The 57,671-nt window shown below is 72.6% G+C and carries 24 protein-coding genes and 1 pseudogene (2 of these 25 running past the window's edge); 7 read left to right on the top strand and 18 right to left on the bottom strand.

What is annotated here, in order from left to right; translation table 11 throughout:
- Window positions 1-686: the 5' portion of a 3-hydroxybutyrate dehydrogenase gene (locus AB0H71_RS25015; RefSeq protein WP_357025439.1), read on the bottom strand. It extends 61 nt beyond the left edge of the window; the window shows 686 of its 747 coding nt (coding positions 1-686); its start codon is at window positions 684-686; its stop codon lies beyond the left edge, outside the window.
- Window positions 683-2,065 (bottom strand): MFS transporter, encoded by a 1,383-nt coding sequence (locus tag AB0H71_RS25010; protein ID WP_357025436.1) that lies wholly within the window; start codon window positions 2,063-2,065, stop codon window positions 683-685. Before AB0H71_RS25010 ends, AB0H71_RS25015 begins: the two co-directional genes overlap by 4 nt.
- Before the next feature lie 133 nt (window positions 2,066-2,198).
- Here AB0H71_RS25010 and AB0H71_RS25005 point away from each other — a divergent pair, with 133 nt between their 5' ends.
- Both AB0H71_RS25005 and AB0H71_RS25000 read left to right on the top strand, forming a co-directional pair.
- Window positions 2,199-3,119 (top strand): LysR family transcriptional regulator, encoded by a 921-nt coding sequence (locus tag AB0H71_RS25005; protein ID WP_357025434.1) that lies wholly within the window; start codon window positions 2,199-2,201, stop codon window positions 3,117-3,119.
- Between the two features lie 9 nt (window positions 3,120-3,128).
- Window positions 3,129-3,554 carry a PPOX class F420-dependent oxidoreductase gene (locus AB0H71_RS25000; RefSeq protein ID WP_357025431.1) on the top strand — a complete coding sequence of 142 codons (426 nt, stop codon included), beginning with the start codon at window positions 3,129-3,131 and terminating at the stop codon, window positions 3,552-3,554.
- Window positions 3,555-3,562: 8 nt separating this feature from the next.
- Here the strand turns inward: AB0H71_RS25000 and AB0H71_RS24995 are convergent, their stop codons facing one another.
- Window positions 3,563-3,910 (bottom strand): DoxX family protein, encoded by a 348-nt coding sequence (locus AB0H71_RS24995; protein WP_357025428.1) that lies wholly within the window; start codon window positions 3,908-3,910, stop codon window positions 3,563-3,565.
- A gap of 112 nt (window positions 3,911-4,022) precedes the next feature.
- Between AB0H71_RS24995 and cobM the strand changes: the two genes are divergently transcribed.
- Window positions 4,023-4,769: a precorrin-4 C(11)-methyltransferase gene (cobM, locus tag AB0H71_RS24990; protein ID WP_357025425.1), complete on the top strand. Its 747-nt coding sequence runs from the start codon at window positions 4,023-4,025 to the stop codon at window positions 4,767-4,769.
- A gap of 382 nt (window positions 4,770-5,151) precedes the next feature.
- On the top strand, window positions 5,152-41,985 hold the full coding sequence (locus AB0H71_RS24985) for a non-ribosomal peptide synthase/polyketide synthase (RefSeq protein ID WP_357025422.1): 36,834 nt from the start codon (window positions 5,152-5,154) through the stop codon (window positions 41,983-41,985).
- A gap of 58 nt (window positions 41,986-42,043) precedes the next feature.
- On the opposite strand, the gene AB0H71_RS24980 is transcribed toward AB0H71_RS24985, so the two are convergent.
- From AB0H71_RS24980 to AB0H71_RS24960, 5 genes and pseudogenes are all read right to left on the bottom strand, one after another.
- Window positions 42,044-42,547 (bottom strand): MSMEG_6728 family protein, encoded by a 504-nt coding sequence (locus AB0H71_RS24980; RefSeq protein WP_357025419.1) that lies wholly within the window; start codon window positions 42,545-42,547, stop codon window positions 42,044-42,046.
- Window positions 42,548-42,586: 39 nt separating this feature from the next.
- Window positions 42,587-42,923: pseudogene (locus AB0H71_RS24975) on the bottom strand (toxin-antitoxin system HicB family antitoxin).
- A 53-nt stretch (window positions 42,924-42,976) separates the two neighbouring features.
- The gene (locus tag AB0H71_RS24970; RefSeq protein ID WP_357025416.1) at window positions 42,977-43,951 is read right to left on the bottom strand and encodes a 2-oxoglutarate and iron-dependent oxygenase domain-containing protein; all 975 of its coding nucleotides are present in this window, start codon (window positions 43,949-43,951) and stop codon (window positions 42,977-42,979) included.
- A 60-nt stretch (window positions 43,952-44,011) separates the two neighbouring features.
- A complete protein-coding gene (locus AB0H71_RS24965; protein ID WP_357025413.1) occupies window positions 44,012-44,482 on the bottom strand; it encodes a nitroreductase family deazaflavin-dependent oxidoreductase in 471 nt (156 codons plus the stop codon).
- Between the two features lie 11 nt (window positions 44,483-44,493).
- Complete coding sequence (locus tag AB0H71_RS24960) at window positions 44,494-45,072, bottom strand: TetR family transcriptional regulator (RefSeq protein WP_357025411.1); 579 nt, start codon at window positions 45,070-45,072, stop codon at window positions 44,494-44,496.
- Window positions 45,073-45,159: 87 nt separating this feature from the next.
- Here AB0H71_RS24960 and AB0H71_RS24955 point away from each other — a divergent pair, with 87 nt between their 5' ends.
- Window positions 45,160-45,822, top strand: coding sequence for a class I SAM-dependent methyltransferase (locus AB0H71_RS24955; RefSeq protein ID WP_357025408.1), 663 nt, complete (start codon window positions 45,160-45,162; stop codon window positions 45,820-45,822).
- Here AB0H71_RS24955 and AB0H71_RS24950 read toward each other — a convergent pair.
- From AB0H71_RS24950 to AB0H71_RS24905, 10 genes are all read right to left on the bottom strand, one after another.
- Entirely contained in the window at window positions 45,809-46,963 is a 1,155-nt protein-coding gene (locus AB0H71_RS24950) for an FAD-dependent monooxygenase (protein ID WP_357025405.1), read from the bottom strand. The two genes, AB0H71_RS24955 and AB0H71_RS24950, sit on opposite strands and share 14 nt — an antisense overlap.
- Before the next feature lie 75 nt (window positions 46,964-47,038).
- A complete protein-coding gene (locus AB0H71_RS24945; RefSeq protein ID WP_357025402.1) occupies window positions 47,039-48,070 on the bottom strand; it encodes a prenyltransferase in 1,032 nt (343 codons plus the stop codon).
- On the bottom strand, window positions 48,057-48,788 hold the full coding sequence (locus AB0H71_RS24940) for a class I SAM-dependent methyltransferase (RefSeq protein WP_357025399.1): 732 nt from the start codon (window positions 48,786-48,788) through the stop codon (window positions 48,057-48,059). The genes AB0H71_RS24945 and AB0H71_RS24940 overlap by 14 nt, the downstream gene beginning before the upstream one ends.
- Window positions 48,775-50,040: a glycosyltransferase family 4 protein gene (locus AB0H71_RS24935; protein ID WP_357025396.1), complete on the bottom strand. Its 1,266-nt coding sequence runs from the start codon at window positions 50,038-50,040 to the stop codon at window positions 48,775-48,777. The genes AB0H71_RS24940 and AB0H71_RS24935 overlap by 14 nt, the downstream gene beginning before the upstream one ends.
- A complete protein-coding gene (locus tag AB0H71_RS24930; protein WP_357025393.1) occupies window positions 50,040-50,906 on the bottom strand; it encodes an LLM class F420-dependent oxidoreductase in 867 nt (288 codons plus the stop codon). The genes AB0H71_RS24935 and AB0H71_RS24930 overlap by 1 nt, the downstream gene beginning before the upstream one ends.
- 83 nt (window positions 50,907-50,989) lie before the next feature.
- Complete coding sequence (locus AB0H71_RS24925; protein ID WP_357025391.1) at window positions 50,990-52,450, bottom strand: FAD-dependent oxidoreductase; 1,461 nt, start codon at window positions 52,448-52,450, stop codon at window positions 50,990-50,992.
- Window positions 52,447-52,809: a carboxymuconolactone decarboxylase family protein gene (locus AB0H71_RS24920; RefSeq protein ID WP_357025388.1), complete on the bottom strand. Its 363-nt coding sequence runs from the start codon at window positions 52,807-52,809 to the stop codon at window positions 52,447-52,449. The genes AB0H71_RS24925 and AB0H71_RS24920 overlap by 4 nt, the downstream gene beginning before the upstream one ends.
- Entirely contained in the window at window positions 52,806-53,678 is an 873-nt protein-coding gene (locus tag AB0H71_RS24915) for an NAD(P)-dependent oxidoreductase (protein ID WP_357025385.1), read from the bottom strand. Before AB0H71_RS24915 ends, AB0H71_RS24920 begins: the two co-directional genes overlap by 4 nt.
- The gene (locus AB0H71_RS24910) at window positions 53,675-54,427 is read right to left on the bottom strand and encodes an SDR family oxidoreductase (protein WP_357025383.1); all 753 of its coding nucleotides are present in this window, start codon (window positions 54,425-54,427) and stop codon (window positions 53,675-53,677) included. The genes AB0H71_RS24915 and AB0H71_RS24910 overlap by 4 nt, the downstream gene beginning before the upstream one ends.
- 34 nt (window positions 54,428-54,461) lie before the next feature.
- A complete protein-coding gene (locus tag AB0H71_RS24905) occupies window positions 54,462-55,928 on the bottom strand; it encodes an aldehyde dehydrogenase (RefSeq protein ID WP_357025379.1) in 1,467 nt (488 codons plus the stop codon).
- 280 nt (window positions 55,929-56,208) lie between these two features.
- On the opposite strand from AB0H71_RS24905, the gene AB0H71_RS24900 reads away from it, so the two are divergent.
- On the top strand, window positions 56,209-57,417 hold the full coding sequence (locus AB0H71_RS24900; RefSeq protein WP_357025376.1) for a cytochrome P450: 1,209 nt from the start codon (window positions 56,209-56,211) through the stop codon (window positions 57,415-57,417).
- Window positions 57,417-57,671, top strand: partial view of an SDR family oxidoreductase gene (locus AB0H71_RS24895; protein WP_357025374.1) — the 5' portion only. It continues 540 nt past the right edge of the window; the window shows 255 of its 795 coding nt (coding positions 1-255); the start codon lies at window positions 57,417-57,419; its stop codon lies beyond the right edge, outside the window. Before AB0H71_RS24900 ends, AB0H71_RS24895 begins: the two co-directional genes overlap by 1 nt.

Raw genomic sequence — 57,671 nt, 5'->3', positions numbered from 1 at the left:
GCGGAGGCCAGCCAGCAGACCAGCGTTGCGACCTCCGCCGGCTCCACCAGCCGCTTGATGGCGCTCTCGGTGAGCAGCACCTTCTCCACCACCTCCCGCTCCGGGATTCCGTGCGCCGCCGCCTGGTCGGCGATCTGCCGGTCCACCAGCGGGGTGCGCACGTAGCCGGGGTTCACGCAGTTGCTGGTGACCCCGTGCGGCCCGCCCTCCAGCGCCGTGACCTTGGAGAGCCCCTCCAGCGCGTGCTTGGCGGTGACGTAGGCGGATTTGTACGCCGATGCCCGCAGCCCGTGCACCGAGGAGATATTGACGATCCGCCCGCCCCCGCTCCGGTACATGTGCGGCAGCGCCGCCCGGACCAGCAGGAACGGTGCCTCCACCATGAGCGCGAGCAGCTGCCGGAAGCGCTCCGGCGGGAAGTCCGGGATGGCCGCGACGTGCTGCACCCCGGCGTTGTTGACCAGGATGTCGGTCTCCAGCTCCAGCGTCTCCAGCGCGGTGACGTCGAGCAGGTCGACCGCCCAGGCGGTGCCGCCGATCTCGGCGGCCACCTCCTTCGCCCCGGTCTCGTCGCGGTCCGCCACCGTGACGTGCGCGCCGCGCTCGGCGAGGGCGCGGGCGCAGGCCGCGCCGATCCCGCTCGCGCCACCGGTGACCAGCGCGGTCTTCCCGTCCAGTGCGCTCATCGGGCGGTCACCGCCGCCGCCTTCGCCTCGCTCGCCAGCTGCGCGGCGTCGGCGGCGTCGATCTGCGCCAGGTCGGCGCCCTTGGTCTCGCGCGCCACCAGCACCGCGATGGCGGTGATGGCGCAGGCGCCCGCCAGGTACCAGGCGATCGGCACCGAGGAGTCGAAGGTGTCGAGCAGCCGGACGGCGATGATCGGCGCCAGCGAACCGGCCACGATCGAGGTCACCTGGTAGCCCAGCGAGACGCCGGAGTAGCGCATCCGGGTCGGGAACATCTCCGCCATGATGGCGGGCTGCGCCGAGTACATGAGCGCGTGGAAGACCAGCCCGATCACGATGGCGAGCAGCACCACGCTGTGGTGCCCGCTGTTCATCATGGGGAAGGCGAAGAAGCCCCAGGTGCCGCCGAGGATCGCGCCCGCCAGGTACACCGGCCGCCTGCCGATCCGGTCGCTGGCCCGCCCGACCAGCGGAATCGCCACGAAGTGCACCGCGTGCGCGATCAGCAGCCACCACAGGATGTCCGAGGTGTCCATGCCGACCTGCACCTTGAGGTAGGTGATCGTGAAGGTGACCACCAGGTAGTACATGATGTTCTCGCCGAACCGCAGCCCCATGGCGGTGAAGACGCCGCGCGGGTAGCGCTTGAGCACCTCGATCGCGCTGAACGAGCTCTCCTTCAGCTCCTCGGCCTCCTGCTGCGCCTCCAGGAAGATCGGCGCGTCGGTGACCTTGGTGCGGATGTAGTACCCGACCAGCACCACCACCGCGGAGAGCCAGAACGCCACGCGCCAGCCCCAGGAGAGGAAGGCCGCGTCGGAGAGCGTGCTGGTCAGGGTGAGCAGCACCACGGTTGCCAGCAGATTGCCTGCGGGCACGCCCGCCTGCGGCCAGCTGGCCCAGAAGCCGCGATCCCGATTCGGGCTGTGCTCCGCGACCAGCAGCACCGCGCCGCCCCACTCGCCGCCGACCGCGAAGCCCTGCAGGAAGCGGAGCAGCACGAGCAGCGCTGGTGCCCAGTATCCGATCTGGCCGAAGGTCGGCAGGCAGCCCATGAGGAAGGTGGCCGCGCCGACCAGGATCAGGCTGAACTGCAGCAGCTTCTTGCGGCCGTACTTGTCGCCGAAGTGGCCGAAGACCACCCCGCCGAGCGGGCGCGCCACGAAGCCGACGGCGTAGGTGACGAAGGCGGCGAGGATGGCGTCCAGGTCGCTGGTGCCCGCCGGGAAGAACACCTTGCTGAAGACCAGCGTCGCGGCGGTGCCGTAGAGGAAGAACTCGTACCACTCGACCACGGTGCCCGCCATCGAGGCGGCCACCACCCGCCGGAGGTTGCTCGGTGCGTAGCCGGGATCGCCGGCCGCGCTGCCTACGCTCATCGAAACTCCTTCGTTCACCCCGGACCAGCTCGCATTGTGACCGGGCACACACTGAGGGTTTCCTGAGTATTCGTGCGCGAAACCGTGCACCGCAATGCCCAGAACCGCAGCTCGCATCTGCGAGAATGCAGACATGAATCCGGGCCGGGGGCGGCCGAGCGCCGACGATCTGCTGGTGCTGCTCGCCGTCGGCCGCACCGGCCGCTTCGTCTCCGCCGCCGAGGAACTCGGGCTCAACCACACCACCGTCTCGCGCCGGATCGCCGCGCTGGAGCACGACCTCGGCGGCCGGGTGCTCACCCGGGTCGCGGGCGGCTGGGACCTCACCGACCTGGGGCGGGAGGCGCTCGGCGCCGCCGAGGCGGTGCACGCGGCGGTGCGCGCGCTCGACCGCGGCGGCCAGGACCGGGTGCTCGAGGGCGTCGTCCGGATCTCCTCGACCGACGGGTTCAGCGGCTATATCGCCGCGCCCGCCGTCGCCGAGGTGCGGCGCCGCCATCCCGGGATCTCGGTGGAGCTGGTGACCGCCACCCGCCGCGAGTCCAGGCAGCGCTCCGGGCTCGACCTGGAGGTGGTGGTGGGGCAGCCGCAGGTGCACCGGGCCGAGGCGCTGCGGCTCGGCGAGTACTGCCTGCGGCTCTACGGCTCGCGCGGCTATTTGGCCGAGTTCGGCCGCCCCGGCACCGTCGACGACCTCGAGCGCTACCCGCTCGTCTACTTCATCGACTCCATGCTGCAGGTGGACGACCTCGACCTCGCGCCCGCCGTCGTCCCCTCCATGCGCGAATCGGTGAGCTCCACCAATGTGTTCGTGCACGTCGAGGCGACCAGGGCCGGGGCGGGGCTCGGGCTGCTGCCCTGCTTCATGGCCGACCGCCACCCCGACCTGGAGCGGGTGCTCGCCACCGAGGTGGTGGTCCGGCTCTCGTACTGGCTGGTCGCGCGGCACGAGACGCTGCGCAGGCCGGAGGTGGCCGAGGTGGTCGCCGCCATCCGGGCCAGGGTCGAGCGCTGCCGCGACGAGTTGCTGGGAAATGTCGGGGAGCGTTCCTAGGCTGGCCGCATGACCTCACTCAGCGAACCCCGGGTCCGCGACTTCCTCGCGCACGGCACCCGCACCGGCAAGGTCGCCTTCGTCGCCGCCGACGGCCGTCCGGTGGTCTCGCCCATCTGGTTCGTCCTCGACGGCGACGAGCTGGTCTTCAACACCGGCCGCGCCACCGCCAAGGGCAAGGCCTTCGCCCGCGACCCCCGCATCGCGCTCTGCGTCGACCTCGAGGAGCCGCCGTACGCCTCGGTCCAGATCCAGGGCACCGTCACCCTCTCCGACGACCCCGCGGAGCTGCTCCGCACCGCCACCGAGATCGGCGGGCGGTACATGGGGGCGGATCGGGCGGAGGAGTTCGGGAAGCGGAACGGGGTGCCGGGGGAGTTGGTCGTCCGGGTGCGGCCGGTCAAGATCATCGCGCACTTCGACGCCACCGCCTAGCAGCCGGGCTATCGCGCCAGTTGCAGCGCCAGGGTGGCGGCGACCGGCGCCAGGTAGAGCAGCGGGTACCCGGCGGTGCCCGGTGAGTGGGCGCGCAGTGCGGTAGCGCTCGCGCCGAGGAAGTACAGGATCAGGCCGATGGCGGCGGCGCTGCCGACGGCGGGGATCGCGAACCCCGCGAGCAGCCCGGCCGCGCCCGCCGCCTTGGCCGCGCCGAGCGGATTCCACCACGAGCGCGGCACGCCGTACAGCTCGAGCGGTTCGACGACGAACGGTCGCCGGGCGAGCAGGGCGTAGGCGGAGAACCCGACCCACAGCGCGGTGAGAACGGCGACGACGTAGTACGCGGTACCCATGAGGTGTCCTTCCGGGAGATGATCACCCGGAAGACGACGACCGGCCCGCCGGTGTGACAGCGGGCGGATCGGCCCGCGGATGTGCCTGCCCCCGCTCTCTACACTCGCCCCCATGACGGTGCACTTCATCGGGGCCGGGCCGGGCGCCGCCGATCTGCTGACGGTGCGGGCGGTGGAGCTGCTGCGCAACAGCCCGGTCTGCCTGTACCCCGGCACCTACCTGGACCCCGCGGTGCTCGCGCACTGCGCACCGGAGACCGAGCTGGTCGACACCCAGCGCCTCGATCTGGACGCCATCGTGGCGGCGATCAGCGCGGCGCACGACCGGGGCAGCGATGTGGCGCGGCTGTGCTCCGGCGACCCGTCGGTGTACTCGGCCCTCACCGAGCAGGCGCGGCGGCTGGACCGGCTGGGGATCCCGTGGGACGTGACGCCGGGCGTCCCGGCGTACGCGGCGGCGGCCGCGGTGCTCGGCGCCGAGCTCACCGTCCCGGAGCTGGCGCAGTCGGTGGTGCTCACCCGGGCGCAGGCCCGCTCCACCGCCATGCCCGCGGGCGAGGATCTGCGCGCCTTCGCCGCGACCGGGGCGACGCTGGCACTGCACCTCGCGATCACCAGAACGGCGGAGCTCGCCGCCGAGCTGGCGGAGGAGTACGGCCCGGACTGCCCGGCCGTAGTGGTCTACCGCGCCAGCCAGCCGGACCAGCTTGTCCTGCGCGGCACCCTGACCGATATCGCCACCCGGGTCGAGCAGGCGGGGCTGCGGCAGGCGGCGGTGATCCTGGTGGGCCGGGCGCTGGCCCCGGCGGTCGAGTGCGTGCAGTCACACCTCTACGACCCGGCGCGCACCCGAGTGTGAGCCGGATGGCATCCGTCCGGCAATCGATCCCGCTGTGAGCCGGATAACACCCGCGACCTGCCGTTGAAGGCGGCTGAACGCCGCGCACCCGCCCGGCCGGGGCGGATAGGTGATTGCTATCTGCGGTGTTCGGGTATTGGTTGGTCGGGCCCCCGCCGCGACGGTAGATTGGATCGGTGGTCAGCAGCGAGATCGATGCGGTGGAGGCGTTCGCGCCCGTGTAACGGGCGTACCGGGGCAAACAGATATTGCCTACGAAGATTATTGCCTGATTGAGATGAAACTGGATCCGGAGACGGAAGGCGCCCCGCGGTGACGGGTGGGCGCCTCTTCGGGTGTCGTCGGGGAGCGCTCACGCGGTGTTCCGGAAGCGAGGTTACGGTTGGACCGGCTGGATTTCGGCGGAAACGACGAAACTGGTGACGCTCGGGGAGATGCCGTCGAGTACTTCCCGCTTTCGCCTGCTCAGCTGGGCATTTGGTACGCGCAGCACGTGGACCCGCAGGTTCCCGTCACCATTGCGCAGTACGTGGATCTGCACGGCGATCTCGACCCCGAGCTGCTCCTGAAGGTCAGCATCCGCGCCTCGCTGGAGACTGGCTCCGGCTACCTGCGGATCATCGAGCGCGACGGCGAGCCGCTGCAGGGCGTCGACCCCTCGCTCTCCTCCGAGCAGGAGTACGTCGACCTGCGCGGCGCCGACGATCCCGAGGCGGCTGCCGCCGAGTGGATGCGCGCCGAGTACTCGCGCCCGCTCGACATCGTCGCGGACCGGCTGATCAAGACCGCCGCGCTGCAGCTCGGCGAGCACCGCTGGTACTGGTACACCCGGATCCACCACATCGCGCTGGACGGCCTCGCCGCCACCAACTACGTGGCCAGGATCGCCGAGCTCTACACCGCGGAGATCCGCGGCGAGGAGCCCGCCGCCGCCAAGGCGACCCCGCTGCGCACGCTCTACGACGCCGAGATCGCCTACCGGGACAGCTCCCGCTTCGACACCGACCGCGAGTACTGGGCCGCGCGGGTCGCGGGGCTGGAGGAGGGCACCAGCCTCACCGGCCGCTCCGCCCCGCCGTCGGCGCTCAACAATGTGGCCAGCGCCGCGCTCACGGACGAGCAGGACGATCTGCTCGCCGCCGCCGTCGCCAAGCACGACAACACCCCGGCCGGGCTGCTCATCGCCGCCTTCGGCGCCTACCTGGCCCAGCTCACCGGCGCCGAGGACGTCATCCTCAGCCTCCCGGTGACGGCCCGCACCACCGCCGCCATGCGCCGCGCGGGCGGCGTGACCTCGAACATCGTGCCGCTGCGGCTCGCCGTGGGGTACGAGACGACGGTCACCGAGCTGCTCAAGCGGGTGCAGGTCGAGGTCTCCGGCGCGCTCCGGCACCAGCGCTACCGGCACGAGGACATCCGCCGCGACGCGGCCGGCGACGGCGTGGTGACCACGGAGTTCTTCGGGCCGTGGGTCAACATCATGCTGTTCCACAGCGAGATCGTGCTCGGCGCGATGACCGGCCGGTTGAACGTGCTCTCCACCGGCAGCATCGAGGACCTCGGCGTCAACTTCTACCAGTCCACGACCGGTAGCCACACGCACATCGACTTCGAGACCAACCCCAACCTCTACAGCTCCGCCGAGGGCGCCACGCACCACGCCCGCTTCCTGGAGTTCTTCCAGCGCTTCCTGGCCGCCGATGCCGACACCAGGGTCTGGAGCCTGCCCGCGACCACCGCCGCGGAGCGGGACCGGACGCTGGTCGAGTGGAACGACGCCGAGCAGGACGTGCCGACCACCACGCTGGTCGCGCTGCTCGACGCGCAGATCGCGCGCACGCCGGAGCGAACCGCGCTGCGCTTCGAGGGGACAGCTCTGTCCTACGCCGAGTTCGGCGCCAGGGTCAATCAGCTCGCCCGCTACCTGGTGGACCAGGGCGTCGGCCCGGAGTCGCTGGTCGCGCTCGGCATGCGCCGCTCGCTCGAGCTGGTGATCGGCATGCACGCGGTGCTGCGGGCAGGCGGCGCGTACGTGCCGATCGACCCCGACCACCCCGCCGACCGCACCGCCTACATCCTGGAGAGCGCCGACCCGGTCTCGGTCCTCACGCTCTCCACCGACGGGCTGGAGCTGCCCGAGGGCGTGCGGCGCGTCGAGCTGGACACCCTCGACGTCTCCGCCTACCCGGCCACCCCGCTCACCGACGACGACCGGTGGGCGCCGCTGGTGCCGGAGAACACCGCCTACGTCATCTACACCTCGGGCTCCACCGGCCGCCCCAAGGGCGTGGCCGTCACCCACCACGCCATCGTCAACCAGCAGCTGTGGATGCTCGACGAGTACCGGCTCACCGAGGACGACGTCTACCTGCAGAAGACCGCCACCACCTTCGACGTCTCGCTGTGGGGGTACTTCCTGCCGCTGATGTCCGGTGGCGAGCTGGTGATCGCCGCCCCCGACGGGCACCGCGACCCGCTCTACGTCGCCGAGACCATCGCCAGGCACGGGGTCACCGTCACCGACTTCGTGCCGTCGATGCTCACGGTCTTCGTCGCGCACGCCACCGCCGCGCAGCTCGCGACGCTGCGCGCGGTCTTCGTGATCGGCGAGGCGCTGCCGCCGGAGACCGCGGCCGGGCTGCGCGCGATCTCCTCGGCCGGGCTGCACAACCTCTACGGCCCCACCGAGGCCGCGGTCTCGGTGACCTACTGGGAGGCCACCGCCGCCGACACCGTCACCGTCCCGATCGGCATCCCGGAGTGGAATGTCGCGGTCTACGTCCTGGACGGCAGGCTGCGCCCCGCGGCCATCGGCGCCCCGGGCGAGCTCTACCTGGGCGGACGCCAGCTGGCGCGCGGCTACCGCGGCCGCCCCGACCTGACCTCGGACCGCTTCGTCGCCAACCCCTTCGCCGCGCCGGGCGAGCGCATGTACCGCACCGGCGACCTGGTGCGCTGGAACGGCGATGGCGTGCTGGAGTACATCGGCCGCACCGACTTCCAGGTGAAGTTCCGCGGCCAGCGCATCGAGCTCGGCGAGATCGAGACGGTGCTGCTGGCGAACCCGGTGATCAGCCAGGCCGCGGTGCTGGTGATGGAGACCGCCACCGGCCAGCAGTTGGTGGCGTACGTGGTGCCCGCGCCGGGCGCCACCATCGACCCCGCGGTGGCGACCAGGGCCGCCGCCGAGCGGCTGCCGAGCTACATGGTCCCGGCCGCGCTCGTCGTGCTTGACGCCTTCCCGCTGAACACCAGCGGCAAGCTGGACCGCAGGGCGCTGCCGGAGCCGGTGTTCAGCGCCGACGCCGCCGGTTTCCGCGCCCCGCGCACCGCCGCCGAGGAGATCGTCGCCGGCATCTTCGCCGATGTGCTGAGCCAGGAGCGGGTCGGCGCGGACGACAACTTCTTCGAGCTGGGCGGCAACTCGCTGGTCGCCACCCAGGTGGTGGCGCGGATCAGCGCCGCCTTCGGCATCCGGCTCGGGGTGCGCGCGCTCTTCGAGACGCCGACCGTGGCCGGGATCGCGGCCCGCGCCGAGCACACCACCCCGGCCGAGGTCTCCCGCCCCGCGCTGGTCGCGCAGCAGCACCCGGACCGGGTGCCGCTCTCGCTGGCCCAGCAGCGCATGTGGTTCATCAACCAGTTCGACCCCACCGCGCCCACCTACAACCTGCCGTTCGTGGTGCGGCTGCGCGGCCACGTCGACGTCGCCGCGCTCCGCACCGCGCTGGCCGACGTGGTGACCAGGCAGGAGTCGCTGCGCACGCTCTTCCCGGACGCCGACGGCGGCTACCAGCGGGTGCTGCCCGCCGACGAGGTCGACCTCGGCATCGAGGTGCAGACCATCGAGGCGGGCGAGCTCCCCGGCGAGCTGGCGCGCTTCGCCTCGGCCGGCTTCGACGTCTCGCACGAGCTGCCGATCCGGGTGCGGGTCTTCCACGTGGCCGGCTCGCACAACGGCACCGGCGACTACGCCGTCGCCATCGTGGTGCACCACATCGCCGCCGACGGCTTCTCCTTCGGCCCGCTCTCCCGCGACGTGGCCGCCGCCTACCTGGCGCGCTCCGCGGGGCAGGAGCCGAACTGGGCGCCGCTGCCGGTGCAGTACCGCGACTACACGCTGTGGCAGCGCGAGCTGCTCGGCACCGAGGACGACGCCGATTCGCTCATGGCGCGGCAGATCGGCTACTGGCGGGAGGCGCTGGCCGGGCTGCCGGACCAGCTCGACCTGCCCGCCGACCGCCCGCGGCCGCAGACCCAGAGCTTCTCCGGCGCCCAGCTCGGCTTCGAGATCGACGCCGAGCTGCACGCCGGGCTGGCCGCGCTGGCCAGGGCCGAGGGCAGCACCCTGTTCATGGTGGTGCACGCCTCGCTCGCGGTGCTGCTCGCCCGGCTCTCCGGCACCTCGGACATCGCCATCGGCACCCCGATCGCGGGCCGCGGCGAGCAGGCGCTGGACGACCTCATCGGCATGTTCGTCAACACCCTCGTGCTGCGCTCGCAGGTGAACCCGGCGCACGCCTTCACCGAGCTGCTCGCCGAGGCGCGCGAGGCCGACCTGGCCGCCTTCGCGCACGCCGACGTCCCGTTCGAGCGGCTGGTCGAGGTGCTGAACCCGGCCCGCTCGCAGGCGCGGCACCCGCTCTTCCAGGTCATGCTCTCCTTCCAGGAGCTGTCGCACGGCACGGTGGAGCTGCCCGCGCTCTCGGTCAGCGCCGACGAGCTGGAACTCCCCATCGCCAAGTTCGACCTGCTCTGGACGCTGACCGAGCAGCGCACCGCCGCCGGGGTGCCGGCGGGCATCACCGGCACGCTCTCCTACGCCACCGACCTCTTCGACGCGGCCACCATCGAGGAGTTCAACCGCCGCTTCCTGCGGGTGCTGCGCGCGGTCACCGCCTCGGCGGGCACCCCGATCCGGGATATCGAGATCCTGGAGCCGGCCGAGCGGCAGGCGCTGCTGGTGGAGCGCACCCGCACCGAGCACGAGGTGCCCGCGGCAGGCACGGTGCTCGAGCTGTTCGAGGCGGCGGTGCGCCGGACCCCCGACGCCACCGCGCTGATCTTCGAGCCGAGTTCCGGCGCCGCACAGGAGCTGACCTACGCCGAGTTCGCGGCGCGGGTGAACCGCCTGGCGCGCAAGCTGATCGAGCTCGGCGTCGGGCCGGACACGCTGGTCGCGGTCGGCATCCGGCGCTCGATCGACATGCTGGTCGCGGTCTACGCCGCCGCCACCGCGGGCGGCGCCTACGTGCCGATCGACCCGGACCACCCGGTCGAGCGCATCGAGTACGTGCTGGCCAGCGCCGGGCCCGCGGTGCTGCTGACCACGGCCGCCGACGGCATCACGGCACCGGACTGCCCGGTGGTCGAGGTCGACACCGTCGAGCTGGACGGCTACTCCGGCGCCCCGCTCGACCCCGCCGAGCGGCTCGGCACCGTGCGCCCCGAGAACACCGCCTACGTGCTCTACACCTCCGGCTCCACCGGCCGCCCCAAGGGCGTCGCGGTGAGCCACGCCGCGCTGGTCAACCAGATGGCGTGGAAGATCGCCGAGAGCGGCCTGAGCGACGCCGACGTGGTGCTGCACAAGACGCCGTTCACCTTCGACGCCTCGGTGTGGGAGCTCTTCGCCACGCTCATGGTCGGCGCGCAGATGGTGATCGCGGTGCCGGACGGGCACCGCGACCCGCTGTACCAGTCCGAGGTGATCTGGCGGCACCAGGTCACCGTGGCCTCGTTCGTGCCCTCGCTGCTCTCCATGTTCGCGGCCACCGTGCCCGCGGCGGAGTGCGCGTCGCTGCGCGCGGTCTACGTCGGCGGCGAGGCGCTCTCCGGCTCGGCCGTCGCGGCCTTCCGCAAGCTCAGCCCGGCCACCGTGGTGAACCTGTACGGCCCGACCGAGTTCACCGTGAACGCCACCTCGTGGACGGTGGACGGGTCCGAGGGCGCGGCGGTGCCGATCGGCCGCCCGGTCTGGAACGCCCGCGCCTACGTGCTCGACTCCTCGCTGCGCCCGGCCCCGACCGGCGTCGCCGGTGAGCTGTACCTGGGCGGCGCGCAGGCCGCGCGCGGCTACCAGGGCCGCGCCGACCTGACGGCCGAGCGCTTCGTGGCCGACCCCTTCGGCCCGGCCGGTGCCCGGCTCTACCGCACCGGCGACCTGGTGCGCTGGAACTCCGCCGGGGTGCTGGAGTACATCGGCCGCACCGACTTCCAGGTCAAGTTCCGCGGCCAGCGCATCGAGCTCGGCGAGATCGAGGCGGCGCTGCTCGCGCAGCCCGCCATCCGCCAGGCGGCGGTGCTGGTGAGCGATACCGGCGCCGGCGATCAGCTGGTCGCCTACCTGGTCGGCGCCGACGACCTCGACACCGACGAGGTCAAGGAGGCGCTGCGGCGCAGGCTGCCCTCGTACATGGTGCCGTCGGTCATGATGGTGCTCGACGAGTTCCCGCTGAACGCCTCCGGCAAGCTGGACCGCCGCGCGCTCCCGGCCCCGGTCTTCGAGGTGCGCGAATTCCGCGCCCCGACCACGCCGATCGAGGAGATCGTCGCGCAGATCTTCGGCGAGGTGCTCGGGCTCTCCCGGGTCGGCGTCGACGACGACTTCTTCGACCTCGGCGGCAACTCGCTGATCGCCACCCAGGTGGCCTCCCGGCTCGGCATCGCGCTGGACACCAGGGTGCCGGTGCGCACGCTCTTCGAGGCCTCCACCGTCGCCGCGCTGGCGGCGCGGGTGGAGTCGCAGGCGGGCGACGGCGCGCGCAAGGCGCTGGTGGCGCGCGAGCGGCCCAGCGAGGTCCCGCTCTCGCTGGCGCAGCAGCGCATGTGGTTCCTGAACCGCTTCGACGGCTCCAACGTCGCCTACAACATCCCGGTCGCCATCCGGCTCTCCGGCGAGCTCGACGTGGCCGCCATGCAGGTCGCCGTGATCGACGTCATCGACCGGCACGAATCGCTGCGCACGGTCTTCCCGGAGACCAAGCACGGCCCGGTGCAGGTGGTGCTGGAGGCGGCGCAGATCGTCCCGGACCTCACCCCCTACCGGGTGACCGAGGAGACGCTGCTGGAGCACCTGGTCGACCTGGCCTCGGTCTCCTTCGACGTCACCAGCGAGGTGCCGCTGCACGCGCGGCTCTTCGAGATCAGCGAGACCGAGTACGTGCTCGGCATGGTGGTGCACCACATCTCCGCCGACGGCTGGTCCATGGTGCCGCTGGCCAGGGATGTCATGCTCGCCTACGCGGCGCGCACCACCTGGGAGGCGCCGGCCTGGGCCGAGCTCCCGGTGCAGTACGCCGACTACGCGCTCTGGCAGCGCGAGGTGCTCGGCTCCGAGGACGACGAGCAGTCGCTCATCGCCACCCAGATCGAGTACTGGGCGCGCGCGCTCGCCGACCTGCCGGACGAGCTGGTGCTGCCCTCGGACCGGCCGCGCCCCGCCGTCGCCAGCTACCGCGGCGGCAGCTACGCCTTCGTGATCTCCGGCAAGACCCAGCGCGCCCTCGCCGACCTGGGCCGCAGGCACAATGCCTCGCTCTTCATGGTCATGCACAGCGCGCTCGCGGTGCTGCTGGCCCGGCTCTCCGGCACCGAGGACATCACCATCGGCACCCCGGTCGCCGGCCGCGGCGAGGCCGCGCTGGACGACCTGATCGGCATGTTCGTCAATACCCTGGTGCTGCGCACCGAGGTGGACCCGGCGCTGCCCTTCACCGAGCTGCTCGCGCAGTCGCGGGAGCGCGACCTGCACGCCTTCGCGCACGCCGACCTGCCGTTCGAGCGGCTGGTGGAGATCCTGAACCCGGCCCGCTCGCAGGCGCGGCACCCGCTCTTCCAGGTCATGCTGGCCTTCCAGAACACCAAGCAGGCCAGCCTGGAACTGCCGGGGCTCTCGGTGAACGGCGTCGACTACGACGCCAACCTGGCCAAGTTCGACCTGCAGCTCACCCTGCAGGAGACCCAGGACGAGAGCGGCGAGGCCGCGGGCATGTCGGCCGAGTTCTCCTACGCCACCGACCTCTTCGACGAGGCCACGGTCGCCGGCTTCGCGCACCGGCTGGACCGGGTGCTGGCCGCGGTGCTCGCCGACCCGGAGCTCCCGGTCGGCGACATCCCGCTGCTCGACGCCGCCGAGACCGAGCTGGCGCTGCGCGGCTGGAACGACACCGGCTACCCGCTCGACCCGGCGGAGACGCTGGTCTCGGCCTTCGCCGCGCAGCAGCGGCGCACCCCGGACGCCGTCGCCATCGTGGACCCGGCCACCGGAGCCACCCTCACCTACGCCGAATTCGGCGCTCGGGTGCACCGGCTGGCCAGGCACCTGGTCGCCGCGGGCGCGGGCCCGGAGCGGCTGATCGGGCTGGCGCTGCGCCGCTCGGTCGACTTCGTGGTCGCCGCGTACGCGGTGCAGGAGGCCGGCGCCGGCTACGTCCCGCTCGACCTGGACCAGCCCGCCGAGCGGATCGCGTACGTGCTGGAGACCGCGCGCCCCGCGGCCGTCCTGACCAGCGCCGACACCGGTTTCGCTGTCGACGGCGCCCCGGTGCTCGTGCTCGACGACCTCGCGCTCGACGGGTACGCCGACACCCCGCTCACCGACGCCGACCGGAACGCCCCGCTGCGGCCGCACAACCCGGCGTACGTCATCTTCACCTCCGGCTCCACCGGCCGCCCCAAGGGCGTCGCGCTGCCGCACTCGGCGGTGCTCAACCAGGTCCGCTGGATCACCGCCGAGTACGGCATCGGCCCGGACGACGTGGTGCTCTTCAAGACCCCGGCCACCTTCGACGTCTCGGTGTGGGAGCTGTTCGGCCCGCTCAGCGTGGGCGGGCGCATGGTGGTCGCGAGCCCGGACGGCCACCGCGACCCGGCCTACCTGGCCGAGGTCATCGCGGCCGAGCGGGTCACCATGACCTCGTTCGTCCCCTCCATGCTCAGCGTCTTCGCGAGCACCGTCGAGGCCGCCGGAATCGGCTCCGGCGCGCTGGATTCGCTGCGCGCGCTGCTCGTGGCCGGTGAGGCCTTCACCGCCGACACGGTGCAGGCGCTGCGCCGGGTCTCGGCCGCGGAGCTGCACAACCTGTACGGCCCCACCGAGTTCGCGGTGCACGCCACGCACCACGCGGTGCCCGCCGAGATCGCGGGCGCGGTGCCGATCGGCCTCCCGGTGTGGAACGCCGAGGCGTACGTGCTCGACGGCAGGCTGCACCCCGTCGCCCCCGGTATCGCGGGTGAGCTCTATCTCGCCGGCGCCCAGCTGGCCCGCGGCTACTTCGGCCGCGCCGACCTGACCGCCGACCGCTTCGTGGCGAATCCGTTCGGCGGGCCCGGCGCACGCATGTACCGCACCGGCGACCTGGTGACCCGCGACCACTCCGGCGCCATCGTCTACCTGGGCCGCACCGACTTCCAGGTGAAGCTGCGCGGCCTGCGCATCGAGCTCGGCGAGATCGAGACCGCGCTGACCGCGCACGAGGCGGTCACGCAGGCCGTCGCGCTGGTGCGCAGCGACGGCCGGACCGGTGATCAGCTGGTCGGGTACGTGGTGCCCGCCGCCGGTGCCGCCGTCGACCTGGACGAACTCCGCGCCCACCTCGGCGCGGTGCTGCCCTCGTACATGGTCCCCGCCGCCTTCGTGGTGCTCGACGCCATGCCGCTGAGCCCGAACGGCAAGCTGGACCGGCGCGCGCTGCCGGTGCCGGTCTTCGAGGCCCGCGCCTTCCGCGCGCCCGCCACGCCGATCGAGGAGATCGTCGCCGGCGTCTTCGCCGAGGTGCTCGGGCTGGACACCGCCGAGCGCGCGGTCGGGCTGGACGACGACTTCTTCGAGCTGGGCGGCAACTCGCTGGTCGCCACCCAGGTGGTGGCCCGGCTCGGCGCCGCGCTCGACACCAGGGTGCCGGTGCGGATGCTCTTCGAGGCGCCCACCGTCGCCGCGCTCGCGGCCCGCATGGAGACCACCGCAGGCGCGGGCGGCCGCCCGGTGCTCACGCCGCGGCCGCGGCCGGAGTTCCCGCCGCTCTCGCTGGCCCAGCAGCGGATGTGGTTTCTCAGCCGCTTCGAATCCGACTCCGCCGCCTACAACATCCCGGCGGCGGTCCGGCTGCACGGCTCGCTCGACATCGAGGCGCTGCGTGCCGCGGTCGCCGACGTGATCCAGCGGCACGAGTCGCTGCGCACCGTGTACCCCTCGCACGACGGCATCGCCTACCAGGACGTACTGCCGACCGCGCAGGCCATCCCGGCGCTCGACGTGGTGCCGCTGGACGAGGCCGGGATCGCCCCCGCGCTGCACGAATTCGTGCTGACCGGGTTCGACGTCACCAACCAGCCGCCGGTCCGGCTCCGGGTGTTCCAGGTGGAGCCGCGGATCGACCACAGCCGCTGGCGCGACACCACGCAGGACTACGTGCTCGCGGTCGTGGTGCACCACATCGCGGCCGACGGCGTCTCCATGCGCCCGCTGGTCCGCGACCTCATGGCCGCCTACGTGGCGCGCTCCGCCGAATCGGCGCCGAGCTGGGCGCCGCTGCCGGTGCAGTACGTGGACTACGCGCTCTGGCAGCGCGAGACCCTCGGCACCGAGGACGATCCCGGCTCGCTGGTCGCCGCGCAGCTGGACTACTGGAAGACCGCGCTCGCGGGGCTCCCCGAGGAGCTGCGGCTCTCGCCGGCGCAGCGCCCGCCGGTCGCCTCCTACCGCGCGGGCACGCACCGCTTCACCGTGCCCGGCGAGCTGATCGAGGAACTGAACCAGCTGGCCCATGCCAATGGCACCACGCTGTTCATGGTGGTGCACAGCGCCTTCGCCGCGCTGCTCTCCCGGCTCAGCGGCTCCGACGACATCGCGGTCGGCATCCCGGTCGCCGGGCGCGGCGAGGCCGCGCTGGACGACCTGGTCGGCATGTTCGTCAATACCCTCGTGCTGCGCACCGCGGTCGACACCGCGACCCCGTTCACCGAGCTGCTCGGCCAGGTGCGCGAGCGCGACCTGCAGGCCTTCGCCCACGCCGACCTGCCCTTCGAGCGGCTGGTGGAGGTGCTGAACCCGGCCCGCTCGCAGGCGCGGCACCCGCTCTTCCAGGTCATGCTCTCGTTCCAGAACATGGGCCGCACCTCGCTGGAGCTGCCCGGGCTGCGCGTGGCCGAGCTGGAGCTGGACGCCCCGACCGCCAAGTTCGACCTGCAGCTCACCCTCGGCGAGACCCCGGTCGGCACGCACATCGGCCCGGCCGGGATCCGTGGCGGCGGCGCCGGCGCCATGGACGCCGAGCTGGTCTTCGCGCTCGACCTCTTCGACTCCGGCTTCGCCGACGCCTTCGCCCGGCGCTTCGTCCGGGTGCTGCGCGGCATCGCCGCCGACCCCGGCGTCGCCGTCGGCGATATCGACCTGCTGGACGAGGCCGAGCGGCACACCGTGCTGCGCCGCTGGAACGACACCGAGTTCGGCGTGGACGCCGCGCTCACCTCGCCGGTCGGCGATGCCGCCGCCGCGACCCTGGTCTCCATGTTCGAGGCGCAAGCCGCCCGCACCCCGGACGCCGACGCGCTCACCTTCGAGGGGACGAGTCTGACCTATGCCGAGTTCGCGAGCCGGGTGCACCGGCTGGCGCGCTGGCTGAAGCAGCACGGCGTCGGCCCGGAGTCGTACGTGGCGCTCGGCATGCGCCGCTCGCTGGACCTGGTGATCGGCATGTACGCCGTCGGCGCCGCGGGCGGCGCCTACGTGCCGCTGGACCCGGACCACCCGGCCGAGCGGATCGACCACATCCTGGACACCGCGCGCCCGGTCTGCGTGCTCACCTCCGGCTCGGACCTGGACAGCGCGCTGGCCAGGCAGGTCCGGATCGACGAGCTCGACCTCTCCGGCTTCTCCGACGAGCCGCTCACCGATGCCGACCGGCACCGGCCGCTGCGGCCGGGCAATACCGCGTACGTCATCTTCACCTCGGGCTCCACCGGGCGCCCCAAGGGCGTCGCGGTCTCGCACGCCTCGATCGTGAACCGGCTGGTCTGGGCGCACGCGCAGTACGGCCTCGCCGCCGACGACGTGGTGCTGCAGAAGACCCCGGCCACCTTCGACGTCTCGGTCTGGGAGTTCTTCTGGCCGCTGCAGGTCGGCGCGCGGCTGGTGGTGGCGCGGCCGGACGGGCACCGGGACCCGGTGTACCTGGCCCGGCTGATCACCGAGGAGCAGATCACCACGGTGCACTTCGTGCCGTCCATGCTCTCGCTCTTCGTGAACGAGGAGCGGGCCGCGGACTGCACCGTCATCCGCAATGCCTTCGCCTCCGGCGAGGCGCTGCCCGCGGGCGCCGCGCAGAAGCTGCGCCAGCTCACCGGTGCCAGGCTGCACAACCTGTACGGTCCGACCGAGGCCGCGGTCGAGGTGACCTTCCACGAGGTCACCGATGCCGACACGCAGACCGTGCCGATCGGCGCCCCGGTCTTCAACACCCAGGTGTACGTGCTGGATTCGCGGCTGCGGCCGGTGCCGCCCGGGGTCCCGGGTGAGCTGCACCTGGCGGGCGCGCAGCTCGCCTACGGCTACGTCGGCCGCCCCGACCTGACCTGCGACCGCTTCGTGGCCAACCCCTTCGACGCCGGGCGCCGCATGTACCGCACCGGCGACCTGGTGGTCTGGACCCCGGACGGCGAGCTGGAGTACCTGGGCCGCACCGACTTCCAGGTCAAGCTGCGCGGCCTGCGCATCGAGCTGGGCGAGATCGAGGGCGCGCTCACCGCGCAGGACGCCGTCTCGCAGGCCGTCGTGGTGGTCCGCTCGGACGAGCACACCGGCGACCAGCTCGTCGCCTACCTGGTGGCGAACCCGGACCGGGTGATCGACGCCGAGGCCGTGAAGGCCGAGCTCACGCACCGGCTCCCGGCCTACATGGTCCCGGCCGCCTACGTGGTGCTCGACGCCTTCCCGCTGAACCCCTCCGGCAAGCTGGACCGCAAGGCGCTGCCCGCACCGGTCTTCGAGGCCAGGGTGTTCCGCGCCCCGGCCACCCCGGTGCAGGAGATCGTGGCGAGCGTCTTCGCCGAGGTGCTCGGCGCCGACCGGGTCGGGCTGGACGACGACTTCTTCCAGCTCGGCGGCAACTCGCTGGTCGCCACCCAGGTGGCGGCGCGGCTCGGCGAGGCGCTGGACACCAGGATCCCGGTGCGCACGCTCTTCGAGTCCTCGACGGTGGCCGCGCTGGCCGCGACGGTCGAGTCCGCGGCGGGCGCCGGCCGGGCGCCGCTGGTGGCGCGCGAGCGGCCCGAGCTGGTGCCGCTCTCCCCGGCGCAGCAGCGCATGTGGTTCCTGAACCGCTTCGACAGCCGCACCGCGGTGAACAACATCCCGGTCGCGGTCCGGCTCTCCGGCACGCTGGACGTCGGCGCGCTGAACGCCGCGATCGCCGACCTGGTGGCCAGGCACGAGACGCTGCGCACGATCTACCCCGAGGTGGACGGCGACGGCTTCCAGCGCGTACTGCCCGCCGAGGAGGTTCCGGTCGCGCTCGCCGCCGAGCCGGTGCAGGCGGGCACGCTGCCCGCGCGCATCGTGGAGCTGGCGAGCACGCACTTCGACGTCACCGCCGAGGTGCCGTTCCGGGCGAGCCTGCTCGCGCTGAACGAGCGCAACCACGTGCTGGTGCTGGTCATGCACCACATCTCCGGCGACGGCTTCTCGCTGCGCCCGCTGCTGCGCGACGTGGTGATCGCCTACACCGAGCGCACCCGCGGCGAGGCACCCACCTGGGCCCCGCTGGAGGTGCAGTACGCCGACTACGCGCTCTGGCAGCGCGAGGTGCTCGGCAGCGAGGCCGACCCGGAGTCGGTGGCCGCCAGGCAGATCGGGTACTGGACCGAGCAGCTGCGCGACCTGCCCGACCAGATCGAGCTGCCCGCCGACCGGGCCCGCCCCGAGATCGCCTCGAACGCCGGTGGGCTGCACAGCTTCGCGCTCGACCCGGAGCTGCACCGCGGCCTCGCCGAGCTGGCGCGGGCCCGCGGCACCACGCTCTTCATGGTCATGCACGCGGCGCTCGCCACCTGGGCGGCGCGGCTCTCCACCGGCACCGACATCGCCATCGGCACCCCGATCGCCGGGCGCGGCGAGCGGGCGCTGGACGACGTGGTCGGCATGTTCGTCAATACCCTCGTGCTGCGCACCGAGGTGCGCCCCGGCACCCGCTTCGGCGAGCTGCTGGAGCAGGTGCGCCGCACCGACCTGGCCGCCTTCGCGCACGCCGATGTCCCCTTCGAGCGGCTGGTCGACGTGCTCAGCCCGGCCCGCTCGCAGGCGCACCACCCGCTCTTCCAGGTCGCGCTGACCTTCGAGGCGGCCTCGGCCGCCGAGATGGGCACCGTCGCGCTGCCCGGGCTGGAGCTGAGCGCCGTCGAGTTCGACGCCGGCACCGCCAAGTTCGACGTGCAGCTCACCGTGGGCGAGGCCGCCGACGGTTCGCTGGCGCTGAGCTGGAACTACGCCACCGAACTCTTCGATCCCGCCACCGTCGCCTCGTTCGCGGAGCGGCTCACCCGGATCCTGCGCACCGTCGCGGACGACCCGGACGTGATCGTCGGCGATATCGACCTGCTCGGCGAGCGCGAGCGGCTCGACCTCTCGGAGCGCTGGGTGCGCGCCGGGGCCGACTCCTACGCCGGTCGCTTCGCCGACGCGAGCGCCACCCTGGTCGATCTCTTCGACGGCATCGTGGCCGAGCACGGCCCGCGCACCGCCGTGAAGTTCGGCACCGACACCCTCACCTACACCGAGCTGGACCGGCGCGCGAATGTGCTGGCCCGCCGCCTCATCGAGGAGGGCGCGGGCCCGGAGCAGCTGGTCGCGGTGATCCTGCCGCGCTCGCTGGACCTGGTGGTCGCGCTGCTCGCCGTGGTCAAGGCGGGTGCCGGGTACGTGCCGGTCGACCCGACCTACCCGGCCGATCGCATCGCCTACGTGCTGGAAGATTCCAAGCCGACCAGCGTGATCGTGGACTCCACCGTGCAGGTTGAGCTGCCCGCCGGGCTGCCGCGCGTGGTGCTGGACGGCTACGCCGTCGAGGCGGGCGATATCGAGGACGCCGACGACGGGCCCGTCACCGACGCCGACCGGATCGCCCCGCTGACCGCGGGCAATATCGCCTACGTCATCTACACGTCGGGCTCCACCGGCCGCCCCAAGGGCGTCCCGGTGCAGCACGGCAATGTGGTGCGGCTGCTGGCCAATACCGACGCCGACTTCGGCTTCGGCCCGCACGACGTGTGGACGCTGTTCCACTCCTTCGCCTTCGACTTCTCGGTCTGGGAGCTGTGGGGCCCGCTGGCCTTCGGCGGCAGGCTCGTGGTGGTCGACTACTACACCTCGCGCTCGCCCGAGCAGTTCCTGGAGCTGCTCCGCGACGAGCGGGTCACCGTGCTCAACCAGACCCCCTCGGCCTTCTACCAGCTGGCCGAGGCGGACCGGAACGCCGATCCGGCGGCCGCGGCGCTCGCGCTGCGCGCGGTGGTATTCGGCGGCGAGGCGCTGGAGCTGCGCCGGCTCGGCGACTGGGTCGCCAGGCACGGCGACACCGCGCCGGTGCTGGTGAACATGTACGGCATCACCGAGACCACGGTGCACGTCTCCTACCGCCCGCTGGACGCGGCCACCATCGCCTCCGCCTCGGGTTCGGTGGTCGGCCGGGCCATCCCCGGGCTGAGCATCCACGTGCTGGACGAGCGGCTGCGGCCGGTCCCGGTCGGCGTCTCCGGCGAGATGTACGTGGCCGGAAAGCAGCTGGCCCGCGGCTACCTGGGCCGCCCCGAGCTCTCCGCGGCCCGCTTCGTGGCCGGGCCGGACGGCACCAGGCTGTACCGCTCCGGCGACCTCGCGCGCTGGAACCGCAGTGGCGAGCTGGAGTACCTGGGGCGCGCCGACGACCAGGTCAAGGTGCGCGGCTTCCGCATCGAGCTCGGCGAGATCGAGTCCGCGGTGCTGGCGCAGGACGGCGTCGCGCAGGCGGCCGTCGTGGTCCGCGAGGACCAGCCCGGCGACCAGCGGATCGTGGCCTACATCGTGGCCGAGCCGGGCAGCGCCCCGGACCTGGACGCCGTGCGCTCCGGCGCCGCCGAGCGGCTGCCCGCGTACATGGTGCCCGCCGCGCTGGTGCGGCTGGAGTGGATCCCGCTCACCGTGAACGGCAAGCTGGACCGCCGCGCGCTGCCCGCCCCGGCGGCGCAGGCCCGCGCCTTCCGCGCCCCGGTCACCCCGGTGCAGGAGGCCGTGGCCGCGGTCTTCGCCGAGGTGCTCGACCTGGAGCGGGTCGGCGTCGACGACGACTTCTTCGAGCTGGGCGGCAACTCGCTCATCGCCACCAGGGTCGCGGCCCGGATCGGCGCCGCGCTCGGCACCACGGTGCCGGTGCGCACGCTCTTCGAGGCATCCACGGTCGAGGCGCTCGCGGCCCGGGTGGAGTCGCACACCGGCGGCCCCGAGCGGGCCCCGCTGGTCGCGCGGGTACGCGGCGACGCCCTGGTGCCGCTGTCGTTCGCGCAGCAGCGCATGTGGTTCCTGAACAAGTACGACACCGCCTCGGCGGCCTACAACCTGCCGATCGCCATCCGGCTCACCGGCGCGCTCGACGTGGACGCGCTGCGGCTCGCCGTGGCCGACGTGGTGCGCAGGCACGAATCGCTGCGCACCCGCTACCCCGAGCACGGCGGCACCCCGACCCAGGTGATCGTCCCGGTCGAGGAGGTCGCGCTCGACCTCGCCCCGGTCGGCGTCGACCCCGAGGCGCTGGTCGAGGCCGTCACCGCCTTCGTGAGCACCGGTTTCGACGTGGCCGAGCAGGTTCCGCTGCGCACCCGGCTCTACCGGGTCGCCGACGATCAGCACGTGCTGGTGGTCGTGGTGCACCACATCGCCGCCGACGGCTTCTCGGTCGGGCCGCTGACCAGGGATGTCATGGTGGCCTACACCGCGCGCACCCAGGGCAGCGATCCCGGCTGGGCGCCGCTCGCGGTGCAGTACGCGGACTTCGCGCTCTGGCAGCGCGCGGTGCTCGGCACCGAGGACGACGCGGAATCGCTGATGGCGCGCCAGGTCTCGTACTGGCAGCGGGCGCTCTCCGACATCCCCGACGAGATCACGCTGCCCGCGGACCGCCCGCGCCCCGCGGTGGCCTCCCACCGCGGCGCCACCCTGCACGACGAGATCCCGGCCGAGCTGGTCGCCGGGCTGGAGGAGATCGCCCGCGCCAAGGGCGCCTCGCTCTTCATGGTCGTGCACAGCGCGCTCGCCGTGCTGCTGGCCCGGCTCTCCGGCACCGACGACATCGCGGTCGGCACCCCGATCGCCGGGCGCGGCGAGGCCGCGCTGGACGACCTGGTCGGCATGTTCGTCAACACCCTGGTGCTGCGCACCGCCATCGAGCCCGGCGATTCCTTCGCCGAGCTGGTCGGCAAGGTGCGCCGCACCGACCTGGATGCCTTCGGCAATGCCGACGTGCCGTTCGAGCGGCTGGTCGAGCTGCTCGCACCGGAGCGCTCGCAGGCCCGCAACCCGCTCTTCCAGGTGATGCTGGCCTTCCAGAACCTGGACCGCGGCACGCTGGAGCTGCCCGGGCTCTCGGTCTCCGCGCTCGACCTGGAGGAGGCGGTCGCCCGCTTCGACCTCCAGTTCACCCTCGCGCAGAACAGCGCGGGCGGGCTCGCGCTCGGCCTCACCTACGCCACCGAGCTCTTCGACGAGGCCACCGCGGCTGCCTTCATTCGGCGCTGGCTGCGGGTGCTCACCGCGGTCGCCGCCGATCCGTCGATCGCCGTCGGCGGCATCGACGTGCTCGACGCCGGGGAGCGCGCGGACCTGGTGTCCCGCACCGGAACCCCGGCCGTCGCCCCGCGCCCGCTGCCGGAGCTCTTCAGCATCGGCGCGCCGGAGGCGCCCGCGGTGGTGTTCCGCGGCGAGACCCTCACCTACGCCGAGCTGGACGAGCGCTCCAACCGGCTGGCCCGGCTGCTCATCGCGGCCGGGGTCGGCACCGAGGACCTGGTCGCCGTCGGCATTCCGCGCTCCGCGGATTCGGTGCTCGCGGCCTGGGCGGTCGCCAAGACCGGCGCCGCCTTCGTCCCGGTCGACCCGAACTACCCGGCCGAGCGCATCGCGCACATGGTCACCGACTCCGGTTCGCCGCTCGGGCTCACCGTGCGCGAGGTCCGCGCGGGGCTGCCGGAGTCGGCGCGCTGGCTGGTGCTGGAGGAGCTGGACCTCAGCGAGTGGGACGGCGCGCCGCTCACCGATGCCGAGCGGCTGCGGCCGCTGCGCCCGGAGCACCCGGCCTACGTCATCTACACCTCCGGCTCGACCGGTGTGCCGAAGGGCGTGGTGGTCACGCACTCCGGCCTGGCCAACTTCGGTGCAGAGCAGGCCGAGCGGTACGCGCTCGACGCCGATTCGCGGGCACTGCACTTCGCCTCGCCGTCCTTCGACGCCTCGATCCTGGAGCTGCTGCTGGCGCTGGCCCGCGGCGGCGCGCTGGTCGTGGTGCCGCCCGGGGTCTACGGCGGCGACGAGCTCTCCGAGCTCATCCGGGCACAGCGGGTGACCCATGCCTTCATCACCCCGGCCGCGCTGGCCACCTTCGACCCGAGCGGGCTGGACACCCTGCGCGTGCTGGTCGCCGGCGGCGAGGCGTGTCCGCCGGAGCTGGTGGCGAAGTGGGCGGTCCCGCTGGCGGACGGCACCGTCCGCGCCTTCCACAACGGCTACGGGCCGACCGAGACCACCATCATGACGAACATCAGCGACGCGCTGGTGCCGGGTGAGACGGTCACCATCGGCGGCCCGACCAAGGGCATGCAGTCGCTGATCCTGGACGCCCGGCTGCGGCCGGTTCCGGTGGGTGTCGCGGGTGAGCTCTACCTGTCCGGCATCCAGCTGGCGCGCGGCTACCACGCCCGCCCGGGACTCACCGCCGAGCGCTTCGTGGCCAACCCCTACGTCGACGGCGCGCGCATGTACCGCACCGGCGACGTGGTGCGGTGGACCCGCACCGGCGAGGTCGAGTACGTGGGCCGCTCCGACTTCCAGGTCAAGGTGCGCGGTTTCCGCATCGAGCTGGGCGAGATCGACGCCGCGCTGGCCGCGCACCCCACCGTCGACTTCGCGGTCACCGTGGGCCACAGGGCCGAGAACGGCGCCACCACGCTGGTGGCGTATGTGGTCGCCGCGCAGCGGCAGTCGATCGATGTGGCGGAGCTGACCGCGCACGTGGAGGAGAGCCTCCCGGCGTACATGGTGCCCTCCTCGATCATGGTGCTCGACCACATCCCGCTCACCCCGGTCGGCAAGCTGGACCGGAAGGCGCTGCCGGAGCCGGTCTTCGCCACCGAGGTCGCCTTCCGCGCCCCGCGCACCCCGATCGAGCACACCATCGCCGAGGTCTTCGCCGAGGTGCTCGGCGTGGAGCGGGTCGGCGTGGACGACTCCTTCTTCGCGCTCGGCGGCGACTCCATCGTCTCCATCCAGCTGGTCTCGCGGGCCAAGGCGCGCGGCGTGGTGTTCAGCCCGCGGCACGTCTTCGAGCAGCGCACGGTGGCCGGGCTGGCCGCGGTCGCGGAGACCGCGGACGCCGAGAACACCGCGCAACCCGCGCTGGACGAGCTGCCCGGCGGCGGCGTCGGCCGGATGCCGCTCACCCCGGTGGTGCGGTTCATGGCGGAGCGGAGCGGCGGCTTCGGCCGGTTCCACCAGCTGCTGGCGCTGGAGCTCCCGGTCGGCATCGACCGGGCCGGCATCGCCGCCACCGTCGGCGCGGTCGTCGACCGGCACGACATGCTGCGGGCCCGGCTGCGCCCCGAGGGCGCGGACTGGGTGCTGGAGACCTCCGCCCCCGGCTCGGTCGATATCGACGCCCTCATCGACCGCGTCGAATTCGACGTCGTCGCCGGCGATGCCGACCTGCTGGAGATCGCCGCGGCGGCGGTCGACGGCGCGCTGGACCGGCTCGACCCGGCCGCGGGCATCGTGGTCCGCTTCGTCTGGCTGGAGCCCTCCGAGGCGAACCGCGGCGGCAGGCTCGTCGTGGTCGCGCACCACCTGGTGGTGGACGGCGTCACCTGGCGCATCCTGGTGCCGGACCTGGTCACCGCCTGGGGTCAGCTCTCCTCCGGCGGCACCCCCGAGCTCGTCGCCCCGGCGACCTCCATGCGCTCCTGGGCGCACGCGCTGGAGCAGCAGGCGAACAGCCCCGAGCGCGTCGCCGAGCTGGACTTCTGGCGCGGCGTCGTCGGCGGCCCCGACCCGCTGCTCACCGACCGGCCCATGGACCCCGCGGTCGACGTCTCCGGCGTCATCGAGAAGATCCAGGTCCGGGTCTCGCCCGAGGTCACCCGCACCCTGCTCACCACCGTCCCGGCGCTCTTCCACGGCGGCGTCAACGACGGCCTGCTCACCGCGCTCACGCTGGCCACCGCCAAGTGGCGGGCGCGCCGCACCGCCGAGCGCGCCGACTCGCTGCTGCTCCGGCTGGAGGGCCACGGCCGCGAGGAGGAGATCGTGCCCGGCGCCGACCTCTCCCGCACGGTCGGCTGGTTCACCGCCATCTTCCCGGTCCGGTTCGACCTGGCCGGTATCGACATCGACGCCGCGCTCACCGGCGGCCCCGCCCTCGGCCGGGCGCTCAAGGCGGTCAAGGAGCGGCTGCTCTCGGTGCCGGACAAGGGCATCGGCTACGGCATGCTGCGCTACCTGAACCGCAGCACCGCCGCCGACCTGCCGCGGCAGCTGCCCGGCCAGGTCAGCTTCAACTACCTGGGCCGGGTCTCCGACACCGACGTGCCCGAGGCGCTGCGCGGCTTCGGCTGGATCCCCGCGCCCGAACTCGGCGCGCTGGCCGCCGATTACGACGCCGACATGCCCGCCATGGCCCCGCTCGACCTCAACGCCATCGTCACCGGGGACACCCTGCTCACCACCATCGGCTACCCGAGCACCCTGCTCGACGCCGCCGAGGTGCGCGAGTTCGCCGAGCTGTGGGTCACCGCGCTGGAGGCCGTCGCGCGGCACGCGCAGTCCGCCGAGGCGGGCGGCCACACCCCGGCCGACTTCGGGCTGGTGCGCAGCACCCAGGCCGATATCGAGAACTGGGAGCGGCGCTTCCCCGCGCTCGCCGACGTCTGGCCGCTCTCCGCGCTGCAGGCCGGGCTGCTCTTCCACGCCCGGCTCGCCGCCGGGTCGGTGGACGTCTACACCTCGCAGATCACGCTCACCCTCACCGGCCGGGTGGACTCCACCCGGCTGCGCGCCGCCGCGCAGGCGCTGCTCGACCGCTACGACACCCTGCGCACGGCGTATGTCACCGACGCCGAGGGCAACCCGGTGCAGGTGGTGCTGAACAGCGTCCGCGTCCCGTGGGCCGAGCACGACCGCAGCGCGACCGGCGACCCGGGCGACCTCATCGCCGAGGACCGGGCCCGCCGCTTCGACCTGACCGCCCCGCCGCTCATCCGCTTCACCCTGATCCGGGTGGCCGCGGACCGCTGGCAGTTCGTGGTCTCCAACCACCACATCCTGCTCGACGGCTGGTCCATGCCGCTGCTCATGCGGGACCTGCTCATGCTCTACGCGGTCAACGCCGACCAGGGCGTGCTGCCCGCGGTGCGGTCGTACAAGCACTTCCTGGAGTGGGTCGGAAGGCAGGATCGGGCCGCCTCGGTCGCGGTCTGGGCCGATGCGCTGCGCGGCGTCACCGAGCCGACGCTGCTCGCCAAGGCGGATGCCGGGCGCGAGATCACCGCGCTCTCCGGCGAGTACCTCTTCGAGCTGGACGAGGCGGCCACCGCGCGGCTCACCGGGCTGGCCGCCACGCTCGGCGTCACCCCGAACACCGTGCTCCAGGTGGCGTGGGCGGTGCTCGTCGGCCGGATGACCGGCCGCGAGGACGTGCTCTTCGGCACCACCGTCTCCGGCCGCCCCGCGCAGCTCACCGGCGTGGAGTCGATGGTCGGGCTCTTCATCAACACGGTCCCGGTGCGGGTCCGCTTCGACCCGGCCGAGCCGGTGCGCGCGCTGCTCACCCGCACCCAGGGCGAGCAGGCCGACCTGCTCGACCACCACTACGTCGGGCTCGCCGACATCCAGGCCGCCGCCGGGATGTCCGGGCTCTTCGACACCCTGGTGGTCTTCGAGTCGTACCCGGTGGACGCCGAGGGCATCCAGGCCCAGGCCGCCGATATCGACGGCATGGCGGTCACCGCGCTGGAGGCCGAGGACGCCACCCACTACCCGCTCACCCTGATCGCGCAGCTGGACGCCAAGCTCCGCATCCGGGCCGGGTACCTGCGCGACCTCTTCGACGAGGGCACCGTGCGGCGCATCGCCGACCGCCTGGTCCGGGTGCTGGAGACCATGACCGCCGAGCCGGATTCGGCCGTCGGCGATATCGCGCTGCTGGACGCCGCCGAGCGCGCCGAGGTCACCACCGGCTGGAACGACACCGCCTTCGATATCCCGGCCGCGCTGGCCGGGCAGTACGGCGCGGAGCCCGAGCACACCCTGCCCGCGCTCTTCCAGGCGCAGCTCGCGGCCGCCCCGGACGCGCCCGCGCTGGTGTTCGAGGGGACAGCCCTGTCCTACGACGAGTTCGCGGGCCGGGTCTTCCGGCTGGCCCGCTGGCTGGTCGAGCGCGGCGTCGGCCCGGAGTCCTTCGTTGCGCTCGGCATGCGGCGCTCGCTGGACCTGGTGGTCGGCATGTACGCCGTCACCGTCGCGGGCGGCGCCTACGTGCCGCTCGACCCGGACCACCCGGCCGAGCGCACCGAGTACATCCTCGCCACCGCCGACCCGGTCTGCGTGCTGACCTCCGGCGACGACCTGGAGATCGACACCGCCCAGGTGCGGATCGACCTGCTCGACCTGGACGGCCTGGACGACACCCCGCTCACCGACATCGACCGGCGCGCCCCGCTGCGGCCGGGCAATACCGCCTACGTCATCTTCACCTCGGGCTCGACCGGCCGCCCCAAGGGCGTCGCGGTGAGCCACGCCGCCATCGTGAACCGGCTGGTGTGGATGCAGGCCGAGTACGGCCTGACCGCCGCCGACACCGTGCTGCAGAAGACCCCCGCCACCTTCGACGTCTCGGTGTGGGAGTTTTTCTGGCCGCTGCAGATCGGCGCCCGGCTGGTGGTGGCGCGGCCGGACGGCCACCGCGACCCGCAGTACCTGGCCGAGGTCATCGAGGCCGAGCGGGTCACCGTCACGCACTTCGTGCCCTCCATGCTCGCGGTCTTCGTGGCCGACGCCGCCGCGGCCGCGAGCACCTCGCTGCGGCTGGTCTTCGCCTCCGGCGAGGCGCTCGGCCCGAAGCCCGCGCACCGGCTGCGCGAGCTCACCGGCGCGGCGCTGCACAACCTCTACGGCCCCACCGAGGCCGCGGTCGACGTCACCTACCACGAGGTCACGGACGCCGACACGGTCACCGTCCCGATCGGCGCGCCGGTCTTCAACACCCAGGTCTACGTGCTGGATTCGCGGCTGCGGCCGGTGCCGGCCGGGGTCGCGGGTGAGCTGTACCTGGCCGGCGACCAGCTGGCCCGCGGCTACGTCGCGCGGCCCGACCTCACCGCCGACCGCTTCGTGGCGAACCCGCTCGGCACCGACGGCGCCCGCATGTACCGCACCGGCGACCTGGTCGCCTGGACCCCGGACGGCGAGCTGGAGTACCTGGGCCGCACCGACTTCCAGGTCAAGCTGCGCGGCCTGCGGATCGAGCTCGGCGAGATCGAGCAGGCGCTGGCCGGGCTGGACGAGATCGCCCAGGCGGTCGTGGTGGTCCGCGGCGACCAGCACACCGGCGACCAGCTGGTGGCGTACGTGATCCCGGCCGCCGGGCAGCGGCTCGACACCGAGGCGGTGCGCGAGGAGCTGGGCAGGCGGCTGCCGGCCTACATGGTCCCGGCGCTGCTCATCGCGCTGGACGAGTTCCCGCTCAATGCCTCCGGCAAGCTGGACCGCAGGGCGCTGCCCGCGCCGGTCTTCGAGGCGGCGGTCTTCCGCGCCCCGACCACGCCGGTCGAGGAGATCGTGGCCGACGTCTTCGCCGACGTGCTCGGCGTGGCCAGGGTCGGGCTGGACGACGACTTCTTCGCGCTCGGCGGCAACTCGCTGAGCGCCACCCAGGTGGCGGCCCGGCTGGCCGCCGCGCTCGACACCGACCTCGGGGTGCGCGAGCTCTTTGAGGCCTCCACCGTGGCCGCGCTCGCCGCCCGCGCCGAGAGCAGCGCGGGCGCGGGGTCGCGCGCCGCGCTGGTGCCGCAGCCGCGGCCGGAGCGGGTGCCGCTCTCGCTGGCGCAGCAGCGCATGTGGTTCCTGAACCGCTTCGACCCCGAGTCCTCGGTCGACAACATCCCGGCCGCGGTCCGGCTCTCCGGGTTGCTGGACCGGCAGGCGCTGCAGATCGCCGTGGCCGACGTACTGGCCAGGCACGAGTCGCTGCGCACCTACTACCCGGAGCTGGACGGCACCGGTTACCAGCAGGTGGTCCCGACCGGCCAGGTCATCCCGGACCTCTCGCCGGCCGAGGTCACCGAGGCCGAGCTGCCCCGGCGGATCGCCGACTTCGTGCGCACCGCCTTCGACGTCACCGTGGAGGTGCCGTTCCGGGCCCGGCTCTTCGAGGTCAGCCCCACCGAGCACGTGCTCGCGCTGGTGGTGCACCACATCTCCGCCGACGGCTTCTCCATGGGCCCGCTCACCCGCGACGTCATGACCGCCTACGGCGCCCGCGTCGACGGCGGCGAGCCCGCCTGGCGCCCGCTGGACGTGCAGTACGCCGACTTCGCGCTCTGGCAGCGCGCGGTGCTGGGCCGCGAGGACGACCCGGAGTCGGTGATCGCGGGGCAGATCGGGTACTGGACCGAGGCGCTGCGCGGCCTCCCCGAGCAGCTCGACCTGCCCTCCGACCGCCCCCGCCCCGCGGTGGCGACCGGCCGCGGCGCCACCCACGCCTTCGAGATCGACGCCGAGACCCACGGCAAACTGGCCGAGCTGGCCCGCGGCCGGGGCGCGACGCTCTTCATGGTCACGCACGCCGCGCTGGCGGTGCTGCTCGCGCGGCTGGCCCGCGAGGAGGACATCGCCATCGGCACGCCGATCGCGGGCCGCGGCGAGCGCGCGCTCGACGACCTGATCGGCATGTTCGTCAACACCCTCGTGCTGCGCACGCCGGTGGATGCGGGCGCCTCCTTCACCGAGCTGCTCGCGAAGGTGCGCAGCACCGATATCGCCGCCTTCGGCCACGCCGACCTGCCCTTCGAGCGGCTGGTCGAGATCATCGACCCGGCCCGCTCGCAGGCGCGGCACCCGCTCTTCCAGGTCATGCTCTCGTTCCAGAACGTCGGGCAAGCCAGCCTGGAGCTGCCGGGCCTCACCGTCAGCGGCGTCGACATGGCGCTGGATGTCGCCAAGTTCGACCTGCAGCTGGTGCTCACCGAGAAGGCCGAGCCGCTCTCCGGCATCACCGCCGAGTTCATCTACGCCACCGACCTCTTCGACCGGCGCACCGTGGCCGCGCTCGGCCGCCGCTTCACCCGGCTGCTGAAGGCGCTCACCGCCGAGCCGGAGCGTCCGGTGGGCGATCTGCCGCTGATCGATGCCCGCGAGACCGAGCAGGTGCTGCGCACCTGGAACAACACCGAGTACCGGGTGGACCCGGACGCCACCCTGGTCTCGATGTTCGCCGAGCAGGCGGCGGCCACCCCGGACGCCCCCGCGCTCACCTTCGAGGGTGAGACGCTGAGCTACGCCGAGTTCGCGGCGCGGGTGCACCGGCTGGCCGGGTACCTGGCCGCCGCGGGCGTCGGCCCGGACACCCTGGTCGCGCTCGGCATGCGCCGCTCGCTGGAGCTGGTGATCGGCATGTACGCGGTGCTCGAAGCGGGCGGCGGCTACGTGCCGCTCGACCCGGACCAGCCCGCCGAGCGCATCGGCTACGTGCTGGAGACGGCGCGGCCGGTGCTCACGCTGACCACCACCGGCGACGGGTTCGCCGCGGGCGACGCCGTCGCCATCGACGCGCTCGACCTCTCGGCGTTCGCGGCGGAGCCGCTGACCGGCACCGGGCTGCGCCCGGCGAACACCGCCTACGTCATCTTCACCTCCGGCTCCACCGGCCGCCCCAAGGGCGTCGCGGTCTCGCACGCGGCGATCGTGAACCGCCTGGTGTGGATGCAGGAGGAGTACGGGCTCGACCGCTTCGACGTGGTCCTGCAGAAGACCCCCGCCACCTTCGACGTCTCGGTGTGGGAGTTCTTCTGGCCGCTGCAGACCGGCGCGCGGCTCGTGGTCGCCAGGCCCGACGGGCACCGTGACCCGCAGTACCTGGCCGAGGTGATCGCCGCCGAGCAGGTGACGACGGTGCACTTCGTGCCGTCCATGCTCGCCGTCTTCGTGGACGAGGCCGACCCGGCCGCCTACACCGGGCTGCGCAATGTCTTCGCCTCCGGCGAGGCGCTGCCCGGCGGGGTGGCGCAGCGGCTGCTGAGCGCCTCCGGCGCCTGGCTGCACAACCTGTACGGGCCGACCGAGGCCGCGGTCGACGTGACGTACCACGAGGTCACCGAGTCCGACACGGTCTCCGTGCCGATCGGCTCGCCGGTCTTCAATACCCAGCTCTACGTGCTGGATTCGCGGCTGCGGCCGGTGCCCGCCGGGGTGCCCGGCGAGCTCTACCTGGCCGGAACCCAGCTGGCCCGCGGCTACGTCGCGCGGCCCGACCTCACCGCGGACCGCTTCGTCGCCGACCCGTTCGGCCCGCGCGGCGCCCGCATGTACCGCACCGGCGACCTGGTGACCTGGACCGACCGCGGCGAGCTGGAGTACCTGGGCCGCACCGACTTCCAGGTGAAGCTGCGCGGCCTGCGGATCGAGCTCGGCGAGATCGAGACCGCGCTGGCCGCGCATCCGGCGGTGGCGCAGGCCGTCGCGGTGGTGCGCTCCGACGACCGCCTCGGTGATCGCCTGGTCGGCTACGTGGTGCCCGGCTCGGCCCCGATCGATGTCGCGGCGCTGCGCGAGCACGTCGCGGCGCGGCTGCCCTCGTACATGGTCCCGGCCGCGCTGGTGGTGCTGGACGAGCTGCCGCTGAACCCGAACGGCAAGCTGGACCGGCGCGCGCTGCCGGAGCCGGAGTTCGAGGTCAAGGAGTTCCGCGCGCCCTCGACGCCGGTGCAGGAGCTGGTGGCCGACACCTTCGCCCGGGTGCTCGGGATCGAGGTGGACGGCGACCGGCCGATCGGCCAGGACGACGACTTCTTCGATCTCGGCGGCAACTCGCTGATCGCGACCCAGGTGGTGGCCAGGCTCGGTGCCGCGCTGAACACCAGGGTGCAGGTCCGCACGCTCTTCGAGGCGCCGACCGTGGCCGCGCTGGCCGCCCGGGTCGAGGCCGGTGCGGGCAGCGGCCGCGGCCGCGAGCTGGTAGCCGGACCGCGCCCGGCGACCATCCCGCTCTCGCTGGCCCAGCAGCGCATGTGGTTCCTGAACCGCTTCGACAGCGCCACCGCGGTGAACAACATCCCGATGGCGGTGCGGCTCACCGGCGCGCTGGACGCCGAGGCGCTGCGCCGCGCGGTCGCCGACGTGCTCGAGCGGCACGAGGTGCTGCGCACGGTCTACCCGGAGACCGCGGACGGCCACGGCGTGCAGGTGGTGCTGCCGGCGAGCCAGGTCGGCATCGACCTCACCCCGGTCACCGTCGCCGAGACCGAGATCGAGGAGCGGATCAGCGAACTCGTGCTGACCGGCTTCGACGTCACCACCGCGGTGCCGGTGCGCGCCGCGCTGCTGCGCATCGCCGGCTCCATGGACGGCTCGCAGCCGGAGAACCACGTGCTGGTCTTCGTGGTGCACCACATCTCCGGCGACGGCTGGTCGGTGCAGCCGCTGGCCAAGGACGTCATGATCGCCTACGCGGCGCGCTCGCGCGGCGAGGCGCCGGGCTGGGCGCCGCTGCCGGTGCAGTACGCCGACTACGCGCTCTGGCAGCGCGAGACGCTCGGCTCCGAGGACGAGCCGGACTCGCTCATCGCCCAGCAGGTGCGGTACTGGTCGGCGAACCTCGCCGGGCTGCCGGACCAGCTCGACCTGCCCGCCGACCGCTCCCGCCCCGCGGTGGCCTCGAACCGCGGCGGCGTGCACGCCTTCTGGCTCGACGCCGACCTCGTGCACGGGCTCAACTCGATGGCCCGCGCGCACGGCGCCAGCCTCTTCATGGTGGTGCACACCGCGCTCGCCGCGCTGCTGGCCCGGCTCTCGAACAGCGACGACATCGCCATCGGCACCGCGGTCGCGGGCCGCGGCGAGGCCGCGCTGGACGACGCCATCGGCATGTTCGTGAACACCCTCGTGCTGCGCAGCGCGGTCGACCCGGCCGAGCCCTTCGCCGCGCTGCTCACCAGGACCAGGGAGACCGACCTGGCCGCCTTCGGCCACGCCGACCTGCCCTTCGAGCGGCTGGTGGAGATCCTGAACCCGGCCCGCTCGCAGGCCAGGCACCCGCTCTTCCAGGTGATGCTCTCCTTCCAGAACACCGGCGACGCCTCCTTCGCGCTGCCGGGGCTGGAGGTCACCGGGGTGCCGCTGGACGTGGTGACCGCCAAGTTCGACCTGCACCTCAACCTGACCAGCGCCGGTGAGCACGAGGGGATGGCGGCCGAGTTCGCCTACGCCACCGATCTCTTCGACCCGGCCACCGTGAACGGCTTCGCGCTGCGCCTGGTCCGGCTGCTGACCGCGGCCGTGGCCGCGCCCACCACCCCGGTCGGCGAGATCGAGCTGCTCGACGCCGCCGAGCGCACGCAGGTGCTGGAGACCTGGAACGCCACCGCGCACCCGGTCGACGCCGCCGCCACCCTGGTCTCGATGTTCGAGGCGCAGGCCGCCCGCACCCCGGACGCGCCCGCGCTCACCTTCGAGGGCGAGACGCTGAGCTACGCCGAGTTCGCCGAGCGCGTGCACCGGCTGGCGCGGCACCTCATCGACCTCGGGGTCGGGCCGGATTCGCTGGTCGCGCTCGGTATGCGCCGCTCCTTCGAGCTGGTGATCGGCATGTACGCGGTGAGCGCGGCGGGCGGCGCCTACGTGCCGCTCGACCCGGACCACCCGGCCGACCGCATCGCCTACGTGCTGGAGACCGCGCGCCCGGTCGCGGTGCTCAGCACCGAGCGGGACGCCTTCGAGGCGACCGGCTTCCGCACCGTCGCGATCGACACCCTCGATCTCGCGGGGCTCTCCGGCGCGCCGATCGCGGACGCGGAGCGGCGTGCGCCGCTGCGGCCGTCGAACGCCGCGTACGTCATCTTCACCTCGGGCTCGACCGGCCGCCCCAAGGGCGTCGCGGTCACGCACGGCGCCATCGTCAACCGGCTGGTCTGGATGCAGGCCGAGTACGGGCTGGACGAGACCGACACCGTGCTGCAGAAGACCCCCGCCACCTTCGACGTGTCGGTGTGGGAGTTCTTCTGGCCACTGCAGCTCGGCGCCCGGCTGGTGGTGGCGCGGCCGGACGGCCACCGCGACCCCGGCTACCTGGTGCGGGTCGTCACCGCGGAGCGGGTCACGGTCGCGCACTTCGTGCCCTCCATGATGTCGGTCTTCGTGGCCGAGGAGCGGGCCGACGAGTGCACCGCGCTGCGCGCCGTCTTCGCCTCCGGCGAGGCGCTGCCCGCGGCGACCGCGCAGCGGCTGGTCGAGCTGACCGGCGCCAGGCTGCACAACCTGTACGGGCCCACCGAGGCCGCGGTCGACGTGACCTTCCACGAGGTCACCGAGGCCGACACGGTCACCGTTCCGATCGGCGCGCCGGTCTTCAATACCCAGGTGTACGTGTTGGATTCGCGGCTGCGGCCGGTCCCGGCCGGGGTGCCCGGTGAGCTGTACCTGGCCGGTGCCCAGCTGGCCCGCGGCTACGTCGCGCGGCCGGAGCTGACCGCGGACCGCTTCGTGGCGAGCCCGTACGGCGCGCCCGGTGCCCGCATGTACCGCACCGGTGACCTGGTCACCTGGCGCGCGAACGGCGAGCTGGAGTACCTGGGCCGCACCGACTTCCAGGTGAAGCTGCGCGGCCTGCGCATCGAGCTGGGCGAGATCGAGTCGGCGCTCACCGCGCTGCCGAGCATCGCGCAGTCCGTGGTCCTGGTCCGCTCGGACGACCGCCTCGGCGACCAGCTGGTGGCCTACGTGATCCCGGCGGCGGGCGCGACGGTGGAGGTCGAGGCGGTGCGCGCCGAGCTCGGCGCCGAGCTGCCCGGCTACATGGTGCCGAACGCCTTCGTGCTGCTCGACGCCTTCCCGCTGAACCCGTCCGGCAAGCTGGACCGCAGGGCGCTGCCCGCGCCGGTCTTCGAGGCCAAGGTGTTCCGGGCGCCCTCCACCCCGATCGAGGAGATCGTCGCCAACACCTTCGCCGACGTGCTCGGCGTCGGCCGGGTCGGCGTCGACGACGACTTCTTCGAGCTGGGCGGCAACTCGCTGCTCGCCACCCAGGTGACCGCCCGGATCGGCGCGGCGCTGGACACCCAGCTCGCGGTGCGCGACCTGTTCGAGGCGTCGACCGTGGCCGCGCTCGCCACCAGGGTGGAGCGCGCGGCCGGCTCCGGCCGGACCCGCCCCGAGCTGGTGGCGGGGGAGCGGCCGGAGCTGATCCCGCTCTCCCCGGCGCAGGCCAGGTACTGGTTCCTGAACCAGTTCGACACCACCACCTCCGCGGTGGACAATATCCCGCTCGCGGTGCGGCTCTCCGGTGCGCTCGACGTGCGCGCGCTGGAGCAGGCCATCGGCGACGTCTTCGCCAGGCACGAGGTGCTGCGCACCACGTACCCGAGCGCCGACGACGGGCCGCGGCAGGTGATCCTGCCCGCCGGGCGCACCGCGCCGACGCTGGCGATCACCGACGTCACCGAGGCCGACCTGGTGCCGACGGTCATCCGCTTCGCCATGACGACCTTCGACGTCACCATCGAGGTGCCGCTGAAGGTGGCGCTGTTCCGGATCACCGACGCCGGCGCGCACGACACCGTCCCCGACGGCACCCGCTCCGCCGACCTGGTCGGCGCCGAGCTCACCGACGGCGCGGCCGCCTCCGGCGTGCCGGAGCACGTGGTCGCCTTCGTGGTGCACCACGTCGCGGCCGACGGCGCGTCGATGGGCCCGCTGGCCCGCGACCTCATGGCCGCCTACATCGCCCGCGTCGGCGGCGAGGCGCCGTCCTGGACCCCGCTCCCGGTGCAGTACGCCGACTACGCGCTCTGGCAGCGCGAGGTGCTCGGCGCCGAGGACGACCCGGAGTCGCTCGCCGCCCGCCAGGTCGCCTACTGGAAGGCCGCCCTCGACGGCCTCCCCGACCAGCTCGAGCTGCCCGCGGACCGCCCGCGGCCGCCCGCGCAGTCCTTCCACGGCAAGGCGATCCGCTTCGAGATCGCCCCCGAGCGGCACCAGGCGCTCGCCGAGCTGGCGCGGGCCAACCAGTCCTCGCTCTTCATGGTCGTGCACGCCGCGCTCGCGGTGCTGCTGGCCCGGCTCTCCGGCACCGACGACATCGCGGTCGGCACCCCGATCGCGGGCCGCGGCGAGCGCGAGCTCGACGACCTCATCGGCATGTTCGTCAACACCCTGGTCTTCCGCACCAGGGTGCGGTCCGGCGCGGGCTTCGCCGAGCTGCTCGCCGATGTGCGCGAGCGCGACCTCGAGGCCTTCGCCAATGCCGACGTCCCCTTCGAGCGGCTGGTCGAGGTGCTCAACCCGGAGCGCTCCACCGCCCGCAACCCGCTCTTCCAGATCGGGCTGTCGTTCCAGAACCTGGCCGAGACCACCATCACCCTGCCCGGGCTGACGGTGAGCGCGGTCGACTTCGACTCCCAGCTGGCCAAGACCGACCTGCACGTCACGCTCTACGACCGGTACGCCGAGGACGGCACCCCCGCCGAGATCGTCACCGAATTCGGCTACGCCACCGACCTCTTCGACGAGGCGACGGTGCAGGGCTTCGCCGACCGGTTCCTCCGGGTGCTGGACGCCGTGATCGCCGATCCGGCGATCGCCGTCGGCGAGATCGAGCTGCTCGCCGCCGACGAGAGCGAGCGCATCCTCGACACCTGGAACGACACCGCGCACCCGGTGGACACCGAGGCCACCCTGGTCTCGCTGCTGGAGGCCACCGTCGCGGCGCAGCGCGAGAGCACCGCGCTGGTCGCCCCCGACGGCGAGCTGAGCTACGCCGAGCTCGGCGTCCGGGTGAACCGGCTGGCGCGCTACCTGATCGAGCGCGGGGTCGGCCCGGAGGACCGGGTGGCGCTCGCCATCCGGCGCTCCGCCGACCTGGTGATCGCCATGTACGCGGTCGCGGTGGCCGGTGCGGCCTACGTGCCGGTCGACCCGGACCAGCCGGCCGAGCGGGTCGAGTACATCCTCGGCACCGCCGCCCCGACCTGCGTGCTCACCACCGCGGGCGACGGCTTCACCAGCACCGCGGCCGAGGTCGTCGTGCTGGACGAGCTGGATCTGGCCGGGCTGGACGGCGCGCCGGTGCGCCCGGGCGAGCGCCGCGCCGCGCTCACCCCGGCGAACACCGCGTACGTCATCTTCACCTCCGGCTCCACCGGGCAGCCCAAGGGCGTCGCGGTGCCGCACGGCGCCATCGCCAACCAGCTGCAGTGGAAGACCGCCGAGTACGGCCTCGGTCCCGACGACGCGGTGCTGCTCAAGACCGCGGCCACCTTCGACCTCTCGGTCTGGGAGTTCTGGTCCGCGGCCGCCTCCGGCGGCAAACTGGTCATCGCCACCGTCGACGGCCACCGCGACCCGGCCTACCTGCACGCGCTCATGGCCGAGACCGGGGTGACCACGCTGCACGTGGTGCCCTCCATGCTGGACGCGCTGCTCACCGAGGGCGCGCTGCCGGATTCGCTGCGCCGGGTGCTCGCCATCGGCGAGGCGCTGCCCGCGGCGACCGCGCAGAAGTTCCGGCGCGGCAGCGCGGCCGGGCTGTTCAACCTGTACGGCCCGACCGAGGCGGCGGTGTCGATCACCGCGCACGAGGTCACCGCGGGCGACGTCGTCTCGGTGCCGATCGGTGTTCCGGAGTGGAACTCCCGGGTCTACGTGCTGGATTCCCGGCTGCGGCCGGTTCCGGTCGGGGTCTCCGGCGAGCTGTACCTGGCCGGTGCGCAGCTGGCCCGCGGCTACTTCGCGCGGCCCGAGCTGACCGCGGATCGCTTCGTGGCCAGCCCCTTCGAGCCCGGCGCGCGGATGTACCGCACCGGCGACCTGGTGGCCTGGAACGCCGGCGGCGAGCTGGAGTACCGGGGCCGCACCGACTTCCAGGTGAAGATCCGCGGCTTCCGCATCGAGCTCGGCGAGATCGAGGCCGCGCTGCTCCGGCAGCCCGGGATCGCCGCTGCGGCGGTGCTGGCCAGGACCGATCCCGGCCTCGGCGACCGGCTGGTCGCCTACGTGGTGCCGTCCGGCGAGTTCGACAAGCGCGAGCTGGCGCACGCGCTCGCCGGTGAGCTGCCCTCGTACATGGTGCCGAGCGCCTTCGTCGAGCTGGCGGCGCTGCCGCTGAACGCCAACGGCAAGCTGGACCGGAACGCGCTGCCCGAGCCGGAGTTCGAGAAGGCCGTCTTCCGCGCCCCGTCGACCCCGGCCGAGAAGCTGGTGGCGCGGGTCTTCGCCGATGTGCTCGGGGCCGAGCAGATCGGCGCGGACGACGACTTCTTCGCGCTCGGCGGCAACAGCATCCTCTCCATCCAGCTGGTCTCCAGGGCCAAGACGCTCGGCGCGGTCTTCTCCGTGCGCGACGTCTTCGACCAGCGCAGCGTGGCCGGGCTGGCCGCGGTCGCCGGTGCGGTGACCGGGCGGCAGCGCCTGGCCGAGCTGGCCGGCGGCGGGATCGGCGAGGTCGCGCTGCCGCCCGCGCTCGCCGCGCTGGACGGCGCCGATGCGGTCGCGCTGCGGCTGCCCGGCGGCACCGGCGAGCAGGAGCTGACGGCCGCGCTCGCGGCGCTGCTGGACCGGCACGAGGCGCTGCGGCTGCGGCGCACCGAAGCGGTGCTGGAGCTGCGTGAACGCGGTGCCGTCGAGGTGGCGGAGGTGCTGCGGGACGAGCGGGTCACCGCGACCGAGCTCGACGCCGCGGTGTCCGAGGCGCTGACCGCCGAGGTGGCGGCGCTCGACCCGGCCGCCGGAATCGTGTTCCGCGCGGTGCGGTTCGCGGTCGACGGCGGCGCGGATGTGCTGCTGCTGGTCGCGCACCGGCTCGCGGTCGACCCCGCCTCCTGGCGGATCATCACCGGCGACCTCGCACGGGCGCTGGCCCAGGGCGAGGCCGCGGAGCTGCCGGAGCCGGGCACCTCGCTGCGGCGCTGGCTGCACGAGGTCGCGCAGGACCGCGAGACCGCGGCACCTCCGGCCGAGGTGGATGTCTTCGGTGCGGCAGGTGTCCAGCACGTGCGGACCGTGCTCCCGGCGGCCGAGAGCGACGCGGTGCTCCGCGTCGTCCCCGGGCTGTACCACGGCGTCGCCACCGACGCCCTGCTCACCGCGCTCGCGCTCGCCACCGCGCGCTGGACCGGAAACCCCGCGACCACCGTGCGCTACGCGAACGACCTGCGCCCGGTCGCGGCCGAGCGCGGCGCCGAGCTGACCCGCACGGTCGGCGACTTCACCGTCACGCACCCGCTGCGCCTCGACCTCGGCGCCGCCGGGATCGGCGAGGGGCAGGCGCTCAAGCTCGTCAAGGAGCAGGTGCTCGCGGTGCCGGTGCACGGATATTCGGCGCTCTTCGCGGCCGGGGAGCCGGGCGGGATCACCTTCCGCTTCGCCGGTGCCTCGGTCGAGGGCTTCGACGAGTACCCGCTCCCCGCGGTGGTCTCGGCGACAGCCGGGGTCGAGGTGGTCGCGCGGGTGACCGGTGGCGAGCTGGTCACCGACTTCACCGGTACCGCCGAGCGGCTCGCGGAGCTGGCCGAGCTCTGGACCGCCGCGCTCACCGGCCTCGCCGAGCACGCGGGCACGCCGGGCGCGGGCGGCTTCACCCCGTCCGACATGCCGCTGGTCCGGGTGCGCCAGGGCGACCTGGAGGAGTGGGAGCGCGGCTACCCCGGCCTCGCCGAGGTCTGGCCGCTCACCCCGCTGCAGTCCGGGCTGCTCTTCCACGCCCTGATGACCACCGCGGGCACCGACATCTACGTCATGCAGGCCATGGTCGACCTGCTCGGTACGGTGGACGCGGACCGGCTGCACACCGCCGCCCAGGGCATCCTGGACCGCTACCCGAACCTGCGGGCCGGCTTCGTCACCGACTCCGACGGCCAGGCCGTCCAGGTGGTGCCGGAGCAGGCCGAGGTGCCGTGGCGCGAGGTCGACCTGACCGACCGCGACGACCCCGCCGCCGCGCTGCGCGAACTGCTCGCCGCCGACCAGGCCACCCGGTTCGACATGGCGGCCCCGCCGCTGGTCCGGTTCACCCTGTACCGCACCGCCGCCGAGCAGTACCACCTCTCCATCACCACGCACCACGTGCTGATCGACGGCTGGTCCATGCCGCTGCTCATGCAGGACCTGCTGGTGCTGTACGCGGTGCACGGCAACCGCTCCCAGCTCCCCGCCGTGACCCCGTACCGGGACTTCCTCGGCTGGCTGGGCGAGCGCGACCTGAACGCCTCGCTGCGCACCTGGGCCGAGGCGCTGGACGGCGCGGGCGAACCCACCGAGCTGGCCTCGCCCGCCCGCGGCCAGGAGCGGTACGAGACCGGCAAGCTGATCACCTCGATCGACCCGGAGCGGGCCCGCAGGCTCACCAAGCACTGCGCCGACCTCGGCGTCACGGTGAACACGCTGGTCCAGGCGGCGTGGGGGATCCTGCTCGGGCGGCTCACCGGCCGCACCGACGTGGTCTTCGGCGCCACCGTCTCCGGCCGCCCCGCCGAGCTGCCCGGCGTCGAGTCCATGGTCGGGCTCTTCATCAACACCCTGCCGGTGCGGGTGCGGATCGACGACCACGGCCCGATCGCCGACCAGCTGGTGCGGCTGCAGCGCGAGCAGGCCGACCTGCTCGACCACCACTACGTCGGGCTCGCCGAGATCCAGCGGACCGCGGGCGCCGGCTCGCTCTTCGACACCCTGCTGGTCTTCGAGTCGTACCCGATCGACCGCGAGGCCATCGCCGCCGCCAGCTCCATCGACGGCATGTCGGTGAACGGCGTCGGCGTGCTCAGCAATACCCACTACCCGATGACGCTGCAGGTCACCGCCGAATCCGCCATCGAGTTCGTCTTCGAGTACCTCACCACCCGCTTCACCGACGACGAGGTGCGCACCCTCGCCGCCCGGCTCATGCGGGTGCTGGAGGGGCTGCTCGGTGACCCGCACGGGCTCGTCGGCGATATCGACATCCTGGACGCCGAGGAGCGCAGCAGGCTGCTCGCCGAGTCCGGGGTGGCGGCCGCCGCGCCGGAGCCGGTGAACCGGGTCGGCGCGCGCACGGTGTCCAAGGTGCTCGGCGAGGTGGTCGAGGCCGACCCGGAGGCGCCCGCGCTGCTCCGCGGCGAGGACGAACTCCCGTACCACGTGCTCGACCGCCGCTCCTCGCAGCTGGCCCGGGTGCTGATCGGCCGCGGTATCGGCCCGGACGACGTGGTCGCCGTCGCGCTGCCGCGCTCGGTGGAGTCGGTCGTCGCGATCTGGGCGGTCCAGAAGGCAGGCGCCGCCGTGCTCCTGACCTCGGATGACGCTGCCGGTGCCCGCTACGGGATCGGCTCCGGCTCCGCGGAGCTGGAATGGATCGACCCGGCCGCCGACGCGGTCCGCGCGGCCATCGCCGAGGCGCCCGCGCACCCCGTCTCCTATGCCGACCGGGTCCGCCCGCTCGGCGAGGAGAACCCGGCGTTCGTGCTCGCCGACGGCACGGTCTACAGCCAGGTGGCCGCGCTCGATCTCGCGCTGCGGGCGCGCGACGAGCACGGCGTCGACTACGAGTCCACGACCTTCACCACCGCCACCGGTGGGCTGGTCGCGGTGGTCGAGTTCCTCGCCGCCGCCACCGCGGGTGCGCTCTCGGTGCTGCCCAGCGGTTCGGTCGAGGACGATCTCGCCGACGGTGAGGTGTCGCACTGGTTCGTCGCGCCCGGGGAGGACACCTCCGCCGCGGGCGACGAGATCGCGATCGTCACGGTGGAGTGAGCTGCCCGCGGCCCCGTCTCGCGCGGGGCCGCGGGGATGCGAAGCGCGGGCGCTTCGACTACGGCTTCGCGCGGGCCGGCGCGCTCACCGGCACCCGGCGCGGCCGATCCGACCCCGGCCACACATACGGCAGATCATCCGGCACCTCCGGGAACCGCACCCGATAGAACTCCGGATCCTTCTGCACCAGCGCCGCCTGATGACTCCGGTGAAACGCCTCGTCCCCCAGCCACGGCGGCAACTCACCCGCGCGCTCCAACTCCGTCTGCGAGCGCGGCGCGACGATCCCCGTCCCCTCCGCCAGATCCCGCACCATCGTCGCCGCACAGCTATCCGCGTGCCCCAGTTCCACCCACACCGCACACACATCCAGCCCGTACCGGACCAGCGCCTCCTCGTACCCCGCCCACATGGCCGCCGCCGGATGATGCCGCCACCCGTACCCCGGCACCGTCAGCGCCCGCACCACCTGAATCCCCTCCACCCGCTGCTTCCCCAGCCGCTTCACATCCAGCACGCGAGCGGTCGCGGTGAAGTCGGGGTAGGGCAGAAATGTCTGCACCCCCAGCCCCTACCCGTTCTCCCCCCGCCCACTCATCTATCAGCTCGCCGCCAGCCGCTGCCCCGCCAGCTGATTGAGCGACACATTCATCTCCGCCGCCTCCCGCACCAGCCGCGCGTGCAGCTCCGCCGAGACCCGGACCATGAACTTCCCGCTGTACTTCCGCTCCGCCAGCGGCTGCGGCAACACCTCACCGTTCGCCAAAATCCGCCACGGTGTCCGAAACCAGGTCGCGGATGCCGGCCAGCGCCTCCTCCTGCGTACCGGCTAGCCACGAGAGCGAGGGCAGCTCCGCGCACAGGCCGACGAACTCGGCGTCTTCCGCGGACCACAGCACGCGGTAGGCGTAGTGGGTGTGATCAGGCAGCTCAGCCATGACAGTCACCGTCTTCCGATCCCAGCCGCAGCCCGCGATACCATACAGCGACGTCACGGCCGCTGAATCGGCTCGATTCCGTGGTGCCGCAGCGCCACATCCGGATGCGCCCGAACCCGCGACTTCCAAGCATTCGCCCCGTAGGTATCGAAGATCGGATTCCCCGGATCCGCCTCCACCCCGCGGGACAGCGCGGCCAGCTCCGGCGGAAGCGTGATCACCGGGATGCGAGTATCGAGCGCGGGATTCAGGAAGTACGGAATGGAGATCCGGTCGGCGCCGGGAGCGGGGGCGAGCACGCGGTGGCGGGTGGCGCGGAGGTATCCGCCGGTGGCGACTTCGAGCAGCTCACCGATGTTGACGATGAACGCCCCCGGCAGCGGATCGGCGCCGATCCAGCGCCCATCGGCCCCTTCGACCTGCAACCCGCGCGACCCGGGCTCGACGAGCAGCAGCGTCAGCACCCCGGAATCCTTGTGCGCCCCCACACCCTGCGGATTCTCGGCACTGCCCGGATAGCGCACCACCTTGATCAACGTGGCCGGTTCGCGAGCGAACGCGGCGTCGAAGTGCGATTCGGCGGCCCCGAGCGACACCGACCAGTGCCGCAGCAACCGCAACCCGACCTCGGCGAGCAGCGCGTCCCACCGCTCGAACGCGGGCCGGAAGGCGGGCAGCGCGGACGGCCACAGATTCGGCCCCTGCAACCGCAGATAACCGGAGGCGCCGGGAATCACCGCCCGCTCCGGCCCGATATCGACCTGCTCCCGCCAGTCCACCGCACCGTTCGTCAGCTCACCCCCGAGCCGCGAATACCCGCGGAACTGCGGACTCTTCAACTGGCTGATCTCGGCCTTCGCCGCATCAGGCAGTGCGAAGAACGCACGCGCCAGCGCGAGAATCCCGCTGATCTCCTCGTCCGGCACCCCGTGCCCGACCAGGTAGAAGAACCCGGGGGAGTGCGCGGCCTCGCGCAGGGCGGGGCGAAGCGTGGCCGGGTCGGCGGCGAGATCCAGCACGGGCAGCATCACTCCACCGTGCAGCGTGCCCGCGCCAAAGGCCAACCCCTCGGCTCGAGCCGAGCGAAATCAGGCCGGGCTGAGCAGCACGACCGGAATCCGCCGCTGCGTCCACGACTGATAGGTGTCGAAATCCGCATACGCCTCGACCAGCCGCGGCCACAACCGCTCCCGCTCGGCATCATCGGCGGCCCGCGCGACCACGGCCCTGCGCTCCGAGCCGATCTGCACGTGCGCCGCCGGATGCGCGAGCAGATTCAGGTACCACTGCGGATGGTCGGCCTTCCCGCCCTGCGACCCCACCACCACGATGTCGGCCCCGTCGGTGATGTAGAGCAGCGGTGCGGTGAAGGTCTTGCCGGAGCGGCGCCCGGTGTGCTCGAGCAGCAGCGTCGGCACCGGCTTGCGGAACCCCGCCCCCACCCGCCAGCTGCCGCCGACCTTGCCGTTGGTGCGGCGATAGATCCAGGCATTCGCCCGCGACCCGTATTTCATGACCGTCCCGACCAGGGCGGAGTCGAGCAGGCGGGGCTTGTCCATGAACGTCCTTTTCAGCGCAGGATGAGCTTGGCGGAGCGCTCGATGCGCTCGGCGATCTCGGAATACGATTCGTACCCCATGCCCGCGCGCACCAGGGCACCGGCATAGAGCAGCTCCAGCGATTCCACGATCTCGGCATCCGCGTTCGGGGCAAGCGCGCCGGTGAGCCGGTTGCGGATCTCGACGCCGATGCGCAGCCGCAGGTGCTGCACATCCGGATCGCGCCCGAGTAGCGCGCTGGTGACCGCGCCGGAGAATTCCGGCTCGTCCGCGACCAGCAGCGCGATATTGCGGAGTTCGGCGAGCACCCGCACGACGGGGTCGGCGTCGTCGCTCACCGGCGAGGGCGAGGTGCGCAGGCGGCGCCAGAATATCTCCGCGACCAGGTGCTCCTTGGAGGAGAAATAGGTGTAGGCGGTGGCCGTCCCGACCCCGGCGCCTGCGGCTACCATACGGATGGTCATCCCGGCGAAACCCTCGCGCGCGAGCACCGTCATGGCCGATGTCGTGAGCTTCTCGACCGTTTCGGCTTGCTTCCCGGTGAGGCGCCTGCGGGTCGCTTCGAGGATTTTGGAATCGCCATCGGACATGTGTCTGGATGATACTCTGAACACCGGGTGGGATCAACTCGCCCGAGTGGCGTCACCGCAGGTCAACGAGTGGAGAGACAGGTCACAATGGCACCGGTCAACACCCTGGGAGCACGCACGACCGAGGAGTTGTTCGCTTTCGCGCAGAAGGTTCCCGGCTTTCTTCCGGAACACGAGGGGCGCGCGCTGTTCGAGGCCGCGAAACAATTCGCCGCGGGTGCCGTGATGGTGGAGATCGGAACCTATTGCGGAAAGTCCGCAATTCTGCTTGGTGCCGCCGCACGGGAAATCGACGCGGTGCTCTACACCATCGATCACCACCAGGGTTCGGAAGAGCATCAGCCCGGCTGGGAATATCACGACAGCTCGCTGGTCGACGCCGAGACCGGCCGTTTCGACACATTGCCGACCTTCCGCCGGGCCGTGGTGAAGGCCGGGCTCACCGACCGGGTGCTCGCCATCGTCGGCGATTCACCGACCGTCGCCGCCACCTGGCGCACCCCCATCGCCTTCCTCTTCGTCGACGGCGGGCACTCCAGCGAGGCAGCGCACCGCGACTACGAAGGCTGGGCGCCGTGGGTCGCCGAGGGCGGGGTCATGGCGATCCACGACGTCTTCCCCGACCCCGCCGACGGGGGGCGCCCGCCGTACGAGATCTACTGCCGGGCGCTGGAGAGCGGGGAGTTCCGCGAGGTCGGGCACTCCGGTTCGCTGCGGATTCTGCAGCGGGTCGCGCCTACCGCGCGCTGACCGGGTCGTAGTCGGGCAGCTCGACACCGTTGATGGCGCGATTGATCAGCTCGAAGTCCCACTCCGGCTCCGGTGGGGGCGGGACATCCTTGCTGCTCGCGTGCAGCCGCCCGATCTCCTGGTTGGCCTCGACGAACGGCCGCATCCGCCGCTCGTAGGCGGCGAACCCGGCTTCCGGGTCCCAGTCGGCGGCGGCCAGCTCCCCGGCCAGGAGGTACGCGCCGACCAAGGCCAGCCCGGTGCCCTGCCCGGAGAGCGGTGACGAGCTGAACGCCGCGTCCCCGAGCAGCCCGACGCGCCCGCGCGACCAGCGCTCCATCTTCACCTGGGCAACCTGGTCCAGGTAGAAGTCCGGCGCGTCGTCGAGGTGCGCGAGGATGCGTTCGGTCTCCCAGCCGAGCCCGGTCATGCGCTCGCGCAGCAGCCGCTTCTGCGCCTCGATATCGCGGTGGTCGACCTCCAAGCCGGGCGCCGCGAAGGCGAAGATGGCCATCGCCTGGGTGGCGTCCCGGATGGGGCGCAGCCCGGCCGAGCGGCCCGGCTCCTGGTGGTCGAGGAGGTAGCGGTCCAGCCCGAACTCGTTCGGCACGCTGTAGAAGGCGAGCATGTGCCCGAGGTGCCGGACGAACTGCTCGTGCGGGCCGAAGACCAGGGCGCGCAGCGAGGAGTGCAGCCCGTCCGCCCCGATCACCAGCTCGAAGCGGCGGTTCGTGCCGCTCTCGAAGACCACGTCGACGCCGTCGGCGTCCTGGGTGAGCCGGGTGATCCGGTCGCCGAAGAGGTACTCGACACCGTCGCGGGTGGCGTCGTAGAGCACGCGGGACAGGTCACCGCGCAGGATCTCGATATCCGAGATGTACCCGTCGCCGCCGTCGTCCTCCGCGCGGAAGGTCTCCAGCACGTTGCCGTCCGCGTCCACGGTGTGCGCACCCGCCGTCTCGGTGCTCGCCGCGCGCACGGCGGCGTCCAGCCCCATCCGGCGGATGACCTCCTTCGTCACCCCGCGGGCATCGACCGCCTGCCCGCCGGGCCGCAGCTCGGGGGCGCGCTCGACCACGGTGACCTCCGCACCCCATCGGTGCAGCCAGTGCGCCAGCGCCGGCCCCGCGATGCTCGCTCCCGCGATCAATACCCTGGTCATCCCCGTACCTCCTACGCGCTCCGCGGCTGTCTCGGGTATCGACGGGGAGTGCGCACCGAATTCATCGGTACAGAGCTAGACGGTGGTGACGGGGACCGCGTCGGGGAGCAGGTCGCGGAAGACGCCATTGGCGGGCGTCGCGCGGGAGAGGGCGTCGGCGGCGAGGACGACGGCGGCGCCGGTCCAGGTGGTGCGCTCCTCGGGCCACCGCTTCCCGTCGGCGAAGACCAGCCCGGTCCAGTAGGACCCGTCGTTTTCCCGCAGATGCTGCATGGCGGCGAAGAGCGCCCCGGCGCGCGTGTGCTCCCCGAGGGCATCGAGGGCGAGGACGAGTTCGCAGGTCTCGGCGCCGGTGACCCACGGCCGGTCGGAGACGCAGCGGATGCCGATATTGCCGACCACGAACCGCGACCACGAGGCATCGATGCGCGCGTGCGCGGCCGGGCCGCGGAGGGCACCGCCGAGGATCGGGTAGTACCAGTCCATGGAGTAGCGGTCCTTGGGCGTGCAGGCCGACGGATCGTCGCGCAGCGCCGCACCGAGCCGGTGCCTGGCCGCCGCCCAGGAAGGCTGCGGGTCGCCGAGCCGCTCGGCCAGGGCGAGCCCGCAGCCGAGGCTCTGGTACATGCTGGAGTTGCCGGTGAGCAGGGCCTCGTCGGTGCCGAGGGTCCACGGGATCACCCCGCGCGGCAGTTGCAGCCCGACCACGTAATCGAGCCCGGCGCGCACGCTCGGCCACAGCTCGCGGGCGAACGCCAGATCCCCGCTGCGCAGCAGGTGGTGCCAGACGCCGACCGCCAGGTAGGCGCAGAAGTTCACGTCGATATCGGTGGATTCCACGACACCGGAGCGGAACTGCCGCGGCCAGGACCCATCCGCGTTCTGCGTCGACGCCGACCAGCGGTAAGCGGCCACCGCCTCGTCGTAGAGCCCGGCCACGGACAAGGCCATGGCCGACTCCACGTGGTCCCACGGGTCGGTGTGCCCGCCGGTGAACCACGGGATCGCCCCCGTGGACTCCTGCGCGGTCGCGATCGACTCCGCGGTCTTCAGGCACTGCCGCCTGCTGAACACCCCCGCGACGGAGGGAAGTTCAGAGGGCGGCACGCTGCACCGCCGGCTTGACGAAGTACAGGGCCACGCTCTTGCCGATCAGCGGGTCCAGCAGCCGCTCGGCAGTGCGGGTCACGCGAGGGGCCTGCATCATGTCCCAGACCAGCAGCTTGTGATAGGCGCGGGCCAGCGGGTGCTGCTCGTTGCGCACCCCGACCGCGCACTTGATCCACCAGTACGGCGAGTGCAGCGCGTGCACGTGGGTGTCGCGCACGAACCGCATGCCCAGCTTGGCCACCTTCTCGCGCAGCTCGCTGGCCTTATAGATCCGGACGTGGCCGCCCTCGTTGGCGTGGTACTCGTCCGACAGCGCCCAGCAGATCCGCTCCGGGAGCCAGCGCGGCACGGTCACCACCAGCTGCCCGCCGGGGCGCAGCACGCGGACCAGCTCGGCGATGGCGGCCTCGTCGGCGGGGACGTGCTCCAGGATCTCCGAGGCGATCACCACGTCGAAGGTGTCGTCGCCGTAGGGGAGCGCGAGCGCGTCGCCCTGCACGGTCTTGGCGGAGGCACCGGGGGGCGCCTCGCCGGCGGCGGCCATGGCGCCGAACATGGTCTCGACATTGTCGAGCTCGGGGGCGTCCTGGTCGAAGGCGATCACCTCGGCGCCGCGGCGATAGGCCTCGAAGGAGTGCCTGCCCGCGCCGCAGCCGACGTCGATGACGCGCACGCCCGGCCCGATTCCCACCCGGTCGAAATCAACGGTCAGCACGCGCGCCCTCCTTCTGCTCCGATCCGGCGCGGCGCTCGATGGCGCGCCGGTACACCTCGACGGTCTGGGCCGCCACCGACTCCCAGCTGAATACCGAGACCGCGCGCTCCCGGCAGGCCAGCTGCATCCGGGCCCGGCGGGCCGGGTCGTCGAGCAGCCCGCCGATCACGGTGGCGAGCGCGGCGTCGTCGCCGGGGGTGGTCAGCTCGGCGCAGATACCCGGCTCGCCGACCACCTCGGGCAGCGCGCCCGCCCGGCTCACCACCAGCGGGGTCCCGCTGGCCATGGCCTCGACGGCGGGCAGCGAGAACCCCTCGTACAGCGACGGGATGCAGGCCACCTCGGCGGAGGCGAGCAGCTCGGCCAGCTCCAGATCGGAGACGCCGGAGTGCACGGTGACGATATCGGTGAGGCCGAGCTCGGCGATCAGCTTCTCGGTCGGGCCGTTCGGCTCCAGCTTGGCCACCAGGTGCAGCTCGATCGAGCGCAGCGAACGCATCCGGGCGCAGGCGCGCAGCAGGTGCGCGACGCCCTTGAGCGGCTTGTCCGCGCTCGCCACCGCGACGATCCGGCCCGGCACGCGCGGCGCGGGGCGCGGCGCGAAGAGCTCGGTGTCGACGCCGAGCGGCACCACGTGCAGCTGCGCCGGGTCGACGCCGAAGTCGGTGGCGATATCGGTGGCCGAGGTGGAGGAGACGGTGACCAGCTCCGGAATCCGCCGCGCCACCCGCTGCTGCATGCCGAGGAAGCCGTACCAGCGGTGCACCAGCGGCTTGCGCCACCACTTCGCGGCGGCCAAATCGACCGCGCGGTCCCTGGTGATCGGGTGGTGCACGGTGGCGACCACCGGCAGGTGCTCGGCGATATCGAGCAGCCCGGTGCCGAGGCACTGGTTGTCGTGCACCACGTCGAAGTCGGCGATCCGCTCGCGCAGCAGCCGGGCCGCGCGCAGGCTGAAGGTGCGCGGCTCGGGGAAGCCCGCGGTCCACATGGTGGCGACCTCGAGCACGTCGAGCAGGTCCCTGATCTCCCGCGGGTGCGGGGTGCGGAACGGGTTCTCGTCGCAGTAGAGGTCGAGGCTGGGGACCTCGGTCAGCCGGACCCGCGGGTCGAGCTCCTCCGGGTACGGCTGCCCGGAGAAGACCTCGACCTCGTGGCCCAGCTCGACCAGCCCGGAGCTGAGCAGCCGGACGTAGACGCCCTGCCCACCGCAGTGCGTTTTGCTCCGGTAGGAGAGCAGGGCAACCCGCATCAGCGTCCCGCCTCCACTGCTGCGGGCAGTGCGGCGAGTTTGCCCGCCAGCCGCTCCAGGTAGGCCCTGACCTCGGGCTCCGGTTTGTCCGGGAGCCCGTAGAGCACGTCGGTGACGCCCGCGGCGGCCCAGTCGGTGAGCCGGTCGGCGTCCGGCTTGAAGTCGAGCGCGACCACCCGCGGTTTGCCCTCGCGCCCCGCCTCGTCCCAGATCCGGTGCAGCAGCGCCAGCCGGTCGGTCACGTCGGTCTCGCCGGGGGTGGTGATCCAGCCGTCCGCCGACTTCGCGATCCAGCCGAAGGTCTTCTCGGTGCCCGCCGCCCCGATCAGCACCGGCACCTCGCGGGCCGGCTTGGGGTAGGCCCAGCTGGGGCCGAAGCTGACGTAGTCGCCCTGGTAGGACGCCTCCTCCTCGGTCCACAGCGCCCGCATGGCCTCCAGGTACTCGCGCAGCACGGTGCGGCGCTTGCCGGGCGGGACGCCGTGGTCGCTCAGCTCGTCGGTGTTCCAGCCGAAGCCCGCGCCGAGCACCACCCGGCCACCGGAGAGGTGGTCCAGGGTGGCGATGGTCTTGGCCAGGGTGATGGGGTCGTGCTCGACCGGCAGCGCGACCGCGGTGGCCAGCTCGATCCGCGAGGTCACGGCGGCGGCGGTGCCGAGCGCGACCCAGGGGTCGAGGGTGCGCATGTAGCGGTCGTCCGGCAGCGACGCGTCGCCGGTCTGCGGATGGGCGGCCTCGCGCTTCACCGGGATGTGGGTGTGCTCGGGCACGTAGAAGGAGTGGAAGCCGGTCTCCTCGGCGGCCTTGGCCGCCGCCGCGGGGGTGATCCCGCGGTCGCTGGTGAACAGCACGATGCCGAAACGCATTGCCTGCCTCGTCTTTCGCTCAGGTGATCAGGCGGCTTGATCTTGCACGGTAGTGCGCCGCCGGGAATCCCGCCGCTCGCGGGTCAGTTCTTCGCCGCGGCGAGTCCGGCCCTCCGGCCGTAGAAGCTACCGTCTCCGAGTGATGCGCCGCTGACATAACCGCCGGTACAGATGCCCGACGTGCAGCGTCCGGCGGCGTAGAGACCGGGAATCGGCTCCCCGGAAACGTGCAGCACCCTGGCATCGAGATCGGTGCGCAGCCCGCCGAGGGTGAACCCCGCGGTGAAGTTGCGCATGTCGAAGGCGGCCACCGCGCCGGTGAGCGGGCGCAGCCACTGCGCCTTCTTGCCGAAGAGCGGGTCGGTGCCTTCCGCGGCGTACTTGTTGTAGACCTCGACGGTGCTCTGCAGCGCCTGCTCCGGGAGCCCCATGTCGGCTTCCAGCTCGGCCACCGTCTCCGCGGCCCAGGTGGGCGGCGTCCGGAAGAACGGGGTCGAGGTCTCCGTGGCCAGCGCCTCCTCGTGCGCCCGCTCATCGATCACCAGGTACGCCTGGTTCTCCTGGTGGAACAGCGTCATCTGCCCGATCCGGCCCGGGTAGGTGTCCTCCGGGACGTACCGCTGGCCGCGGCCGTTCACCATGATGCCGCGCGCCATGAGCTGCGGATCGCCGAAGAAGGCGACCTCGGTGGCGTTCAGGTGCGAGGTGGCGGCGCCGAGCGCGGCGGCCAGCTTGATGCCGATGCCGTCGTGCTCCTCGATGGCCGCGCCGGGGCGGCCGATCAGCTGCGGCGCGTAGTCGGAGATCATCTGCTCGGCGTAGGCGAAGCTGCCGGTGGCGAGCACGACGCCGCGCTCGGCGCGCACCGCGATCTCCTTGCCGTACCGCTTGGCCAGCACCCCGACCACCCGCTCGCCGTCCACGATCAGCCGGGCCAGCCGGATGTCGTACTCGACCCGGACACCCAGCGACTCCGCCGTCTCCGCGAGCGGCTTCATCAGCATGTAGCCGCCGCCCTTGGAGCCGGTGCGCTTGTTCGACATCTGGGGCACGTGGCCGCGCGGGGCGGGAGTGGCGATCTCGTTGAACGGTGCGGCGTTCTCGCCGCCGGAGTAGCCGAGCCCCTCGTCGTGCGGCGGCTCCCAGCCCGGCTCGCCCCAGAATGCCTCCTTGAACGGGACGCCATTGCCGACCAGCCAGTTGTAGTGCTCGACGCTGCCCCGGCTGTAGTCCGCGATCTTGGCCTTGTCCGCGCCCGGCCCGACCGCCGCGAGCAGGAATTTCTCCATGTTCTCCGGCGTGTCCTCGAAGCCGAGCGCCTGCTGCAGCGGGGTGCCGCCGCCCAGGTAGACCCAGCCGCCCGCGAGCGAGGCGGCGCCGCCCCAGCCGCTGGTGCGCTCCAGGATCAGCACGTTCGCGCCGGCCCGCGCGGCCTCGATGGCGGCGCAGACCCCGGCGATGCCGTACCCGGCGATCACCACGTCCGCGGTCTCGTCCCAGTCGGTGATGGTGTCGGCCTGCACCGGCCGCAGCTCGTTGCTCACTTCTTCTTCTCCTGCTGGGCGATGACCTTGCCGACCACGGAATCCAGCTTGGTGCCGAGCGGCCAGCCTGCGTAGTGGCAGAGGAACAGCGCGGCGTCGCGCAGCTGCTCCGGGGTGAACTCCCCGTTCCCCAGCGCGGCGCCGATCTGGATCTCCGCCACGTCGAAGAGGTTCTGCGCGGTGAGCAGCCCGATCAGCAGCAGCCGCCGGTCCCGGATGCTCAGCGCCTCGCGCGACCAGATGTCGGCGAAGAGGTGGTCGGCGGTGGCGGCGAAATGGTCGCCCGGCCCGTCCTGGAACTCCCAGCCGTAGACCTCACCCATCTTGGCGAGGCCGCGCTGCCTGCGGTCGTCGGTCACTGTTTCTCCTCCGCCAGTGGGCCGCGGCCGACGCCGAGCCCGATTCCGAAGTCTCGCAGTGCCTGCTGCGCCAGCGGCAGCGAGACGCCGAGCCGCTCGCCGAGGTCGAGCGCCAGGCTCAGATCCTTCTCGCCGAGCCCGCGCACGTGCGTGAGGATCGGCAGCCAGAAGTCGCCGTCCGGGATGGGGGCGGTGGTGTCGCGCAGCATGATCGAGCCGGCGCCGCCGGTGACGGCGTCGGAGTGCCGCACCACCTTGCCGAGCGCGGTGATGTCCAGCCCGGCCGCCTCGGCCAGCCGCTGCCCCTCGGTGGCGGCGGTGAAGGCGACGAAGTGCAGCAGGTTGCGGGCCAGCTTCATCCTGGTGCCCGCGCCCACCGGCCCGGCGTGCACCACCAGGTCGGAGAAGAGCCCGAAGGGCTCCTTGACCGCGGCGAAGGCGGCATCGCTGCCACCCACCATGACCGCGAGCCGCCCGTCCTTGGCCCCGCCCGCGCCGCCGCTCACCGGGGCGTCGACCAGGTCGACCCCCCGCGTGGCGCACTGCTCGGCCAGCTCCTCGGCGGTGCGGTCGGCGATCGTAGAGTGCACCGCGATCACGGTGCCGGGGGCGGCGGTGCTCAGCACCCCGGTCGCGCCCGCGACCACCTCGCGCACCTGCGCGTCGTCCAGCACGGTGATCGAGACGACCCGCGCGCCCTCGGCGGCCTCGGCCGGGGTGCTCGCCGCTTTCGCGCCCTCGGCGGTGAAGGGCTCCAGCGCCTCCGCGCGCACGTCGCACACGGTGAGCCCGCCGGGCCAGGCGAGCAACCGCTTCGCCATGGGCGCGCCCATATTGCCGAGCCCGATGAAGGCGACCCGCTCGCTCATGACCGGAAGATCTGTCCGCCGTCGACATTGACGATCTGGCCGGTCACCCAGTTCGCGTCGTCGGAGAGCAGGAACAGGCAGGCGCCGACGAGGTCCTCCGGGGTGCCCATCCGCTTGAGCGGGAGCCGGTTCACCATGTCCTTGACCATGTTGCCCGGGGTGACGTTCTTGGTGGCCTCGGTGTCGATCGGGCCGGGCGCGATGGCGTTGATCCTGATGTTGGAGCCGCCCAGCTCGGTGGCGAGCTGCTGGGTCAGGCCGTTCACCCCGACCTTGGCCAGGCCGTAGAAGCCGGAGTAGAGCCAGGCCGCGGTGGAGGACTGGTTGACGATCGAGCCGCCGCCCGCCTTGGCCATGTGCTCCCAGACCGCGCGGGTGACGTTCAGCGCGCCGTCCATGTTCACGCTCATGAACTTCTTGTAGTAGTCCCACGGCACGGTGAGCAGTAAGTCCAGCTTCATGTCGCCGTAGATGGCGGCATTGTTCACCAGGTGGTTGATGGCGCCGAAGCGCTCCAGCGTGAACTCGGCGAGCGCGGCGGCGGAGTCCGGGTCGGCGACGTCGACCGCGCCGAAGACGGCGGTGCCGCCGTCGGCCACGATCTTCTCCGCGACGGCCTTGCCCGCCTCTTCATTGCGGTCGGCGACGACCACCTTGGCGCCCTCGGCGGCCAGCGCCTGGGCGTAGGCGGCGCCGATGCCCTGGGCGGCGCCGGTGACGATGGCGGATCGTCCTGCGAAACGGGACACGTTCTGCTCCAATCGATTTCGGTATTAGGGGGGCTCAGAGCCCGGTCGCGACGAGCTTGGCTTCCAGGTACTCCTCGAACCCGAGCACGCCCATCTCGCGGCCGATGCCGGACTGCTTGTAGCCGCCGAACGGCACGTCGCCCGAGTACCAGACGCCGCCGTTCACCGAGAGCGTGCCGCTGCGCACGGCGTCGGTGACCCGGCGAATGCGCTCGGGGTCGGAGCCCCAGATCTGCCCGGAGAGGCCGTAGGGGGAGTCGTTGGCGATGGCTACGGCGTCGTCGTCGCCGTCGTGCGGGATGACGACGAGCACCGGGCCGAAGATCTCCTCGCGGGCCACGGTGTGGCTGTTGTCCACCTCCGAGATCAGCGTCGGCTCCAGGAAGAAGCCGCGCTCCTGGTACTCGGGGCGCTTGCCGCCGACCACGATCCGGCCGCCCTCGGCCTGCGCGATCTCCAGGTAGCGCTCCACCCGGGCGCGCTGCCGCTCGGAGATGAGCGGGCCGCAGACGGTGCGCGAGTCGGTCGGATCGCCCGCCCTGATCCCGCCGAGCGTGGCTGCGGCGATCTCGACGGCCTCGGCGTACCTGGCCCGCGGCACCACCAGCCTGGTGTAGAGCGCGCAGCCCTGACCGGCGTGGATGGCGACCGCGAAGGCGGTCATGCCGACCGCGCCGCCGAGGTCGGCGTCGTCGAGGACGATGCTGGCGGACTTGCCGCCGAGCTCGAGGAAGGTCTTCTTGAGCGTGCCCGCGGCGGCGGCCATGACCGACTTGCCGGTGGCGGTGGAGCCGGTGAAGGTCACCATGTCGACCCGCGGGTCGGTGGTCAGCTGGGCGCCGAGGCCGTGGTCGGAGGAGGTCACGATATTGACCACGCCCGGCGGGATATCGGTCTGCTCGGCGATGATCCGGCCAACCTCGGCGGCGCACCACGGGGTGTCCGGTGCGGGCTTGAGCACCACCGTGTTGCCCGCGGCGAGCGCGGGGCCGAGCTTGGCGAAGTTGATCTGGTGCGGGAAGTTCCACGGCGTGATCGCGCCGACCACGCCGATCGCCTCGCGGCGCACGGTGCGGTGGCTGCGCATCCCCATGGGGGCGGCCTCGCCGTGGTCGGTCTCCCAGGTGTAGTTCGCGGCCAGCTCGGCCGCGAAGGTCAGGTCGTCGATCGGCGCCTCGAGCTGCGGGCCGGAGGTCAGCATGACCGGCGCCCCCACCTCCGCGACGGTGACCGCGCGCAACCGCTCGACCTCGGCCTTCAGCGCGTCGCGCAGCTGCTCGACGCAGCGGGCGCGGAAGGCGTGGTCGCGGGACCAGGTGGTGTTGTCGAAGGCGGTGCGCGCGGCGCCGATGGCCGCGTCCAGGTCGGCGCCGTCGGCGTCGGCGGCGGCGCCGAGCACCTCCTCGGTCGCCGGGTTGACGGTGTCGAACTCGCCACCGCCGCCGCTGACGAGCTTTCCGTCGATCAACAACCGTGAGCTGTCCGTTGGCAGCAGGCTCATCGCGATCTCTCCCAAGTGTCTGGACAAGTGTTCGGAATATATTCCGATCAGCCGCGATGGCGCAAGAACACGTTCTCGTTCCCCTGGTCGCGGCGATAACGCCGCGGCGCCGCCCCGAGTGTCGCATCCTCGGAGGTGTGCAGGTGCGTCCGCGCAGTCTCCATTGTCCTCCACAGGTGTCGGTGGTACCGTCCAGACACATGTCCAGCTGTCTGTCTGCCCGGCACGCGGTATCGCCGCGCGGCGCAGAGAACTCGTTATCGAAATCGGGGTGCTCGCGATGACCGGTTCCACCGCCCTCGACCCCTTGGCGTTCGATCCGTACGACTACGGCTTCCACGAGGACCCGTACCCGATCTACCGGCGGCTGCGCGACGAGGCGCCGCTCTACCACAACCCGGAGATCGGGTTCTGGGCGCTGAGCCGGTACGCCGACGTCACCGCCGGCTTCCGGGACAGCGCCAAGCTCTCCAGCGCCAACGGCGTCTCGCTCGACCCTGCCGCCTGGGGCCCGCACGCGCACCGCACCATGTCCTTCCTGGCCATGGACGACCCGCGGCACATGCGCATGCGCAGGCTGGTCTACAAGGGCTTCACCCCCAAGCGGGTGGCCGAGATGGAGGACCGGATCCGGGAGCTCACCCTGGAGTACCTGGAGCCCGCGCTGGCGAGCGGCCGCTTCGACTGGATCGACGAGGTCGCCGGCAAGCTGCCGATGGACGTGATCAGCGAGCTGATGGGCGTCCCGGCGAGCGACCGGGCGGAGATCCGCAAACAGGCCGACCTGGTGGTGCACCGCGCGGACGGCGTCCTCGACGTGCCGCCGGAGGCCATCGACGCCTCGCTCGGCCTGGTCGGCTACTACGCCGACATGGTCGCCGAGCGCAGGAAGAACCCCACCGACGACCTGACCTCGGCGCTGCTGGACGCCGAGATCGACGGCGACGTGCTCACCGACGACGAGATCATCGGCTTCATGTTCCTCATGGTGGTCGCGGGCAACGAGACCACCACCAAGCTGCTCGGCAACGCGCTCTACTGGGGCGGCCACCACCCGGGCGAGTACGCGAAGGTCGCCGGCGACCCGGAGCACGTCACCGACTGGGTCGAGGAGACGCTGCGCTACGACACATCCAGCCAGATCGTGGCCCGCACCGCCACCGCGGATCTCGAGTACCACGGCGGCACCATTCCCGAGGGCTCCAAGGTGCTGCTGCTGATCGGCTCGGCGAACCGGGACTCCGCGGCGTTCGACGACGCCGACAGCTACCGGATCGACCGCACCGACTCCACCGCGCTCGCCAGCTTCGGCGCGGGCGTGCACTTCTGCCTCGGCGCGCACCTGGCGCGGCTGGAGGCCAATGTCGCGCTGCGCGAGTTCGCCGAGCGGGTGCGCGAATACCACGTCCACGCGGAGGGGATCGAGCGCGTGCACTCGACCAACGTCCGCGGTTTCGCCAAGCTTCCGATCTCGGTGGAGGTGCGCTGATGCCCCGTTTCGAACCCCATCCCGAGCGCAGGCCGGTACTGGTCGCTGGCGCCTCCTCCGGTATCGGCGCCGCCACCGCGGTGCGGCTGGCCGGGCTCGGGCACCCGGTGGCGCTCGGCGCCCGCCGGGTGGCGCAATGCCAGGAACTGGCCGAGAAGATCACGGCCGATGGCGGCACCGCCACCGCGATCCGGCTCGACGTCACCGAGCAGGACTCGGTGGACGAGTTCGTCGCCGCCGCGGAGCGCGCGCAC

The organism is Nocardia sp. NPDC050697 (assembly GCF_040654395.1).
GTDB lineage: Bacteria > Actinomycetota > Actinomycetes > Mycobacteriales > Mycobacteriaceae > Nocardia.
This window is presented reverse-complemented; position numbering and strand designations above follow the sequence as displayed.

Bases quoted from the DNA above. Each gene is read 5' to 3' on its own strand.
- AB0H71_RS25010 (WP_357025436.1), bottom strand. From the start codon at position 2,065: ATGAGCGTAGGCAGCGCGGCCGGCGATCCCGGCTACGCACCGAGCAAC.
- AB0H71_RS25005 (WP_357025434.1), top strand. From the start codon at position 2,199: ATGAATCCGGGCCGGGGGCGGCCGAGCGCCGACGATCTGCTGGTGCTG.
- AB0H71_RS25000 (WP_357025431.1), top strand. From the start codon at position 3,129: ATGACCTCACTCAGCGAACCCCGGGTCCGCGACTTCCTCGCGCACGGC.
- AB0H71_RS24995 (WP_357025428.1), bottom strand. From the start codon at position 3,910: ATGGGTACCGCGTACTACGTCGTCGCCGTTCTCACCGCGCTGTGGGTC.
- cobM (WP_357025425.1), top strand. From the start codon at position 4,023: ATGACGGTGCACTTCATCGGGGCCGGGCCGGGCGCCGCCGATCTGCTG.
- AB0H71_RS24970 (WP_357025416.1), bottom strand. From the start codon at position 43,951: ATGCTGCCCGTGCTGGATCTCGCCGCCGACCCGGCCACGCTTCGCCCC.
- AB0H71_RS24965 (WP_357025413.1), bottom strand. From the start codon at position 44,482: ATGGACAAGCCCCGCCTGCTCGACTCCGCCCTGGTCGGGACGGTCATG.
- AB0H71_RS24960 (WP_357025411.1), bottom strand. From the start codon at position 45,072: ATGTCCGATGGCGATTCCAAAATCCTCGAAGCGACCCGCAGGCGCCTC.
- AB0H71_RS24955 (WP_357025408.1), top strand. From the start codon at position 45,160: ATGGCACCGGTCAACACCCTGGGAGCACGCACGACCGAGGAGTTGTTC.
- AB0H71_RS24950 (WP_357025405.1), bottom strand. From the start codon at position 46,963: ATGACCAGGGTATTGATCGCGGGAGCGAGCATCGCGGGGCCGGCGCTG.
- AB0H71_RS24935 (WP_357025396.1), bottom strand. From the start codon at position 50,040: ATGCGGGTTGCCCTGCTCTCCTACCGGAGCAAAACGCACTGCGGTGGG.
- AB0H71_RS24930 (WP_357025393.1), bottom strand. From the start codon at position 50,906: ATGCGTTTCGGCATCGTGCTGTTCACCAGCGACCGCGGGATCACCCCC.
- AB0H71_RS24915 (WP_357025385.1), bottom strand. From the start codon at position 53,678: ATGAGCGAGCGGGTCGCCTTCATCGGGCTCGGCAATATGGGCGCGCCC.
- AB0H71_RS24905 (WP_357025379.1), bottom strand. From the start codon at position 55,928: ATGAGCCTGCTGCCAACGGACAGCTCACGGTTGTTGATCGACGGAAAG.
- AB0H71_RS24900 (WP_357025376.1), top strand. From the start codon at position 56,209: ATGACCGGTTCCACCGCCCTCGACCCCTTGGCGTTCGATCCGTACGAC.